At 69.4% G+C, this 57,671-nt stretch carries 40 protein-coding genes and 1 pseudogene (2 of these 41 cut by a window edge); 10 read left to right on the top strand and 31 right to left on the bottom strand.

Annotation, left to right across the window (positions count from 1 at the left end):
* The 8 genes from ppk1 to tssA all read left to right on the top strand — a co-directional run.
* On the top strand, nucleotides 1-162 hold the final stretch of the coding sequence (gene ppk1, locus OSC30_RS11340) for a polyphosphate kinase 1 (RefSeq protein WP_267171961.1). Its footprint begins 1,935 nt before the window's first position; only the last 162 of its 2,097 coding nucleotides appear in the window; the start codon falls outside the window, past its left edge; the stop codon is at nucleotides 160-162.
* Between the two features lie 157 nt (nucleotides 163-319).
* Nucleotides 320-1,834: a Ppx/GppA phosphatase family protein gene (locus tag OSC30_RS11335; RefSeq protein WP_267171960.1), complete on the top strand. Its 1,515-nt coding sequence runs from the start codon at nucleotides 320-322 to the stop codon at nucleotides 1,832-1,834.
* Nucleotides 1,835-1,938: 104 nt separating this feature from the next.
* Nucleotides 1,939-2,634, top strand: a complete 696-nt coding sequence (locus OSC30_RS11330; RefSeq protein WP_267171959.1) for a peptidylprolyl isomerase — start codon at nucleotides 1,939-1,941, stop codon at nucleotides 2,632-2,634.
* Nucleotides 2,634-3,353 carry a UDP-2,3-diacylglucosamine diphosphatase gene (gene lpxH, locus OSC30_RS11325; protein WP_267171958.1) on the top strand — a complete coding sequence of 240 codons (720 nt, stop codon included), beginning with the start codon at nucleotides 2,634-2,636 and terminating at the stop codon, nucleotides 3,351-3,353. Before OSC30_RS11330 ends, lpxH begins: the two co-directional genes overlap by 1 nt.
* A 124-nt stretch (nucleotides 3,354-3,477) precedes the next feature.
* The gene (locus tag OSC30_RS11320; RefSeq protein ID WP_267171957.1) at nucleotides 3,478-4,245 is read left to right on the top strand and encodes an SDR family NAD(P)-dependent oxidoreductase; all 768 of its coding nucleotides are present in this window, start codon (nucleotides 3,478-3,480) and stop codon (nucleotides 4,243-4,245) included.
* Between the two features lie 105 nt (nucleotides 4,246-4,350).
* Complete coding sequence (gene efpL, locus OSC30_RS11315; RefSeq protein WP_267171956.1) at nucleotides 4,351-4,914, top strand: elongation factor P-like protein EfpL; 564 nt, start codon at nucleotides 4,351-4,353, stop codon at nucleotides 4,912-4,914.
* A gap of 177 nt (nucleotides 4,915-5,091) precedes the next feature.
* Nucleotides 5,092-7,188, top strand: a complete 2,097-nt coding sequence (locus tag OSC30_RS11310) for an FUSC family protein (protein ID WP_267171955.1) — start codon at nucleotides 5,092-5,094, stop codon at nucleotides 7,186-7,188.
* A 157-nt stretch (nucleotides 7,189-7,345) separates the two neighbouring features.
* Entirely contained in the window at nucleotides 7,346-8,377 is a 1,032-nt protein-coding gene (gene tssA, locus OSC30_RS11305) for a type VI secretion system protein TssA (protein WP_267171954.1), read from the top strand.
* A 189-nt stretch (nucleotides 8,378-8,566) separates the two neighbouring features.
* Here tssA and OSC30_RS11300 read toward each other — a convergent pair whose 3' ends face one another.
* The 15 genes and pseudogenes from OSC30_RS11300 to tssI form a co-directional block, all read right to left on the bottom strand.
* Nucleotides 8,567-9,682 (bottom strand): hypothetical protein, encoded by a 1,116-nt coding sequence (locus OSC30_RS11300; protein WP_267171953.1) that lies wholly within the window; start codon nucleotides 9,680-9,682, stop codon nucleotides 8,567-8,569.
* On the bottom strand, nucleotides 9,675-19,265 hold the full coding sequence (locus OSC30_RS11295; protein ID WP_267171952.1) for a two-partner secretion domain-containing protein: 9,591 nt from the start codon (nucleotides 19,263-19,265) through the stop codon (nucleotides 9,675-9,677). The genes OSC30_RS11300 and OSC30_RS11295 overlap by 8 nt, the downstream gene beginning before the upstream one ends.
* 12 nt (nucleotides 19,266-19,277) lie before the next feature.
* Nucleotides 19,278-21,257 carry a ShlB/FhaC/HecB family hemolysin secretion/activation protein gene (locus OSC30_RS11290; RefSeq protein WP_267171951.1) on the bottom strand — a complete coding sequence of 660 codons (1,980 nt, stop codon included), beginning with the start codon at nucleotides 21,255-21,257 and terminating at the stop codon, nucleotides 19,278-19,280.
* Nucleotides 21,258-21,483: 226 nt separating this feature from the next.
* On the bottom strand, nucleotides 21,484-21,804 hold the full coding sequence (locus tag OSC30_RS11285) for a hypothetical protein (protein WP_267171950.1): 321 nt from the start codon (nucleotides 21,802-21,804) through the stop codon (nucleotides 21,484-21,486).
* On the bottom strand, nucleotides 21,801-25,532 hold the full coding sequence (locus OSC30_RS11280; RefSeq protein WP_267171949.1) for a bifunctional serine/threonine-protein kinase/formylglycine-generating enzyme family protein: 3,732 nt from the start codon (nucleotides 25,530-25,532) through the stop codon (nucleotides 21,801-21,803). The genes OSC30_RS11285 and OSC30_RS11280 overlap by 4 nt, the downstream gene beginning before the upstream one ends.
* 82 nt (nucleotides 25,533-25,614) lie before the next feature.
* Nucleotides 25,615-26,301, bottom strand: a complete 687-nt coding sequence (locus OSC30_RS11275; RefSeq protein WP_267171948.1) for a glycine zipper domain-containing protein — start codon at nucleotides 26,299-26,301, stop codon at nucleotides 25,615-25,617.
* 363 nt (nucleotides 26,302-26,664) lie between these two features.
* A pseudogene (locus tag OSC30_RS11270) lies at nucleotides 26,665-28,401 on the bottom strand (protein kinase domain-containing protein); the annotation flags it as partial.
* A gap of 8 nt (nucleotides 28,402-28,409) precedes the next feature.
* Nucleotides 28,410-29,135 carry a PP2C family protein-serine/threonine phosphatase gene (locus OSC30_RS11265; RefSeq protein WP_267171946.1) on the bottom strand — a complete coding sequence of 242 codons (726 nt, stop codon included), beginning with the start codon at nucleotides 29,133-29,135 and terminating at the stop codon, nucleotides 28,410-28,412.
* Nucleotides 29,132-30,682, bottom strand: a complete 1,551-nt coding sequence (gene tagF, locus OSC30_RS11260; protein WP_267171945.1) for a type VI secretion system-associated protein TagF — start codon at nucleotides 30,680-30,682, stop codon at nucleotides 29,132-29,134. The genes OSC30_RS11265 and tagF overlap by 4 nt, the downstream gene beginning before the upstream one ends.
* 2 nt (nucleotides 30,683-30,684) lie before the next feature.
* Complete coding sequence (tssM, locus tag OSC30_RS11255) at nucleotides 30,685-34,194, bottom strand: type VI secretion system membrane subunit TssM (protein WP_267171944.1); 3,510 nt, start codon at nucleotides 34,192-34,194, stop codon at nucleotides 30,685-30,687.
* Between the two features lie 4 nt (nucleotides 34,195-34,198).
* Nucleotides 34,199-35,530: a type IVB secretion system protein IcmH/DotU gene (gene icmH / locus OSC30_RS11250; RefSeq protein WP_267171943.1), complete on the bottom strand. Its 1,332-nt coding sequence runs from the start codon at nucleotides 35,528-35,530 to the stop codon at nucleotides 34,199-34,201.
* 4 nt (nucleotides 35,531-35,534) lie between these two features.
* Complete coding sequence (gene tssK / locus OSC30_RS11245) at nucleotides 35,535-36,872, bottom strand: type VI secretion system baseplate subunit TssK (RefSeq protein ID WP_267171942.1); 1,338 nt, start codon at nucleotides 36,870-36,872, stop codon at nucleotides 35,535-35,537.
* A 169-nt stretch (nucleotides 36,873-37,041) separates the two neighbouring features.
* Entirely contained in the window at nucleotides 37,042-38,358 is a 1,317-nt protein-coding gene (tagH, locus tag OSC30_RS11240) for a type VI secretion system-associated FHA domain protein TagH (protein ID WP_267171941.1), read from the bottom strand.
* 14 nt (nucleotides 38,359-38,372) lie between these two features.
* Nucleotides 38,373-38,912 carry a DUF6931 family protein gene (locus OSC30_RS11235; protein ID WP_267171940.1) on the bottom strand — a complete coding sequence of 180 codons (540 nt, stop codon included), beginning with the start codon at nucleotides 38,910-38,912 and terminating at the stop codon, nucleotides 38,373-38,375.
* 10 nt (nucleotides 38,913-38,922) lie between these two features.
* Nucleotides 38,923-40,947 (bottom strand): type VI secretion system tip protein TssI/VgrG, encoded by a 2,025-nt coding sequence (gene tssI, locus OSC30_RS11230; protein WP_267171939.1) that lies wholly within the window; start codon nucleotides 40,945-40,947, stop codon nucleotides 38,923-38,925.
* A 120-nt stretch (nucleotides 40,948-41,067) separates the two neighbouring features.
* On the opposite strand from tssI, the gene OSC30_RS11225 reads away from it, so the two are divergent.
* A complete protein-coding gene (locus OSC30_RS11225) occupies nucleotides 41,068-41,832 on the top strand; it encodes an N-acetylmuramidase family protein (RefSeq protein ID WP_267171938.1) in 765 nt (254 codons plus the stop codon).
* Nucleotides 41,833-41,861: 29 nt separating this feature from the next.
* The gene (locus OSC30_RS11220; RefSeq protein ID WP_267171937.1) at nucleotides 41,862-42,356 is read left to right on the top strand and encodes a hypothetical protein; all 495 of its coding nucleotides are present in this window, start codon (nucleotides 41,862-41,864) and stop codon (nucleotides 42,354-42,356) included.
* A 41-nt stretch (nucleotides 42,357-42,397) separates the two neighbouring features.
* Here the strand turns inward: OSC30_RS11220 and OSC30_RS11215 are convergent, their stop codons facing one another.
* The 16 genes from OSC30_RS11215 to tssC all read right to left on the bottom strand — a co-directional run.
* Entirely contained in the window at nucleotides 42,398-43,738 is a 1,341-nt protein-coding gene (locus tag OSC30_RS11215; RefSeq protein ID WP_267172023.1) for a tetratricopeptide repeat protein, read from the bottom strand.
* A gap of 245 nt (nucleotides 43,739-43,983) precedes the next feature.
* Entirely contained in the window at nucleotides 43,984-44,382 is a 399-nt protein-coding gene (locus OSC30_RS11210; RefSeq protein WP_267171936.1) for a DUF6795 domain-containing protein, read from the bottom strand.
* A 104-nt stretch (nucleotides 44,383-44,486) separates the two neighbouring features.
* On the bottom strand, nucleotides 44,487-44,774 hold the full coding sequence (locus OSC30_RS11205; protein ID WP_267171935.1) for a PAAR domain-containing protein: 288 nt from the start codon (nucleotides 44,772-44,774) through the stop codon (nucleotides 44,487-44,489).
* A 360-nt stretch (nucleotides 44,775-45,134) separates the two neighbouring features.
* Complete coding sequence (locus OSC30_RS11200) at nucleotides 45,135-46,148, bottom strand: hypothetical protein (protein WP_267171934.1); 1,014 nt, start codon at nucleotides 46,146-46,148, stop codon at nucleotides 45,135-45,137.
* 221 nt (nucleotides 46,149-46,369) lie between these two features.
* Nucleotides 46,370-46,726: a hypothetical protein gene (locus OSC30_RS11195; protein ID WP_267171933.1), complete on the bottom strand. Its 357-nt coding sequence runs from the start codon at nucleotides 46,724-46,726 to the stop codon at nucleotides 46,370-46,372.
* 169 nt (nucleotides 46,727-46,895) lie between these two features.
* Nucleotides 46,896-47,087, bottom strand: a complete 192-nt coding sequence (locus OSC30_RS11190; protein ID WP_267171932.1) for a hypothetical protein — start codon at nucleotides 47,085-47,087, stop codon at nucleotides 46,896-46,898.
* Between the two features lie 27 nt (nucleotides 47,088-47,114).
* Nucleotides 47,115-47,609, bottom strand: a complete 495-nt coding sequence (locus tag OSC30_RS11185; RefSeq protein WP_267171931.1) for a PQQ-binding-like beta-propeller repeat protein — start codon at nucleotides 47,607-47,609, stop codon at nucleotides 47,115-47,117.
* Nucleotides 47,606-48,730 carry a M35 family metallo-endopeptidase gene (locus tag OSC30_RS11180; RefSeq protein WP_267171930.1) on the bottom strand — a complete coding sequence of 375 codons (1,125 nt, stop codon included), beginning with the start codon at nucleotides 48,728-48,730 and terminating at the stop codon, nucleotides 47,606-47,608. The genes OSC30_RS11185 and OSC30_RS11180 overlap by 4 nt, the downstream gene beginning before the upstream one ends.
* A gap of 123 nt (nucleotides 48,731-48,853) precedes the next feature.
* On the bottom strand, nucleotides 48,854-49,570 hold the full coding sequence (locus OSC30_RS11175; RefSeq protein WP_267171929.1) for a hypothetical protein: 717 nt from the start codon (nucleotides 49,568-49,570) through the stop codon (nucleotides 48,854-48,856).
* Nucleotides 49,571-49,662: 92 nt separating this feature from the next.
* Nucleotides 49,663-52,398, bottom strand: coding sequence for a type VI secretion system ATPase TssH (gene tssH, locus OSC30_RS11170; protein ID WP_267171928.1), 2,736 nt, complete (start codon nucleotides 52,396-52,398; stop codon nucleotides 49,663-49,665).
* 80 nt (nucleotides 52,399-52,478) lie between these two features.
* Nucleotides 52,479-53,501: a type VI secretion system baseplate subunit TssG gene (gene tssG, locus OSC30_RS11165; protein WP_267171927.1), complete on the bottom strand. Its 1,023-nt coding sequence runs from the start codon at nucleotides 53,499-53,501 to the stop codon at nucleotides 52,479-52,481.
* A complete protein-coding gene (gene tssF / locus OSC30_RS11160; RefSeq protein WP_267171926.1) occupies nucleotides 53,465-55,348 on the bottom strand; it encodes a type VI secretion system baseplate subunit TssF in 1,884 nt (627 codons plus the stop codon). Before tssF ends, tssG begins: the two co-directional genes overlap by 37 nt.
* A gap of 4 nt (nucleotides 55,349-55,352) precedes the next feature.
* Entirely contained in the window at nucleotides 55,353-55,856 is a 504-nt protein-coding gene (gene tssE, locus OSC30_RS11155) for a type VI secretion system baseplate subunit TssE (protein WP_267171925.1), read from the bottom strand.
* Between the two features lie 3 nt (nucleotides 55,857-55,859).
* On the bottom strand, nucleotides 55,860-56,663 hold the full coding sequence (locus OSC30_RS11150; RefSeq protein ID WP_267171924.1) for a type VI secretion system accessory protein TagJ: 804 nt from the start codon (nucleotides 56,661-56,663) through the stop codon (nucleotides 55,860-55,862).
* A 64-nt stretch (nucleotides 56,664-56,727) separates the two neighbouring features.
* On the bottom strand, nucleotides 56,728-57,231 hold the full coding sequence (locus tag OSC30_RS11145; RefSeq protein ID WP_267171923.1) for an Hcp family type VI secretion system effector: 504 nt from the start codon (nucleotides 57,229-57,231) through the stop codon (nucleotides 56,728-56,730).
* A gap of 139 nt (nucleotides 57,232-57,370) precedes the next feature.
* Nucleotides 57,371-57,671 carry the final stretch of a type VI secretion system contractile sheath large subunit gene (gene tssC / locus OSC30_RS11140; protein WP_267171922.1) on the bottom strand. Its footprint extends 1,193 nt past the window's final position, so 301 of the gene's 1,494 nt are visible here — the last part of the coding sequence; its start codon lies off the right edge, out of view — the gene reads right to left on this strand; it ends in the stop codon at nucleotides 57,371-57,373.

Here is a 57,671-nt window from a genome sequence, read left to right as displayed (position 1 = left end):
GCCCTGGCCAAGCGCGTGTTCGACGAGACGCTGGCCAACGGCCTGGCCGACAACACCCAGGCCTGGCTGCTGGGCAGCGACGGCCGCTACACGCGCGCCACCCCCGGCGACCAGCCGCCTCACTGCGCGCAGCAGACCCTGCTCGCGAAGATCTGCGCATGACCCTCGCGCCAGGATTCCCTGCAGAAGCCCACTTGCGGGCGATACTCCCGGTTTCGGGCCGCGACCAGCGCAGTGGCGCCGGCCACAAGCGGGCTCCCGCGAAGAGCGCAGGGTTACGCATGGCAAAATCCCTGTTTCGCCCGACCGGAATTCCCGCGTGACCACCGAGCCCGTACCCATCCAGGATGGCGAACTGATCGCGGCCGTCGACCTGGGCTCGAACAGCTTCCACATCGTGGTCGCACGCATGGAACACGGCGAGCCACGCGTGATCGACCGCCTGCGCGACAGCGTGCGGCTGGCCGCGGGCCTGCGCTCGGACGGCACGCTGGACGCGGCCCACCGCGCGCGCGCGCTCGCCAGCCTGGCCCGTTTCGGCCAGCGCATCGAAAGCCTGCCCTCGGCCAACGTGCGCGCGGTGGCGACCAATACCGTGCGGCGGCTGGCCTCGCCGCACAGCTTCCTGGGCGCCGCCGAGGCGGCGCTGGGACATCCCGTGGAAATCGTCTCCGGCCGCGAGGAAGGTCGGCTCATCTTCCTTGGCGTAGCGCACGACCTGCCCGCCTCGCGCGAGCCGCGACTGGTGATCGACGTGGGTGGCGGCAGTACCGAGTTCATCATTGGCCGCGGCCTGGCGCCGCTGCATACCGAGAGCGTGCAGGCCGGCTGCATCGCCTCGACGCTGCGCTTCTTCCCCGGCGGCCGGCTGACGGCCAAGCGCTGGCAACGCGCACGCAGCGAGGTCGGCGTGTTGCTGCAGCAGTTCGCCGAGGATTTCCGTGAATCGGGCTGGCAGGAGGCCTACGGCTCTTCCGGCAGCGCCAAGGCGGTCGACGCGGTGGTCCAGGCGATGGGCCTGACCGACGACGGGATCACGCAGGAAGCCCTGGCCGAGTTGCGCGAGGCCGTACTCGAGCAGGGCCAGATGGACCTTTTGCGCCTGCCCGGGCTCACCGAGGAGCGCGCGCCGGTGTTCGCCGGCGCGGTGGTGATCCTGGAGGCGGCGTTCGAGGCGCTGGGCATCGACCACCTGCGCGTCTGCGAAAGCTCCATGCGCGAGGGCCTGCTCTGGGATCTGCTCGGGCGCGCCGGCGGCAGCGATCCGCGCACCGACAGCATCGATGCGCTGGCCACGCGCTACGGCGTCGACCGCGCGCAGGCACGCCGCGTGGAGCAGACCGCCCTGATGCTGTTCGACCAGGTCGCGCGGCCCTGGAAGCTGGATGCCGAGGCGCGCGAGTGGCTCTCCTGGGCCGCCCGCGTGCACGAGATCGGCTTGGCCATCGCGCACAGCCAGCATCACCACCACGGCGCCTACATCCTGCGCCACGCCGACCTGGCCGGTTTCTCGCGACAGGAACAGCAACTGCTTTCGGCGGTGATCGAGGCACACCGGCGCAAGCCGGCCAAGGCGCTGATCACGGTGCTGCCACAGCGCTACCGCGCGCTGGCCCGCCACATCACCGCGCTGCTGCGCCTGGCCGTGCTGTTCCGTCGCGGCCGCCGCCCCGAATCGCTGCCACTGCTCAAGCTTGGCGCCACCAGCCACCGCCTGCGTCTGGCCATTCCGGCCAGTTGGCTGGACCAGCACCCGCTGACCGAGGCGGACCTGGAGCAGGAACAGGCGCCGATGGCGGAGCTGGGGCTGACGCTGGAGATCCAGCGCACCTGATCCGGGCCCTGCCTGGCTGCGCTTCGCGTCCGCTGGATCGCCGTGCTTCAGCGCATGCAACGCCTCCGCGTATCATGCCGTCATCCCATACAGGTTCCGCACGCATGTCCCGACTCCTGCTGGCCCTCCTGCTGTTCCTGCCGCTCGGCCTGGCCGCCCAGACGGCCGCACCGGCGTCGACCGCCGGCGCCACGCCGCCCGCCCCGGGACCGAAGGTGCTGCTGCACACCAGCGTGGGCGACGTCACTGTGGAGCTGTATCCGGACAAGGCACCCAAGAGCGTGGCCAACTTCCTGCAGTACGTGAAAGACGGCTTCTACGACGGCACGGTGTTCCACCGCGCGATCGCCGGCTACCTCGTGCAGGGCGGCCTGTATACGCGCAACCTGCAACCGAAGCGCACGCACCCGGGCATCGCCAGCGAGGCCGACAACGGCCTGTCCAACCTGCGCGGCACCGTGGCGGTGGCACGCGGGGCCGACCCCGGTTCCGGCACGGCGCAGTTCTTCATCAACCTGGTGGACAACCGCCGCCTCGACTACGCCGGCAACCAGAGCGGCCTGACCTGGGGCTACGCGGTATTCGGCCGGGTGGTCGAGGGCATGGACGTGGTCGACAAGATCGCCGCGCTGCCGACCCGCGGCCAGGGTCCGTTCGCCGCCGACGTACCCCAGCCGCTGCCGGTGATCGAAAGCGCACGCGTGGTCGGTGCGCAAGCGCCTGCATCGGCCGCCAGTGCCCAGGCGCCGGCCAAGGCCGCCAGCGCCGCCAAACCGGCCGGCAAGCCCAGGGGCCGCTGATGGCCAGCCTGTTCATCGCCGACCTGCACCTGGACGACAGCCGTCCGCACATCACCGCGCTGTTCGAGCGCTACCTCGCCGGCGACGAAGTGCGGCAGGCGGACGCGCTCTACATCCTAGGCGACCTGGTCGAGGCGTGGATCGGCGACGACGATGACGCCGAACTGCCCGCGCGCATCGCGCGCGCCACGCGTGCCGTACGCGCATCGGGCCGGCCCGTGTATTTCATGCCCGGCAACCGCGATTTCCTGCTCGGCCAGGACTACGCCGAGCGCGCCGGCCTGACTCTGCTGGAGGATGGCGTGGTGCACGACCTGCACGGCCGCCCCACCCTGCTGATGCACGGCGACACGTTGTGCACCGACGATATTGCCTACCAGACCGTGCGCCGCCAGGTACGCACGCCCGAGTGGAAGGCCAACATCCTGGCGATGCCGCTGCAGGCGCGCCGAGCGTTCGCCGCCAAGGCCCGCGCCGACAGCCGCGCACACACCGGCGCCACCATGGAATCGATCATGGACGTCAACGCCGACGCGGTGGCTCAGGCGATGCGCGGCGCCGGCGTCACCCGCCTGATCCACGGCCACACGCACCGGCCGGCCGTCCACGATTTCTCGCTCGACGGCCAGGACGCGCAGCGCATCGTGCTGGGCGACTGGTACGAGCAGGGCTCGGTGCTGCGCGTGGACGCGGACAACCTCGATCTGCGGAGCCTGTAGGGTGGGCTTCAGCCCACCGCCCCCTGCCGCACCGTGCATGGCGGGCTGAAGCCCACCCTGCGGTCTCGGGCGGGGTTGCCGGCTTCGGCTACCATTGCCGTTTTCCGCATCCAAGGACCCTCCCATGCAGCTCGATCAGGTCAAGGCCGTCATCACCGGCGGCGCCTCCGGACTCGGCCACGCGGTGGCGCAGCATCTCGTCGCGCACGGCGCCAAAGTGGCGCTGTTCGACGTCAACGAGGAGAAGGGCCAGCAGGCCGCGAAGGCACTGGGCGAGGCGGCGCGCTTCCATCGCACCGACGTCACCTCCGAAGAGGGGGTAACCGCCAACGTGGCCGCCGCACGCGAGGCGATGGGCGGGCTGAACGTGGTGATGAACTGCGCCGGCATCCTGGGCGCCGGGCGCGTGCTGGGCAAGGAAGGCCCGATGGCGCTGTCCAATTTCGCCGGCACCGTGACGGTCAACCTGGTCGGCAGCTTCAACGTGGCCAAGGCCGGCGCGGCGCTGATGCAATCCAACGAGCCGGGCGAGGACGGCGAGCGCGGCGTGATCATCAACACCGCCTCGGTCGCCGCCTACGAAGGCCAGATCGGCCAGGCGGCCTACTCGGCCTCCAAGGGCGGCGTGGTCGGCATGACCCTGCCGATGGCGCGCGAACTGGCCCGCTTCGGCATCCGCGTGGCGACCATCGCGCCGGGCATCTTCTGGACCCCCATGGTCGATGGCATGCCCGAAGCCGTGCAGCAGTCGCTGTCCGCGTCCATCCCGTTCCCCTCGCGCCTGGGCAAGCCGGAGGAGTTCGCCGCCACCGTCGCGTTCATCCTCGGCAACCGCTACATCAACGGCGAGACGATCCGCCTGGATGGCGCGGTGCGGTTGCAGCCGAAGTAGCCGGGATTGGGAATTCGGGATTCGCAAAAGCCGCGTCCTGAGCTCTTCGCCATTCCGAATCCCGTTTCCCGAATCCCGAATCCCAATCACGAATCCCGGCACCCCATGAAAGCTTCCGACGTCAAGAAAGGCAACGTGATCGAACACGACGGCACCGTCTACCAGGTGCGCGACATCGAGCGCAGCTCGCCCACCGCGCGCGGCGGCAACGTCACCTTCCGCTTCACGATGTATTCGATCCCCGGTGGGCGCAAGTTCGACCTGAGCCTGCGCGCCGATGACGATCTCAGGGAAATGGACCTGGTCCGCCGCGCGGCGAACTTCTCCTACATGGACGGCGAGGCGTTCGTGTTCATGGATGCCGAGGACTACACCCAGTACCTGCTCGGTCCCGAACTGGTCGGCGACAACGCCGGCTACATCGTCGAGGACACCGAGGGCTATTACGTGCAGCTCATCGACGACGCGCCGGTCGGCCTGCAGGTGCCCACCAGCGTGGTGCTGACCGTGGTCGACACCGCACCCGAGCTCAAGGGCGCCAGCGCCACCAAGCGCACCAAGCCGGCACGGCTCGCCACCGGCGTGGAGATCCAGGTGCCGGAATACATCACCAACGACGAGAAGGTGTGGGTGAACACGCTGACGGGCGAGTTCGCCGGCCGCGCGTAAGGCGATCGATCGGCCGCCGTTCGATCGGCCGCCACCGGAGTGCGGTCACCAATCACGCACGGATGCGCGATCAACGCGGCGTAAATTTTCCCGCCGCCAGGCAACCGGGCGTGACGCCCGTCGTGCTCCGTTCAACTGGGCTCGTGCAGAATCGCCTTCCCCACCCGTGATTCGGCCATGTCCGCCAGCGTCTACTCGCTTCGCGTCAACGTGCTGGAAAGCCTGACCCGGACCAAGCGTCCGGACGTCCCGCTGCGGGTGGTCGTGCGCAATGCGCTGGCGGTGGTGCTGCCGCTGGCGGTCGGCATGGCCTGCGGGCATACCGCGATCGGCCTGGGCGTGGCCGTCGGCGCGCTGGACACGATGTTTTCCGACCAGCCCGGTCCGTATCGCCAGCGGGTACGGCAGTTGCTGCTGGCCTCGCTTGCCGCGGGTCTGGCCGCGTTCGCCGGTTTCCTGCTCGGCGGGCACCTGCCGTGGATGCTGCTGGCCAGCGCGGCGATCGGTTTCGGCGGCGGCATGTTGGTGGTGTTCGGCACCGACCTGGCGCGGGTCGGCATGACCAGCATGATCCTGCTGGTGGTCACCGCCGCCTCGCCCACCTCGCTGGGGCCCGCGGCCGCCGGTGCGGCGCTGATCTTCGCCGGCGGCCTGCTGATGATGTCGCTCTCGATCGCCGCCTGGCCGCTGCAGCGCTACCGGCCCGAGCGGCAGGCGCTCGCGGTGGTGTATCGGGGGCTGGCCGCGGTCGCCCGCCAACGTGCGCAGGACGACGAGGACGAACCGGCGCTCAGCAGCGCGATGACCACGCTCCAGCAGACCCTGCTGGGGCGCTACCACGCCCGCGGACGCGCCATGGAAGCCTTCGGCGTGATGCTGGAACTGGCCGAGCGCATCCGCCTGGAACTGACCGCGCTGGCGGACGGCTCGCCAGCCCATGCGGTACCGCTGCGTTTCCGCGTACGCGTCGCCCGCGTGCTCGAGCACATCGCCGAGGCGCTGGAGGAAGGCGTCGCGCCGCTGGCGGCCGAGCGCGCGCTGCGCGCCCTCCAGTCGATCGAGCGGCATGCCGCCGAGGCGAACGCCCCGCGCGCGCTGCACGTCCACGCGCTGGCCGGCCAGCTCGCGGCGGCCGTGCGCAACGCGAACTGGGCCGGCAGCCGCGGCGAGCAGCGCGCCGAAACGGCCGATCTGCGGTTGCCGGTCTCGTTGCGGCAGGGCGCGGCGCCCGCGATGCTGCTGGCCAATCTCACGCCACATTCGGTGGCGTTCCGCCACGCCGTGCGCTCGGCGGTCGCGCTGAGCCTGGCGCTGGCACTGTCGCGCTGGCTCGAACTGCCACATGGCTATTGGTTGCCGATGACAGTCGCGATCGTACTGCGGCCGGACTTCGGTGCCACGTTCAACTTCGGCCTGCTGCGCGTGGTCGGCACCGTGCTCGGTCTGCTGCTGACCACTGCGCTGCTGCACGTGATCCCCGACCAGCCGTGGGCCCACCTGGCGCTGATGGGCGTGCTGTGCATGGCTTTCCGCTATCTGGCCAGCGCGCACTACGGCATCGCCGTGGCGGCGCTTACCGGCACGGTCGTGGTGCTGCTTTCGTTCGAAGGCGTCGACCCGGGCGTGGCCGTGATGGACCGCGTGATCAACACCGCCCTGGGCAGCGGCATGGCGCTGCTGGCCTATGTGCTGTGGCCGACCTGGGAGCGCGGCCGGGCGCGCGCCGCGCTGGCCGACATGATCGACGGCTACGCTGACTACCTGCGCGCACTGGGCCAGCCGCAGCAACGCGGCAGCCATCACGAGACGCGCACCGCCGCACGCACCGCCCGCACCAATGCGCTGGCCTCGCTCGAGCGCATGCGCGCCGAACCGGGCACGCCCGCCGCGCTGCTCGACCTGGCGCGGGCCCTGTTCGCCAACGGCAACCGCCTGGCGCGCACGGCGATGACACTCGAGGCGCTGCTGCACACCCGCTCGAGCCTGCCCGAACAAACCGAAGTGAGCGCGTTCATCGACCACGGCGCGGCCACCTTGCACGGCATCGCCGGCGCACTGCGCGAACAGCGCCCTATCGCCGACCTGCCCGACCTGCGCCTGCTCCAGCGCAGCCTGGGCACGCTGCTGGCCATGGCCGAAGACCAGGCCGGCGCCGAGCAGGTCGCCCGCCTCACCGACCGCCTGGTCGATAACGTCAACACGCTGGCCCACGTGATCGGACGCTGCCCGCAGGAGCCGGCCGCGCAGTCGACCGGACGGCACGTGCATCCCTAGAAAACGGACGTCCGCATGCCCGGGCGGGCATGCGCAAACAGCGTATTGCGTAAATGCAAAGCGATTTTATCCACGCATTTTTTTGCAGAAAACGCCACCTGTAGTGCGCGAGTCGTGTTGTATTATCGCGGCAGTATCACAGGGGGATTTACCACCAATGACCCGCTACGACCCGGCAGCTTTCCTCGAACCGCTCGATGGCGACTCGCCCACCGGCAGCGACCTCGAATACGACCCCGATTTTCTCGCCCTCGAACGCGCCGCCGCGCCGCGCGCCGAACGCGCCATGGGCGACAGCGTAAAGGCGGCCGAAGAACCGGACTGGGACGAGGTGCATTCGCTCGCCACCGGGCTGCTCGAGCGTTCGCGCGACCTGCGCGTGGCCACGCACCTGGCCACCGCCTGGATGCGCAGCGGCGGCATGTCCGGCTGGGCCGCCGGCCTGGCACTGGTGCGCGGCCTGCTCGAGAACCATTGGGATACCGTCCACCCGCAACTGGATGCCGAGGACGACGACGATCCGACCGCGCGCGTCAATGCCGTGGCGGCGATCGCCAATCCGCTTGGCCTGCTCGGTTATTTCCGCCATACGCCCTTCGTGCATTCGCCGCGGGTCGGGCGATTTTCGCTGCGCGACCTGCGCATTGCCAATGGCACGCTGAAAATCGAGACCGATGACGAGACTCCGCCGGGCATGACGGAAATCGAGGCCTGCTGCCTGGATTGCCCGGAAGAGCAACTCGCCGAAACGCTGGAGGCGGTCAGCCGGATCCTCGACGAAGCCAAGGCGATCGACCAGATTTTCAACGATCGCATCGGCACCGCCGGGCCCGATCTCAAGCCGCTGCTCAGCGACAGCTACGAATTGAAGAAATTCGTCGAGTCGCGTGCGGCCCTGCGCAACCCGGCGCTGGCGGACGGCGGCGACGCCGAAGCCGATGGCGCTGAGCCGGGCGCGCCGGGCGTGCGCGCGAGCGTGCCCGGCCGCATCGAGACACCGCAGGACGTGATGCGCCGGATCGACGAGATCTGCGAGTACTACGCCCGCAGCGAACCCTCCAGCCCGGTACCGCTGCTGCTGCGTCGCGCGCAGCGCCTGGTCGGCAAGAACTTCCTCGACCTGCTGAAGGACCTGGCGCCCGGCGGCGTCAGCGAGATGGAAGTGATCTCGGGCCCCGGCGAGGAATAGCCCGCATCGCACATCCCGTAGGGTGGGCTTCAGCCCACCGCTTTGCGGATCCACGGTGGGCTGAAGCCCACCCTACGTCGCTGCCCGCTCTTGCAGGAGCCCACTTGTGGGCGATGCTCTTGCGCCGCGCCCGATGCCCACGAGTGCGCTGTCCACTGGCTCGCCTTCGGCGATATCACCCGAGAACGCTCAGCGCACGCCCTTGCACATCGGCGCGCCCGAACGCACGAACAAGCGGCGCACGGCCGGGTCCCAGCTCAGTGACAGGCCGCCGGGAAGGCCGACGGTGAGATTGGCATCCGCGCTCTGTTCAAACGGGCCGGCGGTCGCGCTGGCTCCATCGGCATAGCCGACGGTAGCGGAAATCCGATAGGCGACCGGATCGGTACAGGCCGTGGTGTCGACCACCTGCGCCACGGTGGCGCCGTAGCCCTCCAGCGGCGGCAGCGTACCCTTGCCCAGCGCCAGCGTGCGCGGATCGCTGCGGCCGCAAACCCCTTCCAGCACATACCCGACGGTGAACTTCGGCGAGGGCACCCGTTGCAGCGCCACCGCTGCCTCCGGTTGCGCGGTGCAGCCCACCAGGAAGGCCTTGTGCTGCGGCCTTACGTGCAGCAGATAACCGCCCTGCTTCAATGCGGCGGTCGCGGGCCATTCGAATTCGATGCGGCCGGGCAGCACGCCGGTGATGCGCGGCTGCTTCGCCAGCGGTGCGCCGCTGGCGTCGGTGGCGGTCAGTTGCGGATCGGGACATTGCGGATCCGTCAGCTCGCTGCCGACCAGCGCCAGAGCAACCGGAGCGGCGCTGGGTCGCAGCGCGAACAGCGGCGCGTGGTCGACGGCTTCCACGCGGTCGATGGTCGCCTGCAGCGGTTTGTCCACGGCCGGGGCCTGCGCCAGGTGGCGAACCGACAGCGCGAGCGCCTGCGCCATCACCGCCGCCTCGCCCTCGCGGCAACCGGCCGCGGCATCGGCGAAATCGGTGCCGAGGCTTGCCGCTGCGTGGGCACGCAGGACGCGGCCGCGATCACGGTCGTCCAGCGCGGTCAGCGGCTGGGCGAGCCGGTCGGCCAGGTTGCCACGCAGGTCCTGCGCGAGCGCGTGCAGTTGCGCGGCGATAGCCGCGGTACCGGTCTGAGCGGCCAGCCGCCGCCCGGCCGCATCGAGCTGATCGGCGACGCTGCCGGCGGTCAGCCGGGGCGGCAACTGCGCGACAGCGGGGGCGGCCAATGCAAGCGACAGCCCGAGCGCGGCCACGGCGCGAAGCGAACGGACGCCCATGCGGCGCAGCCGCGCGTCACTCATCGCACTCTTCCATCTCCGGATCGCAGGCCTGCTGGTCCGCCGGCAGCAGGATGCCGGAGGGCACGATGCCGAACGAGCGGTAGTTGGCCGAGATCACGCTGGGGTCGATGTAGACGTCGGTGTGGTTGTTGGCGTTCTGCGCCCGGCTGGTAAACAGCGAGGTCGGCACGTTGACGCTGGAGCCGCCGGTGAGCGGCAGGATGCCGCCCTTGCTGTTGACCGCGTAGAAGTATGCCGGCGGCAGGCCGACCATCGCCACCGCCTGCGGACCGGTACCGGTCACGTAGATCGGCGCATCGGAGGTGCCGATGCGGCCGGTGGAGGAGAACGTGCCCTCGCCGTCGAACAGCGGCGTATCGCCGATCTGCAGCAGGTCGCCGCCGGTGACGCCGAGGTAGAACGCGGACCTGCCCGCGTCGACCGTGTAGCTGCTGCCGCCCACCGAAGCCAGGGTCAGCGTCTGTGCATTGGTGAGGCTGAAGCCGGCCGGCGAGGAGAAGCCCCCCAGGGTGCCGATGTAGTTGGCCAGCGGACTACTCGCGGTGCCCAACTGCGTGCGGCCGCCAGCACGGCCGGACAGCGTGCCTGCCGTGATGCTGCCCCCCTGCCCTTCGGTGATCGCGCCGGAGGAAACCAGCACGGTGGCGGTGCCGCTGACCGCGCCGTTGATCGCCAGGTCGCCGCGGGTGGTGGTCAGGCTCACGCTGCGACCGCCGTCGAGCGGGCCGGCCACGGTCAACGACGGGCCGTTGCCGAGCGCAAAGCCCGCCGCGCTGAAGGCACCCAGCGTGTCGATGCGGTTGGAACCGTCGAGCGTGGCCGCGCCGCCGGCACGCCCGGTCAAGGTGTGGGCGACGATGCTGCCGGCGGTGCCCTGGTCGATCGCCCCATTGACGGCGAGCGTGGTGGTGTCGCCGGTCAGTGTGCCGTTGATGTGCAGGTCGCCGCCGGTGGCGAGGCGAGTGCTGCCGCCGCCGTCGACCGGGCCGTCCACCGTCAACGAACCGCCGGTGGCGAGGCTCAGCCCATCGGCGCTGAACTCGCCCAGCGTGCCGATGGTGTTGGCCTGCTCCAGCGTGGTGCTGCCGGCCGAATGCCCACTCAGGCGGTCGGCGGTGATGACACCGCCGCCGGACTGGCTGATCCGCCCGCCCGAGCGCAGGCTCACCGTGCCGCCATGGATCGCATGGCCCAGCGCCAGGTCAGCGGCCGAGTCGAGCACGATGGTGTCGCCGGAAAGCGCGCTGTTCACGGACAGCTTGCCGGCGGTGGTGGCGAGCGCGATGTCGCCACCGCTGGCTTTCAGTGGGCCGTTCACGATCAGCGCCTGGGCGTTGCTCAAGGCGAAGTCGCGCGCGCTGAAGCTGCCCAGCGTGCCGATGCGGTTGGCGCCTTCCAGCGCCACGTCGCCCCCGGCCTGGCCGCTGAGCGTGGCGGCTGTGATCCGGCCGTGGCTGCCCTGGTCGATCGATCCGGCGATGGCGAGCGTGGTACTGGTGCCGGCCAGCGAGCCGTTCACCGTGAGCCCGCCGGCGGTGGTCTTGAGCGTGGTGGTGGCGCCGCCGTCGACCGTGCCGCCGATCGTCAGCGCCTTGCCGTTGGTGAGTGCGAGGCTGGCCGCATTGAAGTTGCCCAGGCCGCCGACGGCGTTGTCGCCGGTCAATACCGCCGCGCCGGCGACGTGGCCGGCGAGCGTGTCGGCGACGATGCGGCCATGGCTGGTTTCGCTGAGCGCGCCGCCGACATCCACGCGGGTGCTGCCACCCTTCACCGTGCCATCGAGCACCAGGTTGCCGGTGGTGGCCAGCGCCGTGCTGCCGCCGCCGTCGAGCGTGCCGGTCACGGTCAGGTTCTGCGCGTCATGCAGGCTGAAGCCGGCCGACTGGAAATTGCCCAGCGTGCCGATGTGGTTGGCGCCATCGAGGGCCACGGCACCGGTCGCCTGCCCGCGCAGGGTGTTGGCGACGATCGCGCCGCCGCTGCCCTCGCTTATCGCACCGGCGGCCGACAGCGTGGTCGTGCCGCCCTTCAGCGTGCCGTTGATGCGCAGGTTGCCGCCGGCAGTGAGCGTCGTGCCGGTACCGCCGTCGACCGTGCCGGCGACGGTCAGCGCCTTGTTGCTGGTCAGCTTCAGCCCGTGGGCGGTGAAGCTGCCGAGCGCGCCGATGGCGTTGGCCTGGTCCAGCGTGGTGGCGCCTGCCGAATGCCCGGTCAGCGTGCCGGCGGTGATCAGGCCGGTGGCGGTCTGGCTGATCGAACCGGCCGAGGTCAGGCTCACCGTGGTGCCTTTGACCGTCTTGCCCAGTATCAGGTCGGCGGCCGAGTCCAGCGCGACGCCACCACCGCTGAGCGCGGCATTCACGGTCAGCGCGCCGGCCGTGGTGGTCAGTGCGATGTTGCCCGTCCCGACGGCCAGGTTGCCATTGACCGTGAGCGCCTGGCCGTTGGTCAGCGCCAGGCCGGCCGCGCTGAAGTTGCCCAGCGTGCCGACGTGGTTATTCCCCGTGAGGGCCACGGTGCCGGTTGCCTGGCCGCCCAGGCTGCCGGTGACGAGGTTGCCGGACGCGCCTTCAGTAATCTTGCCGTCGACGTCCAGCACCACACTGGCCGCGTCGAGCGCGCCCTGGATGGCGAGGTCGCCGCCGGTGGCGAGCGCCACATCGCCGCTGGTAGTGACCGGACCGGCCAGCGTCAGGCCCAGGGTGTTGTTGAGCGAAAGACTGGCGGCGCTGAAACTGCCCAGCTTGGCCAAGCGGTTGTCGCCGGCAAGCGTGACGCCACCGACGGCGCTGCCGACGAGCGTGCCCGCGGTGATCGACCCGCCGTTCTGCGCGATGCCCGCAGCGGATTGCAGGCTGACCTGACCGGTGCCGGCGTCGATGCTGCCGCCGCTCTGGCTGATGCCGCCATCTCCCTGCAGCGCGATGCTGGCACCGCTGACGTCGCCGGCGAGGCCCAGCATGCCGCCGCTATGGATGCTTACGCCGGTCGTGCCGCCGTCCACGGGGCCGGTGACGATCAGGCCGCCCGCATTGACCAGGCTGAATCCGTTGGCACTGAAGTTGCCCAATTGGCCGATCGCATTGGCCTGTTCGAGCGCCACGTAGCCGCCAGCGCTGCCGGTCAGCGTCGCGGCCGTGAGCACGCCCGCGGTCTGGTTGATGTCACCGGCCGCGCTGGCCAGCGCCAGCGTGCCGGTGGCCGTCACGTCATGGCCGAGGGTCAGGCCGTCGTGGGCGCTCAACGACACGTTGGCGCCAGCGAGCGCCCCCTGCACGTCCAGCGTGCCGCCGTTGGCCGCCAACAGCAGATCACCGGTACCGGTGTCGATGGCCGCGGCCGGCAAGGCGAGCGAGCCACCGGCCACCAGGCTGACCGGGCTGTTGGCCGCATTGGCCAGGGCAACGATCGCCAGGTCGCCGGCATCGCGGACGGAAATGCCGTTTCCGGCGAGGCTCATGCTGTCCTGGAAATCGTTGCCGGTATCGGCCAGCGTGATCGAGCCGGGGCCGGCATCGATCGTGCTGGCGCCGACCACCGTCAGCGCACCGCCCTGGCTGATGTTGCCGCTGCTGGTCGCCAGCAGGTTGCCGTCCACCGTGCCGCCGGCGAAGCTCAGCGTGCCGCCGCTGCTGGCAGTCATGTCGCTGGTGTCCAGCGTGCCCAGTGCCAACGGACCGACATCGACGATCGTGACGGTGTCGCCGGCCAGGCTCACCGCACCGCCGAAGTCGTTGCCGGCGTCGGCCAAGGTGATGTTGCCGGTGCCGGCGTCGATGTCGCTCAGGCCGGTGACCGTGAGCGTCCCCGCCTGGCCGATCGCATGGTTGTTGCTGGTGGCCGTCAGGGTGCCATCGACGGTGCCGCCGCCAAGGTTGAGCGCACCGTGGCTGGTGGCGGTGAGATTGCCGGTGGCGAGCGTGCCCAGGGCCAGGTCGTCGGTGTCGGTGATCTGCGTCACACCGCCGGTCAGATTCACCGCGCCGCCAAAGTCGTTGTTCGTGTCCTTGAGCGTGATCGTTCCGGTACCGGCATCGAGCGTGCTGGTGCCGGTCACGGTCAGCCCGCCGGCGGCCTGGCTGATCGCGTTGCCCTGGCTTGTGGCGGCCAGGTTGCCGGTGACCGTGCCGGTGCCGAGCACGAGGTTGCCGGTGCTGCTCGCGGTGAGGTCGCCGGTGGCGAGCGTGCCGAGGCCCAAGCCATTGGCGTCCGTGATCCGCACCGTGCCGCCGATGAGGTTCACCGTGCCCTGGAAGTTGTTGGAGGCCGCGTCGAGCGTGACGTTGCCGGTGCCGGCGGCGACCGTGCTGGCGCCGGTCACGGCCAAGGCACCGCCGGTCTGCACGATGGCGGCGTTGGTGCTGCCCAGGTGCAGCGTGCCGGTGGCGGTGACGTCGTCGTTGAGGGTCAGGCCGGCGCCGCCGCTGAGCGAGACGTTGTGGCCGGACAGCGTGGTGTCGATGGTCAGGCTGTCGCCGGCGCCCAGCGTCAGGTCGCCGGTACCGGTGGCGATCGCGCCCAGTGCGCTCACGTCCAGCGTGCCACCGGCGACCAGGCTGACCGCGCCGTTGGTGCCGCTGTCCAGCGCGGCCACGGTCAGGTCGCCGCTGCTGCGCAGCGCCACGCCCTGGCCGTTGGCGCTGACGGCGCCGGCAAAGTCGTTGCCGGCGTCGTTCAGGACGATCGCGCCAGTGCCGGCGTCGAGGGTGCTGGTGCCGGTCACGGCCAGGCCACCGGCCACCTGGCCGATCGCGCCGTTGTTGCTGGTGGCCGCCAGCGTGCCGCTGACCGTGCCCTTGCCGAGCGTCAGCGCGCCGGTGCTGGTGACGGTGAAATCGCCGGTGGCGAGCGTGCCCAGGGCCAGGTCGTCGATGTCGGTGATCGTGGTGGTGCCGCCGGTGAGGCTGACTGCGCCACCGAAATCATTGTTCGCCTGGGTCAGCATGATCGTGCCCGTGCCGGCGTCGAAGTTCGCGCTGCCGGTGACCGTCAGCGCGCCGCCCTGGCTGATGTCGCCGCTACTGGTCGCCAGCAGGCCGCCGTCCACCGTGCCGCCGGCGAAGCTCAGCGTGCCGCCGCTGCCGACGGTCAGGTCGCCGGTGTCCAGCGTGCCGAGGCTCAAGCCACTGGTATCGGCGATCTTCACGACATCGCCGGCCAGGGTCACCGCGCCGGTGAAGTCGTTGCCGGTGTTGGCCAGCGTGATGTTGCCGGTGCCGGCGTCGAGGTCGCTCAGGCCGGTGACCGTGAGGGTGCCCGACTGGCTGATCGCGTGGTTGTTGCTGGTGGCCGTCAGCGCGCCGCCGACGGTGCCGCCGCCGAGATCCAGCGCACCGTGGCTGATGGCGGTCAAAGTGCCGGTGGCGAGCGTGCCCAGGCTCAGGTCATCCGTGTCCGTGATCTTGGTCGTGCCGCCGGTAAGGCTGACCGCACCGCCGAAGTCGTTGTTCGCCTGGGTCAGCGTGATGGTGCCGCTGCCGGCGTCGAAGCCCGCGCTGCCGGTGACCGTCAGCGCACCGCCCTGGCTGATGTTGCCGCTGCTGGTCGCCAGCAGGTTGCCGTTCACCGTGCCGCCGGCCAAGCTCAGCGTGCCGCCGCTGCTGGCAGTCAGGTCGCCGGTGTCCAGCGTGCCCAGTGCCAACGCACCGACATCGACGATCATGACGGTGTCGCCGGCCAGGCTCACCGCACCGCCGAAGTCGTTGCCGGCGTCGGCCAAGGTGATGTTGCCGGTGCCGGCGTCGATGTCGCTCAGGCCGGTGACCGTGAGCGTCCCGGCCTGGCCGATCGCGTGGTTGTTGCTGGTGGCCGTCAGCGCGCCGGTGACGGTGCCGCTGCCAAGGCCTAGGGCGCCGTGACTGGTGACGGTCAGCGCGCCGGTGGCGAGCGTGCCCAGGCTCAGGTCATCCGTGTCGACGATCTTGGTGGTGCCGCCGGTCAGGCTGACCGCGCCGCCGAAGTCGTTGTTCGCGTCGACGAGCGTGATCGTGTTGCTGCCGGCATCGAGGATGCTGGTGCCGCTCACGGCCAGTCCGCCGCTGGCCTGGCCGATCGCGCCGCCGTGGCTTGTGGCGAGCAGATTGCCGGTGACCGTGCCGGTGCCGAGCACGAGGCTTCCGGTGCTGCTTGCAGTGAGGTCGCCGGTGGCGAGCGTGCCCAGGGCCAGGCCGTTGGCGTCGGTGATCTCCACCGTGCCGCCGGCCAGGCTGACCGCGCCGCCGTAGTCGTTGTTCACCTGGGTCAGCATGACGTTGCCGGTGCCGGCGGCGACCGTGCTGGCGCCGGTCACGGCCAAGGCACCGCCGGTCTGCACGATGGCGGCGTTGGTGCTGCCCAGGTGCAGCGTGCCGGTGGCGGTGACGTCGTCGTTGAGGGTCAGGCCGGCGCCGCCGCTGAGCGAGACGTTGTGGCCGGACAGCGTGGTGTCGATGGTCAGGCTGTCGCCGGCGCCCAGCGTCAGGTCGCCGGTACCGGTGGCGATCGCGCCCAGTGCGCTCACGTCCAGCGTGCCACCGGCGACCAGGCTGACCGCGCCGTTGGTGCCGCTGTCCAGCGCGGCCACGGTCAGGTCGCCGCTGCTGCGCAGCGCCACGCCCTGGCCGTTGGCGCTGACGGCGCCGGCAAAGTCGTTGCCGGCGTCGTTCAGGACGATCGCGCCAGTGCCGGCGTCGAGGGTGCTGGTGCCGGTCACGGCCAGGCCACCGGCCACCTGGCCGATCGCGCCGTTGTTGCTGGTGGCCGCCAGCGTGCCGCTGACCGTGCCCTTGCCGAGCGTCAGCGCGCCGGTGCTGGTGACGGTGAAATCGCCGGTGGCGAGCGTGCCCAGGGCCAGGTCGTCGATGTCGGTGATCGTGGTGGTGCCGCCGGTGAGGCTGACTGCGCCACCGAAATCATTGTTCGCCTGGGTCAGCATGATCGTGCCCGTGCCGGCGTCGAAGTTCGCGCTGCCGGTGACCGTCAGCGCGCCGCCCTGGCTGATGTCGCCGCTACTGGTCGCCAGCAGGCCGCCGTCCACCGTGCCGCCGGCGAAGCTCAGCGTGCCGCCGCTGCCGACGGTCAGGTCGCCGGTGTCCAGCGTGCCGAGGCTCAAGCCACTGGTATCGGCGATCTTCACGACATCGCCGGCCAGGGTCACCGCGCCGGTGAAGTCGTTGCCGGTGTTGGCCAGCGTGATGTTGCCGGTGCCGGCGTCGAGGTCGCTCAGGCCGGTGACCGTGAGGGTGCCCGACTGGCTGATCGCGTGGTTGTTGCTGGTGGCCGTCAGCGCGCCGCCGACGGTGCCGCCGCCGAGATCCAGCGCACCGTGGCTGATGGCGGTCAAAGCGCCGGTGGCGAGCGTGCCCAGGCTCAGGTCATCCGTGTCCGTGATCTTGGTCGTGCCGCCGGTAAGGCTGACCGCACCGCCGAAGTCGTTGTTCGCCTGGATCAGCGTGATGGTGCCGCTACCCGCATCGAAGCCCGCGCTGCCGGTGACCGTCAGCGCACCGCCCTGGCTGATGTTGCCGCTGCTGGTCGCCAGCAGGTTACCGTCCACCGTGCCGCCGGCCAAGCTCAGCGTGCCGCCGCTGCTGGCGGTGAGATTGCCCGTGGCGAGGGTGCCCAGGGCCAGGTTGGTGGTCGTGGTGATCGCAGTGGTACTGCCACTCAGGTTCGCGTTGGCGATAGCGTTGGCGGCGTTGTCCAGCGTGACCGCGCCGGCAGCGGAGACATTGACCGTGTTGGCAGTGATCGTGCCATTGCTGCCTTCCACGACCGAGGCGACCTTGTGAGTGGCGCTGCCGATGGTCAATGTTCCGGTCTTGATCGTGCCGTCGTTCGTGCCCTTGCCGATCTTCACCGCCCCGGGGGCACGGATGTCCAGCAGACCGCCCTGGGTATCGATCACCGCATCGGCACCGTCACCGATGCTCACGAGGCAGGCCGTGCAGCTGCCCTTGGTGTAGCTGTTCGCGCCGCCGCTACCGTTGTAGTTCGCCCACAGATAGACGTTCAACGCGTTGCCGGTGGCGCCTTTGATGTCGTCATTGACGTAGATGCTGCCGGCCGCCTGCAGGTAAAGCTGCCCCGCGCCGGTGGCGGTGACGGGCGCATCGACGGTGATGTTGCCGTCCTGCGTGCCGCTGCTGCCGGTGAACACGTAGACGCTGGTGCCGCCGGTCAGCGCGGTGCCGATGTTGGTGGCGCTGACGGTCGAAGGATTGCCGGTGGCGCTGTAGACGTTGCCGGTGTGGTCGACCTTCTTGTCGGCGTCGCTGATGGTGACGTTGTAGGGATCGAGCAGCCAGGTGCCCATGCGGCCGTGCGGCGCCGAGGCGTCCACCCGGCCCTGCGCGTTGAGGCCGTCGTGCGAGGAGGTTTCGACCCGGCCGCCGTCGCCACCGGAGGCGCCGCCGCGCGCGCTGATGTCGCCGTAGAAATTGTTGACCCGATTGCCCCAGACCACCACCGAGCCGCCGTCGCCCCGCTGCGTGGCATCGGCGGCGAGCGAGGCGTCCCCGGCCACGTAGACGGCGTCGGCCGTCTGCAGCCCTTCCCCGCCCTGCCAGCCGCCGCCGACGCGGATGTCGCCACCGCCGTAGGCACCGGACGCATCGATGCTGCCGCCGGTGACGCCGACGTTGCGGTCGGACAGCAACTGCACGCTGCCGCCATGGCTGCCGGTGGCATCGATGTGGCCACCGTTGACGGTATCGCCGCCGCGCGCGACCAGCCGCACCACGCCGCCGTCATGGCTGATGCCGCCGGCGTCGATCACGCCGGCGTTGTTGACCAGGTTGGTGAAAAGGTCGCGCGCCGCGGCGGCCTGCAGCACGACGGTGCCGCCTTCGGCCTGGAGCGTGCCGGCATTGCTCACCGCCGCCTTGGCGTCGAGCCGGTGCTTGAGCTCGCCGGTGATCTGCACGTTGATCAGGCCGTTGCCGTCGAAGTCCAGCACCGCGTGCTCGGCGCCATCGAGATTGATCCGGCCGTAGTTGGCCAGGATCACGCCGTCGTTGGCCACGCTGCCGCCAATCAGGCTGACCGAGCCGCCGCTGGCGGCGGCGATGGTGCCGTGGTTGACGATGCCGGCGTTACCGCCGACCGCATTGAGGTTGAAGTGGTCGGAAAGGAAATCCGTGGGGGTCAGGTCCAGCGTGCTGGCCACCAGGCCGCCCACGTTCACCTTGGCGGTGGTGCCGAAGATGATGCCGTGGGTGTTGATCAGGAACACCTGCCCGTTGGAGCTGATCCGTCCGAAGATCTGGCTGGGGTTCTGGTCGAGGATGCGGTTGAGCGCCACGGCCGAGCTGCCCGGCTGGTTGAACAGCACCGAGGCGTCCTGGCCGAGGTTGAAGCTTTGCCAGTTCAGGACCAGTTTGTTGCTGGCCTGGTTGACCACCACGCTGGCGCCGTTCTGCAGGATGCTGCCGGTGCCGCCGACGATGGTGCCGCCGGTGGGCATGGTGGTACGCGCCACGCTGGCGGCCTGTGCCGGCGTGCCGGCGAGCGCGCCGCACAGCAGCAGCGACAGGCTCAGCGGCAGCGCCTTGCGGCGCAGGCTGGCGAGGGAATCGATGCGGGAGATGGCGCGGCTGGTATCCATGAGTGTGGCCCGTCAGAAAGTGAAGCCGAAGCGCGAATAGATGTGGTAGCCGCGATCGTCCGAGGCGTCGCGGCGGCCGGTCGGCACCGCGGCGTCCAGCCGGAATTCGAAGTGGTGGAAGCGCGGGATGCGGAAGATCAGCCCCGCGCCGATGCCCTCGAGCGTCTCGACCGGGTTGTCGCCTTCGCGGTGGCTGGACGCGTAGCCGCGACCGAAGTCGTAGAACAGCTCCACTTCCAGCAGCTCGCGCCACGGCCGGTCGTAGAACGGCGAGACGCGGTCGCCCAGGCCCGGCGCGTCGATGTGGTACTCCAGCGAGGTGTACCAGCCGCGGTCGGTCAGCGCGTCGGCGATCGGGTAGGCGCGCACGCTGTCCGGGCCGCCGATCACGAACTGCTCCAGCGGCGGCAGCGCGTCGCGGGTGTATTGGCCGCCGAGCTTGAAATAGAGCCGCTGCGATCGGGTCAGGAACTGCAGGCGCGTGTAGGAGAGCCGCGCCAGGGCGAAGTTGCTGTCGTGGTCGGGGCTGACCAGGTCCGGGTCGGCCGACTCGTCGCGGATCGACTTGCGCAGGCTGCCCTGCACCACGTCCAGGCCGCGCAGGCGCTGGTCGGTACGGGTCAGGCCGAAGCCCAGTTCGGCCACGTCGAAGCGCTCGTCGGAAAGCGTCACGCCCAGCGCGCCCAGCCGGGACTTCTCGCGGATGTAGCGCAGCGAGGTCTGCACGGACAGGTCGTCGGTGTTGACGAACTTCCAGTCCGCCCCGGCGAAGGTCGAGGACGTCGGCCCCTTCACCTGCAGGTCGGCAAACGCACCGCTGTTGATCTGCAGCTCGCTGCGGGTGGCGCCGATCACGCCGCTCAGGCCCGGCACCACCACGGTTGGTGCGCGGTAGCCCAGCGCGTAATAGACGTTGCTGCGCGGGTCGAAGGCGTAATCGACGTTGGCGTTGAGCTGGTCGCCGATGCCGAGCGGGGCGTTCCAGGCCACGCCCGCCTGCGCGCGGTAGCGGCCGGTCAGTTCGGTGCCGTAGTTGTTGCCGCCCAGTGTGAACACGACCGGGCGTTTGGCTTCGTGCGCCACCATCACCAGGTCGGTCTGGCCGGTCTTGCCGCCGGGCTGGAAGGTGGAGGACACGGTCACGCCCGGCAGGTCGCGCGCGTAGAGCAGCGCCGAGTCGATGTCCTGCTTGCGCAGTGGCTTGCCTTTGAGCTTCTCGGCCGCAGCGGCGATGACGCCGGGCCGGTAGCGCGAGGTGCCCTTGACCACGACCTTGCCGATCGTGCCTTCCAGCACGTCCACCCGCACGATGCCGTCCGCGCCCACCGTCTGCGCCGGCACGTAGGCGGTGGCGACGATGAAGCCGGCCTTGCGGTAGTGGTCGGTGAGGCGGTCGGCGACCTGTTGCAGCTGGCTGAAGTTGGCCTGGACCGCCTGACCGGTGCCGCCGGAGAGCGTGGCGAACTGCGCGTCGGCCAGCGCCTGCATGGTGGCCGGCGTGATGCCGTCGTCGGGATGGTCGCCCACGCCCTGTACACGGAAGCCCTGCACCGCGAGGGTCTGCTCCTGCGCCGACGGGGCCTCGCGCTCGCGCAGCGGCGGCACCGCGGGGGCGGCGGCCTCGGCTCCACTGGCCGCCGCGGGCGTGGACAGCGCCTGGGCGACGGTGGCAGCGGGCGCACCGGCGGCTCCCAGATGGACCGCCAGTACCTGGCCCGGCAGGTAGGCATGCGCATCCGCCCAGCCGGCCTCGTGCAGCCGGGCGGTGATCAGCACCGCGACCGCCTCCAGCTGTCCGGCATCCAGCGAGGCCACGCCGGCGGCGCCAAGCGCCCGCTGGTATTCGGCCTGGATCAGCGTCTGCACCTGGGCTGCCTGCGCGCCCGTGGTCGGTACCCCGCTGACCAGGATGTCCTGAGCCGGCGCGCCGGCGGCGGGGTCCGGTGGCGAAGCCTGGGCCCAGGCATTCCCGCCCGCCAGGGCAAGAGCCACTGCTGCTGCAAGGCAAGCAATCCGCACGACATTCCCCCTTGATCGACCAGCTCCGTGCGCGGCGCCGGTTGCCGGCGGCCGCATCAGCGCGAACGGCCGGGTCTGCCCGGCCGCTCACGGGGTCCGCGTTCAACCACGCGCCCTCACCCAGTAGTGCGCACTGCGTCAACAAAAACGCCCATCAGCAGGGCTTCTTGTTCACGCCTTGCTCATGCGTCGTTCACACTCAGGCAAACAGAAACAGCAGCACCAGCATCAGCGCACACGCCAGCGCGCCGGTCGCGAACACGATCAGCCACAGCCGGCTGGACCGCGCGCCACTGCCGAACAGGGTCGGCAAGACGTCGTCGCCGGGCACCGACCCACCGGCCGTACCGTGGACCGGCGGTACCAGCACGTTGCGCGCGGTGACACCGTGACTGTCGCGCAATGCCGACAGCACGTTGCGCCGGCGCGCCCGGTACTCCGCGCGGGCAATGCGGCCGCCGTAGTGCGCCTCGTCCAGCAGGTCGAGGTCGCGGTTGACGATGCGCTCGCGATCGTTCATGGCACCTCCCTCACCAGGCGCAGGCCGACATCCTTCTGTGCACCGCCGCTGTCGCTGCGGCGGCTGTCGACGGTGCAATCGGACCAGTAGCTGGTGTAGCTGCCGCCGCGTACCGCGGTGCCGCCACCGTCGGTGACCCATTCCCATACGTTGCCGGTCAGGTTGATCAGCCCCCACGGGTTGGGGCTGCGCCCGCGCGCGGCGATCGGAGCGCCGCTGCCGTCGTCCGCGCCAGCGGTGGGCGGCACGCAATTGCTGTCCGGGGCCTGCTTCCAGGCGCCGCCGGCGCGTGCTGCGGCCAGCCATTCGGCATCCGTCGGCAGGCGGTAGACATGACCGCTGGCGCTGCCCAGCCAGGCCGCGTAGGCGCGCGCCTGGGCCAGGCTGATGTTGCTCACCGGCAGGCTGCCCGTGTAGCGGTCCTCCAGGGCGATGGCGCTGCATTTGCCGGTGGCGGCGCAGTAGCGGTTGTATTCGTTGATGGTGATCTCCGAGCGGGTCATGGCGATCGCCTTGCCGCCGGCGCGCACCACCACCAGCGCCGGACCGCGCTTGCCGGCGATGCTGTCGAAGCAGGCGCGGCCCGCACCGACCAGGCTCGGGGCGGCGCACGGATCGACCGAAGGCGCGGCGGTGGCCGTGGCCGGTGCCGGCCGGATCACCGCCGGGCTGCCCTTGTCGGCGACGCTCTTGGCAGGGCCGGTGGGCGCCGCGTGGGTCGCCGACGGGGCTGCAGCGTTGCCGCCGGTCGGCGCCGGCGTGGTCGCCTCGGGAGCGGTAGCCGCCGCGCTGGCGGGCTTGAGCGAATCGAGCAGGGCCGACAGCGAACCTTCGCCCAGCTGCCCGCGCAGTTTCATTTCCGCCTCGAGCGCGGCCAGTGCATCGGCATCGGCGAGGCGAACCTGCGCCAACTGCCGGTGCAGCCGGTCCAGGTCGGCGCCGTCCACGGCATGGCCGCGCGCCTTGACCAGGTCGGCCGCCAGCCCGTAACGGGCGCGCGCCTTGGCCAGGTCGGCGCGCTGCCCCAGCAGGCCGCTGGCGCGGGCGAGCACGTCGCTGGCGGACTGGTAGCGGCCTTTGCGGAAGGCCTCGCGCGCCTGGCCCAGGTAGGCGTCGGCGAGCAGTTGCGGGCCTTCGCTGCCCAAGAACGGATGCTGTGGTGCCAGCTTGCGGATGCGCGCCAGCGATTCCTGGGCCTTGTTGGTATCGCCCGCGGCGGCCGCGCGCTTGACCGATTCGATGCGAGCGGTGACCTCGGCCGCGGCGCTTTCCTGCGCCAGGCGTTCCTGTTGCTGCTGGTCCAGCGCGGCCAATTGGTCGTGACGGGCCTTCAGCGCCGCCGACTGCGGCGCCACGGTCATGCCGAAGTCGACCAGTGCCAGGTCCTGCGGCAGGTGCAGCGGGTCGGTCTGCTGCCCGGCCACGTCGGCGATGGCGGTGGCGAGCTGCTCGAGCAGCGCGGCGGTCGGTGGCGTGCCGTCGCCCTTGAGCGGCGCCACCGCGGCGGCGACCTGGCGCTGCCAATCGGCGCTGGCCTGCGGGTGGGCGATCAACGCGGCCAGCGCGGCACGCGCTTCCGGCAGGCTGGTTGCGGCACTGGCGACCGGCGCGGCGGTCACCGCCGTGCCGCCACCCATCGCCTCGAGTTGGGCCTGGCGGCGTTGCAGGCGCATCGAATCGGGGAACAGCGCGAGCGCCTGCTTCAGGTGTGCGGCTGCCAGCTCGGGCTGGTGCTGCGCCAGCTCGCCGCCGATGGCGATGTCGTACTTGAGCTCCAGCTCGGCGTTCTTCAGCAGGCTGCTGGTCGGGTCGATGTCGCGGATCTTCTCCAGCGTCTCGATCGCACTGCCGGGCTGGTCGGCGAAAATCGCGCCCTTCTCGACACGCTGGGAAAGCTGGGTGTCGAGGCTGTTGAGCAGTTCGTTCTTCTGCTGCTCCATCGCGCTGCGGCGGATGTCCAGTTCGGGCGAGTAGAGCTTGAGCTGGTCGCGCAACGCGAACAGCTGCTGCGCGCGCGCATAGTCGTAGCGGCCCTGCGCCGGATTCCAGTAGGCGTCCAGGCGGGTGAGCAGGAAGCGCTGGATCAGCTCGCCCTGGTCGAGCACGATGCGTTTGCGTTCCTCTTCGCCCAGGGTGTCCAGCGCGGCCATCGCCTGCGCCTCGTCGGCATAGCGGTGCACGTCGTCCGGTGCGAAACCGGCGATTACTTGCGCCACCTTGCGCTGGTGCAGGTAGTGCGTGGCGCCCCAGCCGCCGGCGACCAGCACCACCAGAGCGCCGGCGCCCCACACCAGATAGGAGCCGATCCGTTCGCGCAGGCCGACCTCGCGCATGCCCTCGACGAACTCGCTGGCGGTGCGCAGGCGGTTTTCGCTGCGGAAGGCGACCGCGTCGCACAGGGTCTTGTACTGGCGCCGGGTGAGTCCGGGCACCGGCGGCGGCGTGCGCCCCTCGCGCATCGCCACCTCGGCGCTCACCTTGTCGAACGGGTGCTTGCCGGTGAGCAGCTCGAAGGCGACGCAGCCGAGCGCGTAGAGGTCGTCGCTGGGGGAAGGCTCGCCACCCTGGATCATCTCCAGGCTGGCGTAGGCCGGCGTCAGTGCGCCCAGCGTGCCGGCGTCGAACACGGTTTCCTCGCCGACCGCCTCGCCCAGGTGCTTGCCGGCGCGCGCAATGCCGAAGTCGAACACCTTCGGGCTGCCCTCGCGGGTGACCATCACGTTGCCGGGCTTGAAATCCGAGTGCACCACGCCGGCGGCATGCGCGCGCTTGAGCGCCCAGGCCATGCCTTCCAGCAGCGGGCGCGCCTTGGCCAGCGGCATGCCGTTGTAGGCGCGCTCGCGGATCAGTGTCTTCAGGTCCGATCCGTCGACGTATTCCATCGTCATGTAGACGATGGTGCGGTCCTTGTCGAAGTCGTAGACGCGCACGATGTTGTCGTGCGCCAGCGACTGCGAGCGGCGCGACTCGCGCTGCAGCGCGATCAGCGAATCGGGATGGCGGCGGAACTCGTCGTTGAGCACTTTCACTGCGACGTACGGGTCGCGGTCGCGTGCCTCGACCTTGCGTTCGTCGCGCGCCAGGAACACCACGCCCATGCCGCCGCGGCCGATCTCGCGCTCCAGCTGGAAGCGCCCCTTGAGCAACATGCCGACGTGGGCGTGGTCGCCCACTTCGGCGCCGGCGAGACGTTCCCAACTGGCGCTGTTGAAACTGCTGCTGGAACTGCCGCCGGTGGTGCCCTGCGTGCCGGTGATCTGGCCTTCATCCGTTCCGCGCCCGTGCGAGGCAGGTTTGACTACCGTGGCCTCATCGATTGGCGCAGCGGACGGACGCGAAGCCGGCATGACCACAGTGGCATCGGCATGCTCCTTGGCGGGCACCGCGACCCTGTCCGCCGCCGGGGCCACCACGGTAGCGTCGTCCTCGATGGCCGCCGCAGCAGTGGCCACGCGGACGGCCGGCGCCACGACCGTAGCGTCGTCGAACTCCGCGACGGGCTCGTCGTCGGTCGACTCCTCCGCCTGCGAGGCCATCAGCCGATCGAGCAGGACGCGCCCGATCTCCGCATCCAGTTCGCCTTCGTCGTGCAGGCGACGAACCAGCGCGAGTTCGTCGTGGTGGCGATCCTCCGGCACCGAACCGCGCCGGGCCAAGGCATCGAGCAGCATGGGGAACGGCAGGTGGCCATTGCGGAAGGCGGCGATCAGTTCGGCAAGGGTGTTCATGTGGAGCTCTTCGTCAGTGCTTCAGCCGCGTGGGTCACGGGCCAGAACGTCGCGGCGGCGGGCGTGCCGGGCCATGCCCGGATCAGCTGACCACCAGCATGGGTACTTCGTTGGTGCGCACCTGCCGGCCGTCCATGTAGAGCGCAGAGCGCATGGTGTAGCGGCCTTCCTGGATACCCTTGGGCAGGTTGAAGTCGAAATTGGTCTCGTACTCGCCGGTGCCGTCGATGGCGGAGGCGTCCTTGGTGACGGTGGTCAGCTGCTTGCCTTCGGGCGAGAACAGGGTCAGCTGTTCCTTCAGCTGCGGCTTGCCCTCGTTCGTGCCTCGGATCAGCGTGACCCGCGATTGCATCGCCGCCTTGCTGCCGGATTTGACCGTCTGCCCCGGGATCAGCTCGCTCTGGTAGGCGCCGATCGTGTTGCTGGCCGGCAACGTCCCGCGCTCGCGTTCGTATTGCGCTTCCACCGCGCGCGCGTCCCTGACCTTGCGCGCGTGGTAGTTGTAGGCCATGCAGGCGAACGCGCCGATGCCGGCGCCGATCGCAGCGCCGGCCAGATGCCCCTTGCCCTTGCCGAACATCGACCCGGCCAGCGCGCCGATCGCGCCGCCCAGGGCCGGGTTGCACTCGTGTGACGGCTGGTCGATGACGGCCGCGCGGGCGTCGTTGCCCGGGGAAACGCCAAGCCCGCCCATCTGCGCGCAGCCGGTCAGTGCCAGCACGCAGGCTGCGCCCAGGAGACTGGCGCCACGGATTCCGTAGGTGTGCATGATCGTCCCCCCTCAGTTGATCGAGATGCTGTTCATGGCTTGCTGCTGTGCCTGCTGCGCACGCCGCAGGAGCCGTTTGGCCGCCGGATCGCCCGGATTCACCTGCAACGCCGCACGGGCGTTGGCGATGGCCGCCGAATATTTTTGCTGGCCGAAGTTGCGCTCGCCTTCGCGCAGAAGCCCGACCGCGACCGCCTGCATGCGCGATGCGGCGTTGTCTGCCGGAGGCTGTTCGGTCGGCCCGCGCGCCTGTGTGGGCGGCGCCGCCGGCGCCGAAGCAACCGCCACGGCGTCGGGCGCGCTGCGCGCCGCCGCCGGTTGCGGTGGTGGGGCTGCGGCCTTGGCGATCGTGGGGTGGTCCAGCTCGCGTTTTTCCTTCTCCACGGCGATGCGCCTGAGGTCCAGCCGCGGCAGGAACAGGTGCAGCTGCGCAGGCAGCGCAAACACCCGCTGTGCCGCGGCGTAATCGCGCCGGCCTGCGGCGGGATGCCAGTAGTCATCGACCCGGTCGAGCAGGAATTGCTGGACCGCCTCGCCCTGGTCGAGCATCAACTGCTTGCGCTCGTTGTCGCCCAGGCGGCCCAGCGCCGCGGCGGCTTCGGCTTCGTCAGCGAAGCGCAGCGGGCTGTCCGGCTGGAAGCGGACAGCGACCTCGGCGACGTGCCGCGCGCGCCATTGGCCCATGCCGAACCAGCCGGCCGCCAGCAGTACCAGCAGGCCGGCCAGCGCGTAGCCCAGCGGACGCCCGAAGCGCTCGCCCGCGCCGATCTCGCGCAGGCCTTCGACGAGCTGTTCCGCGCTATTCAGGCGCTTGTCCGCGGTGAACGCCACGGCATCGCAGAGCGTCCGGTACTGTCGCGCGGTGAGGCCCCGCACGACCGGCGGCCGGCGCCGTTCACGCAACGCGACTTCGGCGCTGACGCGATCGAAGGGATGCTTGCCGGTGAGCAGCTCGAAGGCGACGCAGCCCAGCGCGTAGATGTCGTCGGCCGGCTGCGGCGGCTTGCCTTCGATCATCTCCAGGCTGGCATAGGCCGGCGTCAGCGCGCCGAGCTTGCCGGCGTCGAACACGGTCTGGTCCTCGGCGGTGTCGCCCGGTTGCTTGCCTGCACGGGCGATGCCGAAGTCGAACACCTTCGGCACGTCCGCGGCCGTGACCATCACGTTGCCCGGCTTGAAATCCGAGTGCACCACGCCGGCGTCGTGCGCGCGCTTGAGCGCCCGCGCCATGCCCTCGATCAGCGGTCGCGCCTGTGCCAGCGGCATGCCCCCGGGGGCACGCTCGCGGATCAGTGTCTTGAGGTCGGAGCCGTCGACGTACTCCATCGTCATGAAGACGATGGTGCGATCCTTGTCGAAATCGTAGACGCGCACGATGTTGTCGTGCGCCAGCGACTGCGAGCGGCGCGACTCGCGCTGCAGCGCGATCAGCGAATCGGGATGGCGGCGGAACTCGTCGTTGAGCACTTTCACTGCGACATACGGGTCGCGGTCGCGTGCCTCGACCTTGCGTTCGTCGCGCGCCAGGAACACCACGCCCATGCCGCCGCGGCCGATCTCGCGCTCCAGTTGGAAGCGCCCCTTGAGCAACATGCCGACCGTCGCCTGGCCGCCGACCTCGGCATCGGCGATGCGTTGCCAGTCGGACGCATCGACGCCAGCGGTGCCACCGGTCGTCTGCGCGGCTGCCAGCGATGGAGGGCTCGTGCCGGTATGGGTTGCGCCTTGCGCCGTGGAAGCCAGCTTGACCACGGTCGCCTGGTCGGCCGGCGGCGGAACCGGTTCGGCTTGCGTGGCCGGCATCACGCAAGTGGCCCGGTCGTCGCCGCCGATCGCCGGCGCGGGACGCGCCGGATTGACCACGGTGGCCATATCGTCGGCGTTGGCCTGCAGTGCCTCGAGGCGTTCGCCGACCAGCTGCGCCACGCTCGCTTCGAGCTTGCCCTCCTGTTGCATCCGCGCCAGCCACGCGAGCTCGGCCGCATGCTGATCCGCCGGTACCGCACCGCGCGTGGCCAGCGCATCGACCAGCAATGCGGGCAGCGTGAGCGTGCCCGTCTTGTAAGCATCGATGAGTGCGCTGAGGGAGGCCGTGTCCATCGCTGCCTTCAGTCCTGCAACCGCACGATCACGGCCGATACGTTGTCGCGCGCGGCACGGCCCAGGGCCATGGCGAACAGCCCTTGCAGCAGTTCGCCCGGCGCCTGCAGGCGCGCGCACTGGGCGTCGATTTCCTCGTCGGTCATTTCCTTATTGATGCCGTCCGAGCACAGCACGAATTGCATGCCCGGGCGGTTGCCGGCGACGACCCAGTCGACGAACAGCCGTTCCTCCGCGCCGATCGCGCGGGTCAGTACGCCCGCGCCCGGCTGCGGCCGCGCGGGCGCGGCGCCACCGGCGAACTGGGTGACCTCGTCCTTGACTCCGTGCACGTGGTCGCGGGTGAGCTGGCGCAGCCGGCCGTCCTCGAAGCAATAGGCGCGGCTGTCGCCGACCCAGCCGCACAGCATGAAATCCGGATCGTGCACCAGCAGCACCACGGTCGAGCCGATCAGGTCGACGCCCCGTACCACGGCCACCTGGCGCAGCTCGGCGTTGACCTGGGCCAGCGTGTCCTCGATCGACTCGATGAAATCGAACACGTCGCCCGTGCGCGGCAGCGACCCCAGCCGCTCGACGATCAACCCGCTGGCGTAATCGCCGGCCGAATGGCCGCCGAGGCCATCGGCGACAACCCACAGGCCGACATCCTCGCGCACCAGGATCGCGTCCTCGTTGTGGCGGCGGACCTTGCCGGTGTCGGTATGCCCTGCAGACAGGTAACGCACGGTCATGGCTGCACCTCGATCACGGCGAGCGGCCAGGGCCGCGAGTGAGTGGGACCCAGCGCCTGGGCCAGGCGGGCCTGCGCGTCTGCGGCCGAAGTTGCAGCGAGCGCCTGGCTCAAGGTCGCAAGCGAAAGCTGGATGTGCGCCGCGCCGGCCAGCAGCGCCAGGCGATCGCCGGGGCGCAGCTCGCAGGTAACCTGCTCGCACGCCGGCGCGCCGTCTGCACCCAGGCCGGGGGCGGGCGAGGCATCGCCGCCGCCGAACAGCAGGTCGTCCAGTTCACCGCCGCCGGGCAACGGCGGCTGCGCCGGTGCGTTGGCGAACAACGGGCGCAGGCGGCCGCCCCGCCAGTGCCAGGCACCGGCCGTGCCGATGCGCAGCAACCCTGCCTGGCTGCCGGCCACGCGCGCGGCCACCACCGCGCCATCCTCCCGCATGCCGGTATGGCGCAGGTGTGGATGCAGGGCTATCAGCCGGGCACGCAGGGCCTGCGTGCCCGGGGCCGGTTCGTCCGCGGCGGCCAGTTCGGTGGCGACGCTGGCGATGGCCGCCGCTGCGCGGCGGCGTGGATCGGGCGCGCCGTTGTCGGTCGCCACCAGGGTCAGCGCGCAGGCCGGATGGCGGACCACCGCCGTACCTGGCGCGGTCTGCACCGACAGCTCGGCCGGCGGCGTCCCGACCGGGAGCGGCGGGATCGCCGCGACCTCGTTGGTGTGACGGAACGACCCCGGCACGGTGATGTCGTCGTCGGGTGCGTCGCGCGGCGATGCGGCTGGCGCGCTGACCAGGGGCGATGGCTCGCCGGCGGCGAACGGCACGCCCGCTGGCGTCTGCCATGCGCTGGCGCACGCGGCATCGAGGAAGCCCGCATAGGCCTCCGGCGCGGGCAGGCCACGGGTAGCCAGGATGCCGGGCGGCACGCGCCCGGCGCCTTCGCTCCACCACAGGCACCAGGGTCCGCCCTGGCCGGTTAGGCGTTGCCACAGAGCGGCCAGTGCCACCGTGTCGATCGCGCGCGCCGGCAGGGGCAGGCGCCAGTGACTGGCGCGGCTGAAATCCAGGCCGGCCGACGGGTCGGCGGGCATCAGCGCCAGCATGCCCGGATCCGGCAGCGCCGCGACGAGCGCGTCGTAGCCTTCCGCGTCGACCGGCGCGCCACGCTGGCCCTCGGTGTGCACGCGCGCCAGCGCGTCGAACCAGCCGGCGCCGTCGCGCAGCAGCGGCACCACCTGCGTGGCCGCCAGCGGCGCGGCCAGCACCATCGGGAAGCTGCGGCCCACGCGATCCTCGGCCGGCCCGAACACGCCGGCCCAGGCGCCCTCGCCACACACCTGCGGCGCCAGCACGAAGCGCCAGGAAGGGCTGGTCCGGTAGGCCTGTGCCCAGTCCCCGTCCAATGCCTCGCGGCTGGCGTGGACCGCCTGTTCGAAGTGCGGATCCCAGCGTTCGACGAAGCTGGCGGGCAGCCGCCGCTGCACGAAATCTCCTGCCCCCGGCAGCTTGCCGAAGAACCCCACGTTGCCGGTACCGCAGCCCCCTGCTGGTCCGGACATGGCTATCCCCCGCACCTGAAGCGTTGCACCTGCGTGTTGAGGAACGGATTCTTCAGGTTGCTGGCCTGCACCACCAGTTGCACCGCCTGGCCGCCGAAGTCGAAATGCGCCTGGTAGCGCAGGTCGGACTGCCGGGCCAGGTGCGCCGCCTGCAGCGCATGGAAGAACGCCCAGTCGCCCTGGTAGTCGTAGCTGCTGAGCAGGTTGCCGGCCGTGTCCCAGGCCGCGACCTTGACCTGTCCCGGGGTCGGCCCCGGCCACTTCATCGCCATGCTGGTGTTGTTGCCGGGCTTGTAGTCGAAGGTCTGGCCGTCGACGGCGATGGAGAAACGGCCGATGCCCGGCGCCAGCACTGGCGCCACCAGGGTGAAGCCGACTTCCGGCACGGCGCTGCCGTTGCGGAAGTACATCTGCTTGATGCTGTCGGCCAGTTGCATCTGCGCCAGCATCGAGGCCGAGCCGCTCACCGCGCCCGGCCCGCTCTTCCACCGCCAGGTGCGGCCGCTGGTATCGACCAGCTTGGCCAGCGTCTGCCTGAAGAAGCCGTCGTAGCGACCGCCGTAGCCGAACAGCTCGGCGAAATTCTGCACCGGAATGTCGTTGCGGCTGGTCGGCGAGAACGGAAAGCGGCCTTGGGTGAAAGCGGCGCAATCCTGCGCGGCGGCCTGCTGGAACTGCTCGCCGAGCGCGCCCTTGGTGCCGCTGGCGACCAGCGCCTGACTCTTGCCGGTGAGTGAGGCGACCCATCCGGAGACCGGCGGCGGCAACTGCGCGGCCGCCTGCTGCGCCATCAGCAACTGCGGATTGGGCTGGCCGGCCGCATCGCTGAAGTCGGTCATGGTGAGCAGGGTCTTGCTCAATTGATCCAGCACGGTGAGCGTCTGGTCGATCGGCGCCGCGCCTGGCGCGCCTTCGCTGAGCTTGTTGAGGGTGTCGAAATGCGCGCTGATCGCACTGCCGGGCGGCGCCTCCTCCGCGCCGGCACCACCACCGGCCTTGGCCAGCGCGCGGCCGAGCGCGTTCTGGGTGGCCTTCTTGGCCGCCGCGTTTTTGGCCGCGGCGAGCGCCTTGTCTCCCGCGTCCGGCGTGGGCGCGCGCAGCATGTCGCTGGTGTTGGCGCCCACCACCTGGAGCAGCGACTTCAGCGGTGAGCTCGGACCGGAAAGCTTGGCGGCGATGGTGCTGGCGTCCTGGATGCTGCCGATCGGCTGCAGTTGCAGGTCGGCCAGCAGGTCGTCCCAGGCCTTGATGTAGTCGGTCTCGTAGAGCGCCAGCACCTGCCGCGAGAGACGCGCCTGTGCGATAGCGTCGATCGGCTCGGCGCCGAACACCCAGTCGTCCTGCGCGAACTGCCTGACCGCCTCGTCGATACCCTTGTCCGCCTCGATCGCGAACACCGGCTGGGTGAACACGGCCGGCAGGGGTTCGGACAGCGGCTTGCCGCTCTTGCGGCGGAACACGTTGCCGAGCAGGCCCAGTTCCTTGTCCAGTTGCAGCGGCTTGCCGGCGTTCTCGGCGGAGAGCTTCATGCTGCCGTAGACCAGGGTGGACAGGTCGGCGGTGCGCAGCGTGGTACGCGCCTGCTCCACCAGGGCGCCGTCCAGGGTAAGCGCACGCAGTTGGGCCGGGTCGTCCACCAGCGCCTGGAAGTGCCGGGCCAGCGCCTGCTGCAGCACCGGTTCGTCGGGGAACACCTTGCGCCATTCCAGGTTGGTCAGCGCGACCAGTTCGTCGGCGTCCAGATGCCTGGGCTGGCCCAGCATCAGGTAGCCCTTGAGGTAGTAGTAAAGCGCCTGCGGATCGCTCGCGCTGGCGGCCAGGCCGCCGCGGAACTGCGCGCCCACGCCGGGCAGCAGCAGCGCGTTGAGTTCACGCAGGTAGGCCGCGTGGAGGTCTTCGCCGACCGCCCTGCCCTGGTACAGGCCCAGCCGCATCGACAGCGGCGCGCCGCCTTCGGGTGTGGCGGTCTGCTTCACCGCCGAGAGTGCCTCGAGGCGGTCGAGCACCTTGGCGAAGTATTCCTTCGGGGTCGCGCTGGCTTCCAGGTCGATGCCGGCGGGATAGCCCTTCAGCGCGCCCTGCACCTGGCCCAGGTAGGCACGGTTGCGCGCGTAGCTGGTGGCGAAGCCGAAGCACAGCAGCACGGTCAGCAACGCCATGCCGGCATAGGCGGCCAGTTGCATGGCCACCTTGCGGCGCTCGATCGCCGGGTTGGTGCCGGCCAGGCCCGATTCGCGGAACAGCACGTCCTTGAGCAGCCGCTCGACGAAGAAGGTGCGCCGCTGCGCACCGGGCGCGTGCACGCGCGCGACGTCCAGCCCGAAGGTGCGCGCCACCGCGCCCATCATGCGGTCGATCGGCGTGCCTTCCTGCGTGCCGGAGGTCAAGTAGACGCCACGCAGCAATGGCGGCGTGCCATAGGCGTGGCTGGCGAACACGCCCTCGACGAACTGCCGCGCGGTTTCGCCCAGCGCCGCCAGTTGCTGCGGGAAGGACAGCACCGCGGCGCGGCGGCCGCGATCGCGCTCGGCGTGCAGGCGGTCGAGCGTGCGCGTGTTGAGGCGGTCCAGCAGCAGCCGGTATTCATCGGCGAAGGCCTTGGCGGCGCTGCCATCCATGGTCTTGCCCACCGGGAACGAGACGCCCCAAACCTGGCTGCGCAGCTCGGGGTTGAGATCGTCGAAGAACTCGCCGAAGCCGGCCACCAGGTCGCATTTGGTCAGCACCAGATACACCGGCACGCCGATCTTCAGGTGTTCGGACAGCTCGTCCAGGCGCCGGCGGATGGCGCGCGCATGTTCCTGCCGTCCGGCCTCGTCCAGCACCATCAAGTCGGACAGGCTCATCGCCACGATCACGCCGTTGATCGGCCGGCGCTTGCGGTAGCGGCGCAGCAGCTTGAGGAACTCGCCCCAGGCGGTCGAATCGGCGGCGCGGTCCGAATCCTGCGTGGTGTAGCGTCCGGCGGTGTCGAGGAACACCGCCTCGTCGGTGAACCACCAGTCGCAATTGCGGGTGCCGCCCACGCCGCGCAGCGCTTCCTTGCCGAAGCGTTCGGACAGCGGAAAGTTGAGCCCCGAGTTCTGCAGCAGCGTGCTCTTGCCCGAGCCCGGCGGGCCGATCACCACGTACCACGGCAGTGCATAGAGATTGCCGCGGCGGCGCTTGCGCAACGTCTCGACCGCTTCGGCGAAACGGCCCTGCAACTGCGAACGCTCGGCCGCGCTGCGGTTGTCGTCATTCCCGGCAGGCGCCGCGGCGCCCTGCCCGGCCAGCTCGCCGGACATCTTGCTGGCCTTGCCGCGCGCGCGCAGTTGCTGCACCTGCAGCCACGCGCCCCAAGCCAGTACGAACAGCATGATCAGCAACAACCGCGCGACCGGGCTGGCCAGCGGTTGAGCATCGCCGATGCCCAGGTAGGGTCCGCCCAGCCACACCAGCACCGACAGCAGCGCGATGCCGACCAGCGTGACGAACCAGGCGGATTTGAACAGGCTCAGCAACTTCGCCACGGCGTCAGGCCTCCGGAATGAACTTGATTTCGACGCGGCGGTTGCGCGTGCGGTTTTCCGGCAGGTCCGGCGGCAGCGCGATCGGCTGCGAGGCGCCGGCGCCGGTCGATTCGATGCGGCCGGCGTTGTCCAGGCCCTGCGTGAGGATCTGCCTGACCGACTCGGCGCGCGCCGCGGACAGCGCGAAGTTGTCCTTGAACTTCAGCGAGTGGATCGGCTGGTCGTCGGTGTGGCCGATCACGATCACGCGGCCCGGCACCTGATTGAGCGCGGCAGTGATCTTGTGCAGCAGCGGCAACTGGCGCTCGTTCACCTCGACGCCGCCGGAGGCGAACATGGCGTTGCCGGAAAGACGCAACAGCGCCTGGCCGTCGGGTTGCTCGTCGATGGCCAGCAGGCCGGCCTGCTCTTCCGGGGCCAGCAATTGCTTGAGCCGCTTGCGCGCCGGTGGCGGGCGGTTGCTGGTGTCCGGCGGCACCGCGCTTTCCAGGCCGACGCGCGCGACTTGCGCGCTGATCGGCGCGGAGGCGTCGTTGAGCCGGGTGTAGAAGAACAGGAATGCGCCCAGCAGCACGCAGGCGGCGGCCGTGGCGATCACCCACAGCGGCACGTAGCGCACCAGCGGATTGCGACGGTCTTCCACGCCGCGCCAGTGTGGCGCCAGTTCCTGCGCCGCCGGCGCGCGCTGCTCCTTGATGCGCCGGTACAGGTCTTCCTGGATGTCCGCCAGCCTGGCGCGGCCACCGGCCTCGATCTGGTAGCGCCCGCCGAAGCCCAGCGCCAGGCACAGGTACATCAGCTCGATCAGGTCGATGTGTTTGGAGAAATCCGCGCACAACCGCTCGAGGATCTGGAAGAACTTGGCGCCGCCGTAAGACTCGCTGTGGAAGGCCACCAGCAGAGTCTGCTGTGCCCAGCCGCTGTGCTCGCCCCACGGCGCGTTGAGCACCGATTCGTCAAGCATCGCGCACAGCACGTAGCGCGCCGCCAGCACGGTCTGCTGTGGCAGGTTGGCCGCCTGCGCGCGGGTTTCGAAGCGGCGCACCTGGGTCACCGCCTGCTCGCGCAGGCGGGTGGCATCCGGTGCGGTGGCGCTGTGGCGTACCTGCACGGCGAGCAGAAGCAAGGGGCTGGCCGCCTGCACCAGCGGATTCATGCCGCCGCCGAGGAAGCCGCTGATGTCCTCATCGGTGACGGGCCTCGCGCCCGCCTGCGGCGGCGCGTAGGCCGCCGCAGGCGGTGCCGCGACCGGCGCCGGTGCGGCTGGTGCCGGCGTGCCGCGCGGGCGCACCACGGTGGCGTCGCGCATGTCGTCGTCAAAGGGGCCGTTGGTCATGACGTCAACTCCGGATGGCCCACAGTTGCAGGTCGAGCCCGGCGAATTCACTGCCGAAGTGGAAGGCGATGCCGCCGGAGGTCTTCAGCTCACGCCACATCGGCGCGTGCTTGTCGAACTCGAAATACAGGTAGCCCGCGTTGTAGGGGATCTGCCGCGGCGCCACCGGCATTGGCTGCACCGGTATGCCCGGCAGTTGCAGGTTGACCAGGTCGCGGATCTTCTCGGTCGGGCCGATCTTGGCGTGCGCGGGCAACTGCCGGCGCAGCTCCTCGGACTTCATGTCCGCCTTGGCCGACAGCACGAAGGCGGCGGTGTCGAGCAGGGTCATGTCTGGCACCATCGCCACCCACACGCCGTACTTGCGCTGCTGCAGCGGGATCGGCGTGGCGGTCTGCTCCATCACGGCGCTGAGCGCGTTGCGCAGGGCCACGATCACCGGCTCGAAGCTCTCGCGCAGCAGCTCGTGACGGTACGGCGGAAACATCGGCGGGCGCTTGCCCGGCGCGGTGAAGGTGGTCAGCTCGCCGGCCATCGCCACCAGCGTGCGGTAGAAGGCCTCGGGGTGTTCCAGCGGTGCCTCGGCCAGGTGCGCGACCAGCGGCTGGCAACGGTTGACCACCTGCAGCATCAGGAAATCGGCGATCTCCGCGGCGCCGCCACGGTCGGTCAGCGCCACCCGGCTGGCCAGCGCCTCGCCGCGCTGGTGCAACAGGCCGAGCAATTCGGTGAGGAAGGTCGTCAGCCGCGGCACCGCCTGGCAGCTCAGCGCAGTGGGCATGAACGCCTCGTCCAGCATCACGCGGCGATCGGCGCGGCATTCGACGATGCGCGCCACCGGGATCTGTGCCAGGCCTTCCATCGGCTGCGACTGCGGCAGCAGGCGGCAGCTCATGCCGCCGACCTCCAGCGGCGTGAGGCCCTCCACGCTGCCGGAGCTGTCGCGCACCTCGGTCTCGCGCACGCGATAGCGGAACAGCCGTTCGGCCGGCGCTTCGGGGCGGCCGCTGTCGGGCTGGGTGGGCGAGCGCAGCGGCAGCGTCAGGTAGACGGTCTGGTCGCGCCAGTTGGCATCGACTTCCAGCGCCGGCGGCAGCGGGTCGTCACCGGGCATGGAAAACGGCGTGCCGTCCGGGAAGATGCCGCGTGCGCGGCGGATGCCGAGCTTGCCGATCGCCAGCAGGTCCGGCTCCAGCTCCAGTTCCTGGAAGCCCCAGGCGTAGGGGCGCAGGGCACCGGCGCGCAGTTCGACGAAGCGCTCGAAGTAGCGCTCCTGCTGCTGCAGGTGTTGCGGCCGCAGGAACAGACCTTCGCTCCAAACCACTTTGTTGTTCTGCGTCATGACCTGTCTGCTCGTTGGTTGCTCTTGGGCTTCTTGCTGCAGGAGCGCCCTTGGGCGCGACCGCGGACCACCGGTCGCGGCCAAGGGCGCTCCTGCAATGGACGGCTGCCGGAAGCCCGGTGGCCCTTCTTCTAGTGCGTGTTTTTCAAGTGAAAAACGCCATGCACCTTCACCGCTGCCTCGCCCGCGCCGACTTCAGCCGCGCCAACTGCTCCTCGTAGGCGCGCGCGAACTCGTCGCCGAACAGGCGGCGGAAGCATTCGTCCGGATCCTTCGCCAGCCCCTCGAAGTTCTCGCGGTAGCGCTCCCAGTAGCGGCCCTTGCCGCCGAAGGCCGAGCGCTTGCCGCCATCGACTTCCTGCTCGTAGCGGTCGGGATTGAAATGCGCCAGCACCGCCTCGAAGCCCGCGCGCACGCCGGCGAGCATCGCCATCTGGTGGCAGCGGATGTCGTCGAAGGCGTCCTGGAAGGCGTCGGTGCCCGAAAGGAAGGCGCCGTTGGCCGGTGCGAGCAGCTTCTGCAGCGCCTCGTCGGCGGTCGGGGCGAACTTGAGCGGGTTGTTTTCCGAGCGCTGGATCAGCGTCACTGGCAGGCGGAAGGTGTTCTTGATCTCGGCGCGCGCGCGCAGCACGTCCATCACGCCGTCGACGACGATGCGGAAGATCGTATCCAGCTCCGGCGGCAGGCCGGCGGCGGGCGCCGCGGGTGCCACCGCCACCGGCGCGACAGGGGTGACCGGTGCGGCGGCGGGCGGCATCACGGGCGCGGGCGGCGGCGGGGGCGGCGCCTTGGGCGCGAAGTCGCCCATGGTCAGGTCCCAGTTCTCCGGCAACGCCTCGCGCTGGCCGGCGACCGCCGGCGGATGGAAATGGTCGGCCATGCCGCTGGAGTGGTTCCAGCTCTCGGCCGGCGCCGGTGCATGCGCGGGCGCGGCGGCAAAGGGCTCGTCCAGGAACGCCAGCGGATCGAGCGCGCCGGCCGCGGCGCCGGCGCCGGGAATCAGCGGCTCGTCCGGACCACCGCGCACGGGCAGCGGCTCGCCGAAGGGATCATCGCCGAGCATGTCGCCCAGGAAGTCCCCGCCCGGCAAGGGCGCCGCGGCGGACATCGGCGCCACGGCCGCCAGCGGAGGCGAAGCCGCCGGCTGCACCACGGTCGCGTTGTCCGCCTGCAGCCGCACGCCGACCTCGAAGGTGTCGATCTGCAGGCGGTCGCCGTCCTTCAGCGACGCCGGGTCGCCCTTCACCAGTGGCCGGCCGTTGAGCAACATGCCGTTGGTGCTGCGGTCTTCGATGAAATACATGCCGTTGAGGCAGCGCACCATCGCATGCACGCGGGAGATGCCGGCGGCCGAAAGCACCCAGTCGCAATCGTCGGCACGGCCGATGCTGCCGTCGCGAGCTTCGAAGGACTTCTGGGCGCGCGCGCCGAACTGCGCGGCCTGGGAACCGAGCACGGCGAGAACGAGTGTCTGGGGGTTGGCCACGCGCATCGTCTCCGTCAGTGGGCCGGGCTGCCGGCGCCGAGCAGGCTCATGGCGCTGGCCATGAACTCGGCGCGGCGCTCTTCGAAACGCCCGGTCTCCAGCCCGGCCATCAGGTTGACCGCGGCCACCACGGCACAGGCGGTGAGGTGTTCGGCCGGCGGCACCGCCGTTTCCTGGCTGGCCGGCGCCAGGCTGCCGCCGGACCAACCGGCCGAGGCGGCCAGCCACGCGCCGATCGTGCGGTAGCCGCCGGCGTTGGCGAATTCGAAGGCGGCACGCCGGTGCGCTTCGTCGGGCTCGCGCACCCACTGTTCGGCGAGCGCGGCGCCGGCCTTGTCTTCCATCGGCAGCGCCAGGTCACGCGCGCACTGGCAGGCCCAGGCCACGGCGTAGCGCTTGGGCAGCAAGCGCGCGAGCAGCTTGAGCGCATCCTGGGTTTCGCCTTCGGCGAGCAGCGCCTGCACCGCCTGCTGCGGGTTCATGTGCGATTCCAGCCGCGCGCGCGCGGGCGCGGCCAGTTCCATCTGCTCGGCTGCCTGTACGACTGGCGACATGGCTTTCCCCTTATCCGATCATCACGATGCCGCCGGACACCTGATTCATGCCGTCGCCCTTGAGCGTGAGCATGGGTGCCTTGACGGTGGCCATGGCACCGCCGGCCACCTCGAGCATGGCGTCGGAGTGCATCTTGAGGCTGGCGCCGGCGCCAAGGTCCATCTTCGCGCCCGCCTTGACGCCGACCTCGGCCTGGCCTTCGACCTTCACCGACACGCTGCCGGTGATCTTGATGTTGACGCCCTTGATCTCGATGTCGCCGGAGCTCTTGAGCACGATGCTGGAGGCGCCGGTGACGAGCTCGATCTCGGTGCCGGCCGAAAGCTTGAACTTCTTGCCGATGCCGGTGGTGCCGTTGTTGGTGACGTCCAGCTTGTCGTCGTTCTGCACGGTGACCTTGCGGTCATGCTTGATCGTCCCGGTCTGGTCGTTCTCCACGGTGAGCGTCTGGTCGTGCTTCACCGTCACCGTCTCGTCGTGGTCGATGGTGACCACGTGGTCGTTCTCGACCTCTTCGTGCATGTCCTTCTGCGCGTGGATGAAGAAGTCCTCCTGGCCCTTCTTGTCCTCGAAGCGCAGTTCGTTGAAGTCGGCAGCGCCGCCGAGCAGGCTGCGGCTCTTGACGCCGCTCTGCGTCTTGGTCGCCTGCAGGCCGTAGGGCGGCGTGTTGTCGCCGTTGTAGACGCTGCCGATGATCAGCGGGCGGTCCGGGTCGCCTTCGAGGAAGCTGACCACCACCTCCTGCCCCACGCGCGGCAGGCTGACCGCGCCCCAGCCCTTGCCGGCCCAGGTCGAGGCCACGCGCACCGGGCAGGAACTCCTGGCCCCGGGCTTGTCCGGCCTGTTCCAGTGGAACGTGACCTGCACGCGGCCGTGATCGTCGATCGCGATGTCCTCGTCGGTCTCGCTGCCGGTGACCACCGCGGTCTGCAGCCCCATCACCACCGGCTTGGCGGCGCTGGGCAGGCTGCGGAACGGTCGGTTGCTCTCGATCGCCTGGAAGTTGCAGCTGAAGGAAGGCGCGGCACCGGCGCCGCCGGAGGCATAGTCGCCGCCATGCAATTGCATGGCGGTGGCGATCACCAGGTATTCCCTGTTCTGGTCGCTGCGCGGATGGTCGCGCAGCGTGAACAGCCCGCCGATGGCGATGCCGCACGCGCTGGTGGCGCCATTGCAGTGCGAGCGCGACGCGCTGAGCGCTTCGGCGCGGATCTGCGCGTAGTGCTTCCCCACCGCGGGCTCCTGGTGTTCGCCGGGAAAGTCGAACAGCTCCGGGCCCTGCCCGCCATGCCCTTCGAAGCTGCCGTTGGCCAGCAGCGAGGTCTTGGGCTTGAGCGGGTCGTAGTCGATCAGCTGGTACTTGGTCGCGTCGCGTCCCCGCGCGGCGACCCATTCGGTGATGGTGGACTCCGGCCGCAGCACGCTGTCGCGGGTGGTCGAATACGGCACTTTGTCGAAATGCGGCGCCTTGGCGTGCGCGCCCACGCCGTCGGCCAGCACCATGGTGTGGGTGCCGCCCTTGTGGGTGAAGAAGTAATAGATGCCCTCCTGCTCCAGCAGCCGGCTGATGAAGTTCAGGCAGCTTTCGCGGTACTGCACGCAGTAGTCGCGCTTGGCATAGCTGGCGCTCAGGCTCAGCTGCAGGTCGGTGTAGCCGGCATCGGACAGCACCTGCTTGACGATCTCCGGCACCGACATCTGGGTGTAGATGCGGCAGTCGACCTTGTCCACCAGCAGCCACGGCCTGGGTACCAGGCGCACGTTGTAGTGCGCGTAGTGCAAGCCGTCGACGGTTTCGGCGCCGGTCTGCGCGGCCTCGCAGACGATGCCGTTGAACTCCCGTTCGAAGCCGTCCGCGGTGGCCAGCGTCACCGTCATCGGGCTGCCGAGCAGGCCGCTGAGGTCGATGGCGGCGTCGCGGGAGGCGAATTCCAGGTGATAGGAAAACATCCGGCCCAACTGCTCGTCGGTCGTCATGCCGGAGAACAGCAGCCCGTCGCACTTGGGCGAGCTCACGGTGATCAACTGGCTCATCGGGTGTATCTCCGCCCGTGGGTTACATCCGGAGGAAAGCTGCTATAAGAGCGGCGCACGACTGGCTGCCCGCCCACCGATGCACGGGCGGCGTGTTCCGATCCCGAAGGCGACACCGCGATGGCCCATTCCCGCATTTCCGACCCGCTGCTGGCCGAATCGGCATCCACCGGGCGCTTCAGCCTGCAGAGCCTGGTTCCATGGCTGACGCCGCCGGCGCAGGTGTGCCAGGCGGTCCATCCGCCGTTCCGGCTGCCCGGCACGCCGGACGCGCTCCGGCCGGATGTGTCATTCCTGTTTCGCATGTGCCTCAACCCCAGCATGGGACTCGACGGGAAAAGCTACGAGGCGGCCGCCACGCTGCTCGGCACCGACGCGGCGACGATCAGGGCGGTGGCCGAGGTGGAAACCTCCGGCAAGGCGTTCGACGATTCCGGGCGTCCGCGGATCCTGTTCGAACGCCACTACTTCCATCGCCTGACCCAGGGCCGGCACGACAAGCTGCATCCGGACATTTCCAGTGCGACGGCGGGCGGCTACGGCAAGTTTTCCGCGCAGTACCGGAAACTGGAGAAGGCCTACGGCCTGGACCCGGACGCGGCGCTGAAGTCGGCCTCGTGGGGCCGTTTCCAGATCATGGGCACGAACCACCAAAGCGCCGGCTTCGCCTCGGTGCAGTTGTTCGTGCTGGCGATGGCGCGCGCTGAGACCGAACACCTGAACGCGTTCGCCCGCTTCGTGATGGCCGACGAGGCCATGAACAAGGCGCTCAAAAAGCACCAATGGGCCGACTTCGCCAAGGCCTACAACGGCCCCGGCTACAAGAAGAACGACTACGACGGCAAGCTCGATCGGGCTTATCAAGCGCAGGCCTCCCGTCGATGACCCAGCCAGCAGGAACGGAGGCCTTCCGCATGCAACGCATCCTTGCCGTGGCCATGGCCGCGCTGTTCACCGGCTCCTGTGCCGGTCCGTCCGCCTCGTTTGCCAGCGGCCTGTGCCGCGCCGGCGAAACCACCTACTTCAGTTGCCCGACCGCGCGGCACAAGACCATCGCGCTGTGCGGCGGCCTGCCGGGCGCCCTGCAGTACCGCTACGGCACCGCGTCGAAGGTGGAGCTGGCCTATCCACAGGACGCGGCCGAGGGTCCGCAAAAACTCGGCTACGCACACTACGCGCGCTACCAGGCCGAACGCACCGAAGTGGGCTTCAGCCGCGCGGACGTGGATTACGCCGTGTTCGACTACACCGAACAGGGCCGGCGCAGCGCCGGGGTGCGGGTCGCTGGCGCCGACGGAGCCGAGCATGAAGTGATCTGCGCGGGCGCCATCGACGGCCGGCTGGAGCCGCTGGGCAAGGATCTGCGCTGCGATGCCGACAGTGCGCTCAACGGTGGCCAGTGTCCCTGAGCCGCGGATGGTATTGGCCCCCCGTGCGGGGCATCGGCAGATCACGCGGTTTCCCCCGCAACGGATGAGGGCACCCGCGCCAGCACGACCCAGCCAGGCACCGGCTGCCCGGCTTCGCGACGCAAGGCATCCGGGGTGATGCGCGGCAACTCGAAACCGGCGGCCGCGAGCACGCGTTCGACGTAGCGGCGGGTGTGCCGGTAACGGCCGCTGGGCGTCAGCTCGGCGCGGTCGGCGTCCTCGTCCATCGCCTCCAGCGTGAAGGCGATCCAGCCGCCGGGCCGCAAGGCGGCGCGGGCCGCGGCGAGTGCTTCCTGCAAGTCGCCGAAATAGACCAGCGTGTCGGCCGAGAGCACCACGTCCCAGGCAGCGGGATGGCCCTGCAGGTAGGCGGTGAGTTCGGCCACGTCCAGCGTGTCGTAACCGCCGCGGACGCGTGCCTTGTCCACCATGCCGCCAGACAGGTCCACGCCTGCCAGGTGGCGCGCATACGGGCGCACCAGTGGCGCGCACAGGCCGGTGCCGCAACCGGCGTCGAGCATGTCGAGCGCGCTCGCGGGGGCGCCCAGCACCGCGCCGAGGGCGTCGGCCAGTACCTGCGGGGCGCGGTAGTCGAGGTTTTTCAGCAGTTGCTCGTCGAAGCTGTCGGCGAAGCCGTCGAACAGCTCGCGCACGTAGGCATCGTCCGCGCGCGGCGGTGCCTCGGCGCCGCCGCAGGCGGCCAGCATGTGGCGCGGCACCGGGTTGTCCGGCTCGCGCGCCAGCCAGTCGCGGTACACCTGGCGCGCCTCGTCGCGGCGCTGCAGCGCGTACAGCGTCACGCCCAGCGCTTCGAGTGCCCGCAGGCCGCGCTCGTCCAGTTCGAAGGAGCGGCGGAAGCATGCGGCGGCCTGTTCCAGATGCTCCATGTGCTGCGCGTGGTTGCGCAGGAACAGGCCCATCAGGTAGTGGCCGCGCGCATCGTCGCCCGCCTGCTGCAGCAGGGCGCCATAGGCCTCGAAGGCCTCGTCCAGCCGCTCCTGCACCTCCAGCACCACCGCCAGGTTGCCCAGCGCGTTGTGGTGCCCGGGGCTGCATTCGAGTGCGCGCCGGTAGCAGGCTTCGGCCTCGACGGGCCGTCCGCATTCCTTGTGGATGTTGCCGAGGTTGTTGTGGGCATCCGGGTGGCGGGGCGTGATCTCCAGCGCCGCGCGGACCAGCTCCACGCCCTCGTCGCTGCGCCCGCGCTGGTGGCACAGCACGCCGAGGTAGTGCAAGGCATCGGGCTGGGCCGAATGCCATTGCAATACCTGGCGGTACAGGCGCTCGGCTACATCGAGCCGGTCGGACTGGTGCGCCCGCAGGGCCCGCTGCAGGGTGGCACGATGGTCCCGCGCCGCCATGCCGGCGCCCGGCCGGACGTAGACGTGGTTCGCGTTCGGCTGCACGCGTGGCCTCCCGCGGCTCATCGGGAAAGCCGCCCGGCGATGGCGCCTTGCCGGGCGCGCGGCGGCGCGAGCTGGACCTCGCCCGGCCGGCTCGCCAGGCGATCCCGGTGGCTGCTGTCGGCGGCTTCAGCCGTCTGGATGGGTGAGAGTCGAGTTGCCATGCCTTGCTCGTCCTGGGCGCGTTTGACCGTCCGCATGCGTCACGCGGTCCTGCCGATGCCGTAATGCCTTCCTTCGAAGCCGTGCGTGCGATCGAGCTCGCAGACCAGTTCGATCGGGCGGCCGTCGAGCTCCGCGCGGTCTTCGCAGGACGATTTGCCGTGGCGCCAGGCGAGGTATTCGACGCCCTGGTAGTGGATGGCGATGGTCTGCAGCATCGTCGGCTGGGCCGGGATCATCCGGCGAAGTCCGGCGCTGCGTTCGATGGCCGGCAAGCGGAAAGCGCCCTGGCCGTCGGTGGTCGTGCGCTGCGAGATCGCGCTCTCGTCGTCCGACCACACCACCTTCTGCACGAGCTCGGCCCCCTGCACCGGCTTGCCGCGCTGCACCACCTTGCCGCGGACGTCGGAAAAAAGGACCAGGCGATCGAACAAACCCATGGCATGACTCTCCGGCAATCGGGAACACCACAGTGCCGCCCCCGGGGGCAGCGCCGCCACCGCGCGCGGCGTCGATCGCAGTCCTGGCACGGAGGCGAGGGCCATCAGCCGATCAACACGGTGAAGCAGCCCAGCACGATGGCGCCGCCGTGCGCGCAGCTGTCGCCCAGGCGCGCCGCCGGCTGGCCGCCGATCAACACCTTGGGCGACCCGGCCAGGATGGAGTCCGGCGGGCCCACGCAGGTCGCCATGTCGCCCATGCGGGCCGCCGGCAGGCCGCCGATCAGCACCTTGGGCGCGCCGGGTGCGGTGATCGGGCCGCCCACGTGCGGCACCACGCCGGTGACCATGGGGCAGACGTGCATGTCGGTGAGGCGGGCGGCGGGCTGCATGCGGATTCCTCGCTGGACGTCGTTCGACCCGGGGTGCGACCACGCGTGCCGCGCCGCTCCGCCAACGGCGGCCGTCGGCAGAGCCTGGCCACCCGGGAACGGCGTCCAGCCTGGATTTCGCACCGCCCCTGGAACCCGGCGATTGCCCCTGGTGGTGGCAACGCCGGCCGGGCCGGCCAGCGTTGCCTATAGGTGAATCCGTAAAAGCCGGGCAAATCTGGTCACGCGCCTTTCACGTTTGTCCTTGCTCCGACCGGATGCCTCTGGCGCCGTATCCGGCCGCGGCGTTTCGCGGTATCGACGGCCACAGGATGCGTGCCGGACGCACTCCCTTCCCGCAAACCGGTGCGCCCGGCCCGATCAGGCGATCCCGACCTTTTTGAGCGCCTTGTGCTTGACCCCGGCGAAGAAGCTTTTCTTCGTGTGGGTGCCCTTGTTGCTGCTGAGCCCGTCCAGTTGCAGGCGGGAGCCCTGGATGTTCTTGCTGGCGATCTTGAGCATCGGATCCATCTGCTTTTTCTTCATCTGTTCCACGCGGTCCATCCAGCCCGGCATGCCGATGTCCGCCACGAACATGTTCGCCACCGACGAGGTGTCCGCGCAGGTCAGCAGGTAACAGCCCAGCACCGGGCATTCGTTGAACACGGTCAGGTCCAGCGTGTTGGGCGTGGCCAGCCGGCGATTGCCGGCGCGCAGGTCCTTGATATCCAAGCCCAGCGAGAACAGTTGCAGCCCAAGGCTCGCCAACGCATTGGCGGCGCCGATGCCGGCCGTGGTGGCGGTGCCCAGGTCGGCGAACAGGCCGGCGATCTTGGCGCCGGTGGCCACGCTGTGCTGGCCGAGCTGGACCGAATGCCTGGCCAGGTCGCGCTTGATGATCGCCTGGATAGCCTCGGCCGCGGCATAGGGGTCACCGGGCCGGAAACCCTGCTTGTAATCGGAGCTCTTGTAGAGGTTGTAGCCGTCCTGGGCCACGGTCTTGCCCGCCTTGGCCAGCTTCACGCCGCTGGTGACCACGCCCAGCACCGGGGTGATTTCCGCCACCAGGTTGGCCAACACCTCGCCGGATACCGCTTCGATGATGTCCTCGATGCCGTTCACGTCGGCGCACTGCACCATGAAGTCGCTCACCGCCTCCTTCATGCCCGGCAGGCTGACCACCTTGCTCGTGTTCTTGCCGCCCTTGACCAGCTTTTCGGTGGAACTCTTGATCTTCTTGCCGCTGGTGAGCAACTGCTTGGCCGAAGTCAGGCGGCTGGCCATGCCGAACTTCAACTGGGTGCCGGCAAACATGTTGACCAGCAATGTGCGGCGCGCCTTGGCCAGTTCGCCCAGCGCCATGAACTCCTCACGACTCAACGCTGCATTTGGCATGGATGGTTTCCCCTTTCGTAGTGAATTTTCCGGTCGCGCGGAACGATGATGCGGTCTGCGCTGGCATCGCCCGAGGGCGGTTACGCCGGCCTGCGGTTGATCACTGGCCGGCCTGGATCCTGCGGTAGCGGCGGCGCCCCGGTTTCGGGCGATCGGGCAACCTGCACCGACGAGCGGACGGCCCGATCCAGCACGAACCGGCGACCGTGCCCGTCGTGAAGCTATCTTTTTTCCCAGGTCGCGCCGGCAGGCAACTTGAAATCCTTCAGCGCGGCCGCTTGCGCCGCACTCTTGCGCGCCGCCTCGCTCGCGTCGCGCGCTGCCGCCTCCTTGCGCAGCGATGCCAGGAACGACTCCTCGACGCTGATGCGGGTCTGGTGCCCCGTGTCCGAACCCATGGTTTTCAATGTCTTCCGCTTGCGGATCGACCTGTCCACCGCATCGACGAGCTCCTGCAGGCGCTTGCCGGTCAAGCTGCCAAGGCTGTTCGCCTTGATGTGACCCTCGGCCTCGTTGACGGCGGGCTTCAGCGACTGGACGGTCAGGTTCGCCGAAAATTCATCCTCACTCATGGCCATGGCGCGCCCTCGATGTGGTGGTACGGCTGTCGGGTTCCCCGATTGCATCGAACGCAACCGGGCGTGGAAAAGAACTTGAAGCGGTCGAGCGGCTTCTGCGCAATTGCAGGCATCGCAATGGCGTCCCGGGACGTCGCAGCTCGAGCGTTGACGACTGGTTACGCCGCCGTCAGTGCGCGCGGCCGTCGGCGAGGTCGACCTGATAGCGGCGTCCGTTCTCGTCCTCGACGATCAGCGCGTTCCGCCCGGCGTCCAGGTGCATGCCTTTGAAGAACGACCACTGCACATCGGCTTCGATGTTCGGATCGACCTTCGATTCGTACAGCCGGCTGATCCACAGCCGCTTCAATTGGCCGTCCATGACGGGCGGTGCGCGCCAGGCCGACGACTACTCCGCGGTCGGTTTGGGCCTGGCGGGTTGCGACGGCGGTGCCGTTTCGGGCGGACCGGAGATCTGCACGGACGAGCGAGTGGCCAGATCCACCCGATAGACGCCGCCGGCCTCGTTCTCGATGGCGAGCGTGGAGCCATCGGGCGACAGGCGCATGGAACGGAAGTACAGCGCCTGCACCGGCGCGTCCGGCGGTTGCGGTGCAATGGCATAAACCTTCAGGCGCCAGAGCCGGGCACCGGTGCGCACGTCGATGGCCGCCAGGTAGCCTCCGGGCTGATCCCCTGCACGATCGTCATGCCGGTCCTGTTCGTAGCGCACCCCGTCATGCACGACGGGCGCGACCTCCGGGGGCGAGGGCCGGCTGGCGGCGGGTCGGGTGGGCATGTCCCTGATCTCCTGGTGGGGTTGAGGGCGCGCCGGAGCATCGACGCTGCACGATACCGTGGCGCCGATCGCCAGCACGAAGGCGAAGCCGTGGATCGCCTTCATATGATCTTCAACGCATGGTTGCGCTCGCCGTCGGTAAGCGCACCCGCGCAATCGGCGAGGAAAAACGCCCAGCTGTCGGCATTCCGTATCGCGGCGGATCCCGGAAAACCCGCATGCGGTCCGATGCCGTAATGCGCATAGCGCGCCCTGCCGATGTTGACGTCCTCCGTGCCGCACACCAGGTGCGTCAGTTCGTGTACCAGCACGCGCGTCCAGTTCTTTTGCCCATGCACCACGCCGCCGGCATCGTGGGTAAAGAACGAGCGCTCGATGTAGACCGTATCCATGCCCTCGCCCCGGGAGGGAAAGGTGAAGGCTTCGGACATCAGAAAATTGATCTCGTCCTGGGTCGAGGCCGTGCGCAGGGGTATCCAGTCGGTCAGGACGAAATGGCCCCGGTTGAGCATCGCGATGATCGCCTTGAGGCCGATCGACAAACGGTCGATGTAGGCCTGCAGGTCGACCACGCTGGTAGCCGGGTCGGCAAACCAGCGCTTGACCAGGTTGATCGCATCCACGCCTTTGCCACCGGCCTTGCCGGAAGCGGCCTTGGCGGCGCTGGCGAGCACGATGCCGGCCTTCTGGCACCACGCCATCGCCTGTTGCGTCGATACCGCCAGGTATTTCTTCTGCTCCTGTGAAAAGACCTCTTCGCTGCTGCGCAGGAGTATTCGCAGCGCGATCTGGGTCGGCGATCGAGCGTTGATGTCGTCCGAGGGCCAGGCAACGAAGTCGTTGGGCATCGACACGATCCATACCTTTCGGCTGCCCGACCGATTGAGCAGATAGGTATGGCTCAGGAGCTTCAGCGCGGCGGCCCGCATCTTCTGCGTGTCGTCGGGCAGCCCTGCGCCGTCGTCGGACCAGGCCCCTACCGCCTCGAGCAGGCCGCGGTCGGGAGTTACCTTCTTGTGGCCAAGCAGGCTCCCCTCCCCCTGCGTGGATTTCTTGCGCAGGTCGGACAGGACGCTGGCGCGCCCCGCATCGAAACCATCGTCGGACATCAGGCGCTGCAGATCGCGAACCAGCGGCTGCCAGTGCCTGGCGAAGCGCTGGTCGCTCTTCAACCACGACCTGGCGTAGTCGTACTCCGCCTTGAATGTCTTGTTCCAGTCCACCATGCGCTGCTCCTTAGGCGCTACCGGCCGGGCGCATCCACCGATGCGCCCGGGCTCGTCTCGATGAGGCCCGCTGCACCGGTCGCCTCGCTCCCACGCTGGCGAAGCTTCGCTGGGCGACGAGGCTCATGCACGGATGTCGACCAGGTGCCAGCGCAACGAGCCGATCGCGCCGGCCAGCATGTAGGCGTTGTTGGCGATGCACAGCATGTCGTTCATGCGGCATGCCTCGATTTTGGTGCTGCCGGTGGCGTCCTTGCCGATCTTGTTGGTGTGCAGGTAGCCGCTGCCCAGGACGCTGTTGTAGGCGCGGAAGAAGCCATCGTGGTTACCCCGCGGCGGCATGTGGTCCTGCAGTACCAGGCAGACGCCGAACATGTACTTGTCGTCCCGGCCCGGGGCGGCGCAATAGGCCCAGGTCCGGCTGCGCGGATGCCATTGCAGGATCGAGAATTCGCAGGTCACGCCAAGCTTGGTCCTGGCCACCGGCAGCGCCTTGAAGGTGATCTTCGCGTGCTTCTTCTTCAGTCGCGAGACCAGCTTGGTGGTGAACGAATCCGGGTGCGAACCCTGCCGGTGCCGCAGGTTGCAGGAGATCATCTCGACCGTCTGCACGCCCTTGTTCGACTTGACCCAGCCCGAGACGACGTCGACGAACTCCTCCACCTTCAAGCCGCAGAACGAGTCGGCGAAGCCGTGCCCCCAGAACGTCAGGGTATCGAGCCCCTGCAGCGTCACCGGCGCGGTGGCCTTGAAATCGATGGCCTGGGTGTTGCACGTCTGCGCGAGCAGCTCGGCGCGGGTCTTATGGTCGGTCTCGGTCCAGAGGACGACGTTGGACATGACTTTTCCTTTCGCGAACGACGCAATCCGGCGAGCCGGACGTGGGGCAAAAAGACAACGGGGCGGTCGGCGACGAGCTGCCCCGTGACGGGTCAGGCAAAGGCGTAGCCGAAGTCTCCTTCCTTCACGCCCACCTGGACGCCGGCCACCGGCCGCCCTTCGATCATCCGGTTGAGGAACTCGCGGCTGATGTCCGGCAACATGGTGTTGGTCAGGATCGCATCGATCATGCGGCCGCCCGATTCGCTCTCGGTGCAGCGGCTGACCACCAGCTTGACCACGTCCTCGTCATATTCGAACGGGATCTTGTAGCGCGCTTCGATACGCTTCTTGATGCGGCCCAATTGCAGCTCGACGATCTTGCCCAGCATCTCCGGGCTCAGCGGGTAGTACGGGATGGTCACCAGCCGGCCGAGCAGTGCCGGCGGGAACACCTTCAGCAGCGGCTCGCGCAGAGCCTTGGCGATGCCTTCGGGTTCGGGCATCAGGTCCGGGTCCTGGCACAGGCCGGCGATCAGATCGGTGCCGGCGTTGGTGGTGAGCAGGATCAGGGTGTTCTTGAAATCGATCTGGCGGCCTTCGCCGTCTTCCATGACGCCCTTGTCGAACACCTGGAAGAAGATCTCGTGGACGTCCGGATGGGCCTTCTCGACCTCATCCAGCAACACCACCGAGTAAGGCTTGCGACGCACCGCCTCGGTCAGCACGCCACCTTCGCCGTACCCCACGTAGCCCGGGGGCGCGCCCTTGAGCGTGGAGACGGTGTGCGCCTCCTGGAACTCGCTCATGTTGATGGTGATGATGTTCTGCTCGCCGCCGTAGAGCGCCTCGGCCAGCGCCAGCGCCGTTTCGGTCTTGCCCACGCCGGAGGTGCCGGCCAGCATGAACACGCCGATCGGCTTGTTCGGGTTGTCCAGGCCGGCGCGGCTGGTCTGGATGCGCTTGGCGATCATGTCCATCGCGTGGTCCTGCCCGATCACGCGCTTGCCCATCAGGCTGGCCAGGTTCATCACGGTTTCGAGCTCGCTCTTGACCATGCGGCCTACCGGAATGCCGGTCCAGTCCGAGACCACCGAGCCGACCGCCACGTAGTCGACGGTCGGCAGGATCAGCGGGTTCTCGCCCTGCAGCTCGGACAGTTGCGCCTGCAGGCCCTTGAGTTCTTCCAGCGCGGCGGCGCGTTCGGCGTCGGTCAGCGCGGCGGTGGCCACCGCGACGGCACCGGCCTCCGTGTTGGCGGCCTCTTCCAGCGCACTGCCGGTGCCTTCGACCGGCGCGGCGTCGCCACGCAGGCGGGCGCGGATGGCCAGGATCTTCTCGACCAGGCCCTTTTCGACCTGCCAGTTGATCTCCAGCGTTTCCAGCGAGGCCCTGGCGACGGCGAGCTTCTCGCCCGCATTGGCCTCGCGCTCGGCCACTTCGACGCCGACGGTCTTCTCGCGGGCGATGATGGCCAGTTCGGTTTCCAGCGCCTGGATCCGCTTGCGGGTGTCGTCCACTTCCGGCGGCACGGCGTGCTGGCTGATCGCCACGCGGGCGCAGGCGGTATCGAGCAGGCTGACCGCCTTGTCCGGCAACTGGCGCGCGGGGATGTAGCGGTGCGACAGCTTGACGGCCGCTTCCAGTGCCTCGTCCAGGATCTGCACGCGGTGGTGCTTCTCCATGACACTGGCGACGCCGCGCATCATCAGGATGCCCTTCTCTTCGCTCGGCTCGTCGATCTGCACGGTCTGGAAACGGCGGGTCAGCGCCGGGTCCTTCTCGATGTGTTTCTTGTATTCGGCCCAGGTGGTGGCGCCGACCGTGCGCAGGTTGCCGCGGGCCAGCGCGGGCTTGAGCAGGTTGGCCGCGTCGCCGGTGCCGGCCGCGCCGCCGGCGCCGACCAGGGTGTGGGCTTCGTCGATGAACAGGATGATCGGCTTCGGGGATGACTGCACCTCCTCGATCACCTGGCGCAGGCGGTTCTCGAACTCGCCCTTCATGCTGGCGCCGGCCTGCAGCAGGCCCACGTCCAGCGTGCGCAGTTCCACGTCTTTCAGCTGCGGCGGCACGTCGCCCTGGGCGATGCGCAGGGCGAAGCCTTCCACCACCGCGGTCTTGCCCACGCCCGCCTCGCCGACCAGCATCGGGTTGTTCTGGCGGCGGCGCATCAGGATGTCCACCACCTGGCGGATCTCCTCGTCGCGACCGACGATGGGGTCGATCCTGCCCTCGCGCGCCTGCGCGGTGAGGTCGACGGTGAACTGCCTGAGCGCCTCCTGCTTGCCCATCTGCGCCGGGCCCATCGCACCGCTGGCCTCGCCGGGCACGGCGCCGCCCATCTGGAAGCCGTCGCTTGCCGCCTGGCCGTCCTCGGGTGAACCGGCGACCACCTCGGCGAATTTCTCCACGAGCGTCTCGGGCTTGATCTTGTCGAATTCCGCGGAAATGCCGACCAGCGCGTTGCGCAGGTGGCGCGTGCGCAGAATGCCGATCATCAGATAGCCGCTGCGCACCTGCGCCTCGCCGAACATCAGCGTGGCAAACACCCAGCCGCGCTCCACCGCCTCCTCGACGTTGGAGGACAGATCAGTGATCGAAGTCGAACCGCGCGGCAGCTTGTCCAGCGCGTCGGTCACGTCGCGCGCCAGGTTGGACGGGTTGATGTTGAACTGTTTGACGATGCGGTGCAGATCCGAGTCCTGCAGCTGCAGGATCTGGTGGATCCAGTGCACCAGCTCGACATACGGGTTGCCGCGCAACTTGCAGAACACGGTGGCGCTTTCGATGCCCCGGTAGGCGAGCTTGTTGAGTTTCCCGAACAGGGCGCTGCGACTGATCTCGGCCATGACGTTGTCTTCCCTTGGCTTGCTGCGGCGACCGCTTGGGCGGCCGGCGGATGGTGGAATGCGTTCGATGGACTGCCGTTTCAGCCCGCCGGTTGGAGTACGACCTGGTCGGCATCGCTATGACCGGCCCGCTGGCCCAGCCAGGTGCTCAGGCCCAGGCGGCCGCTGCGTCCGAGCCGGGTGGCGGGCACCTGGTCGTGCGCCAGCACCAGTTGCACGTCCCAGGCCTTTTCGTCTCCGATGTAGCTGCGCACGGTGGCGACCAACTGCGCCAGCGCGGTGCCGCCGGGCAGGAAATGCTCGAACTGGTTGTGGTCCAGCGGGCCCACGCGCAAGCGGAAACGCTGCTGCGCGCCCCACACGTTTTCGCCGATGACCGCTGTGCGGCCGAGGCACGCCACCTCCGTCGATCGGCCCAGCCGAAGGTGTGCCTCGCCCGGCAGGCGCATCCACTCGGCGACGAACTCGACCACCCGCACCGGAATGGCGAAGAAGTGCTGCAGCAGGCTGCGCAATCCCTCGGCGTTGCGCGTCTGGGTGAGCATGCGGCCGGCGAAGTAGCGCTTGTAGTCGTCTGGCAGCGCATCGCGGCCCTCGAGGCCCGGTGTGGCCATGCCGACCAGCGCACCGGTGTACAGGCGGAAGCGGTCCTGCGCGCGACGGTCGGCCTGCACCGTCGGCTGGGCGTCGGCCCAGGCGCGGTAGAACAGGCTGGCCATGCGATGGTGGAAGACGTTGGCGAAGGCGATCAGGGTCGGGTCGCGCGCGTTGCGCTCGCGGTCGAGCGCGTACTCGGTCAGGTGCAGCGGCAGTGGCGCGTTGGGACCGAACAGTCCGAAGAACAATGCATGCATACGCGCCGGGCGATCGCCGGCGGCCGGCTCGAAGCGGTCGATGGCACGCGGCGCGAACGCCAGCGAAGGCGTCTGACACAGCCGCACGAAGTCTTCCGAGGGCTTGGTCGACTCGCCCAGCCGCGGCCGCGTCGGGTGCGCGCATTCGAGCTGCCGGATCGCTTCGAAGAAATCGAAGTCCCCCGGCCGCTCTTGCAGCGCGCGTTCCAGCGCTACAAGGTCTGGCGCGTGCCCAGCCGTGCCGTCCATCGGGCCACCTCGTTGCGTTCCAGGGTGCGCAGGACGGTTTCGGTAAAGGAGTTCACCGACACGTAGCGCGCGAAGAAGTGCTGCATGACCGAGCCGAGCAGGAAGGCACCGGTGCCCTCGAAGGCGCTCTCGTCACAGGTCAGGGTGATCTCCAGCCCGCGGCCGAAGCTGATCGGGCCGGGCACCGGGATGCGTCGCACGATCGGCTGCGAGGACACCGTCTTGATGCCCTCGATCTGCCGTCGCGCGGCCGAGTCGAACTCGTCGCAGTAGAGCGTGAGCATTTCGCGCAGCGCCGCGGCGCCGTCGGCGTTGCCCTCGCCCAGCAGCGAGACGTAGTTGAGCTGCAGGTGGCTGACCAGCCGCCATGCGGTCTCGCCGCCGGCCACCGGCGCGCGCGGCTTGGTCGGGCCGGCCACGCAGCGCACCGATTCCACCGGCGCACCCACGTCCAGAGTGAAGTCGGTATTGGCCTTGCCCACCGGCATCTGCAACGGCAGGTCGCGGTTGGTGCACAGCAGCTGCATGCCGACCTGGCGCAGGCGACTGGCATAGGGCGCCTCGTTGGCATCCACCAGCGCGACGAACAGCTCGCTGCCGACGTAGCTCGAACGTGCGCCCTGCAGCTTCTGCCGCGCGGACAGCTGACGCGGTTCGCGGCGCACCGTGTAGAAGGCACCGTGGCCGCCCTGCCAGGTGCGCTCGTCGCAGCCGTAGAACGGTTGGAACTGCTGCTCCGGTTCCTGGCTGTCGCCGAAGCCCTCGACCTGGCCGATCGAGTGGATCTCGAAATCCATCGGCCGCGTGCGGTCGGCCAGCACGTGGTATTCGGTCTTGCCCTGCTGCAGGTGGATGCGGTCGGCGCGTCGCGGGAACAGGTTGATCGCCGGCGTGCAGAACAAGCGGAAGTTGCCCGCGTCCACCGCGTTGTGCAGCCGGCTGACGCTGCGATCGAACAACACGACGATCTCGAACTCGTTGCCCTGCGCACGCGCCAGCGCCTGGCGCAGGCCGGTGAACACGGCGAACAGGTAGCGCTCGGGACAGGCGAAGTACTCCTGCAGCAACCGGTAGCCGCTGAAGGAGCGGCCGCTGTAGGGAATCATCGACTCCTCGTCGGCGAAGCCCTTGGGCCGGATGCTCGCGGCTTCCAGCCAGGTGCAGGCCATGCCTTCGCTGTTCTTGGCGCGGATCGCCACCCCGGCGGTGTTGCCCAGCAATTGTTCGTACAAGCGCTTGGGCAGTTCGTCGGCGCCCGCGAGGAATACCGGCAGTTCGTCCATGGCCAACTGGTTGGCCATGGCGCCGGCGGTCACCGTGAACTTCAGGCGCAGGCCGGCGCGCACGGTGCGGTTGGCCGGAATGGCAACGCCCGCCGCGGCGATCGCGGCGGGCGTGTCGAAGTACTTCGCTTCGGTGAGCTTGATCGGCCACAGGGTGACGTCGTGCGCCGTGCGGTACTCGCAGGCGGTGCGATCGTCGCGACCGGTGACGCTGCGCAGGGCGGTGTGGCGAGCCACCGTATGGCCGTCGACCAGCGCGCTGTCTTTCAGGTCCGCCGCCATTTCGACCACGGCCATCGAGGGCACCGGGGCCAGGTAGTGCGGATAGACCATTTCCATCAGGTGCTGGGTGAACACCGGCTGTTGCGCATCCAGCTTCAACTGCACGCGCGCGGCGAGAAAGGCAAAACCCTCCAGCAGGCGCTCGACGTACGGGTCGGCACACTCGAAGCCCTCCAGGCCAAGCCGGCCGGCGATCTTCGGGTACTCGCGCGCGAACTCGCCGCCCATCTCGCGGACGTGCTGCAACTCGCGGTTGTAGTAGCGAAGCAGGCGCGGGTCCATGGCGTCAGCCCAGGCTTTCGGAGACGCTGAAGCGGCCGGTTTCCAGGTCCACCTCGGTCTTGAGATAGAGGTTCAGCGGGATCGGCTGCGCCCACATCTCCGATTCGATGTTGAACACCAGCGATTGCTGATCCATCCGCTGGCCGTCGCCATTGACCGCCACGCGCAGGGTGCTGCCGGTCAGGCGCGGCTCGAAGGCGATCAGGGCTTCGCGCAACTGGCGTTGCAGCACGGCTGCATCCACGCCCGCCAGCGCCATGCCGGTGAGATCGGGAATGCCGAAATTGAGCACCGAGCGAGCCACCTCGGGATAGTCCTCGAGCTCGACGCCGCTGCCCAGGTTGACGCAGTTGAGCAGCCAGGAGATGTCGCGGGCGACGCAGTCGCGCAGCCGCGTGGCAGAGATCACCCGCTTCTCGCGGCTCTCCTCCCGCTTGCCCGGCTCCTCGTCGGTCAGGCGGTCGAGCAACGAGGGCTGCAGCCGTTCCTGGGTGGTCAGTTCGGCCATGACTTACGTCAGGGCGATGTCGTGGTGGAAAACCACGGTGCGGATGTCCAGCAGCGGATACTCGCCGGCATCGGTGGCCAGCATGCGCTGGCCCGAGCCCACGCAGGGACCGCCGTCCAGGTCGTGCCAGTCGGTACGCCGGGCCAGCACCACCTCGGCGTCGGCGGCGTGTTCCGAGCCGGGGTAGCGGCACGGCACGAAGCCCACCGATTGGCCGCCGTTGACCCAGGTCACCTGCACCGGCGCCCAGATCTTGTCGCGCAAATCGCTGGGCGCCTCGAAGGAAAGTTGTTTCATGCGCGCGAACGGCACCCAGGCATAGCCGCCGTTGACGACCATCTCCAGGCAGGGACCGAAACGCGGGTCGGCGTCGGCGATCCACTCGAACGGTTCGCCATTGATCTCTCCCGCCACGGCCGGGGCCTGCTCGAAAGCCTGCTCGCGCAGCGGTACGGCCTGCGCGTGCTGGCCCTGCGCGTCGAGCCGCAGTGCCTGCAGCAGTAGCGCCAGCCATTGCGCCGGCTCGCCCACCACCGAGGGCATGCGTTCGCCGCAGAGCACGTGGATACGCGCCAGTTCACCTTTCAGGGCCTGCGCATAAGCGCCGGCCATGAGCGTGTTGTTCACGTCCAGTTCGCCGCTGACCTTCAGCTGCGTCTGGGCCCGTTCCCACTGGCCGAGCAGGGCCAGCAACTGGAACAGGAAGACCCGGCAGCGCGCGTCCGCCGGGTTGTTCCGTACCTGCGAGGTCAGTCCCTGCAGCGCCTCGTCCAACCGTCCTTCCTTGAGCATGTTCTCGGGTGTCATGGCTTGGCTCTGACGGTGTTTGAAGTGGATGGGGCGAGGGCTGCGGGACTGGCGGACGGGCCTATCAGGCCTTCGCCACGCCCTGGATGTCGTAGGTGAACTCCTTGGCGCCACCCTGCTTGGCACCCTTGTCGTCCTGCGGCTGGAACGAGTACTTGAACTTGCCGAAGTGCAGGGTGATGTTCTCGGTCAGGCGGTCTTCGCCGCCGCTGCCGCCGGTGGAAACCGAGGTCACCAGCACGCCCTCGGAGAGCTCGATGGTGAGGAAGTCGGTCTGCTCGCCGGTGGCGTTGGTGACGTACAGCCAGGCCTGGTCCATGCGGCCGCCGGTGCAGACGGCGTCCAGCAGGGCGTTGGAGCAGCCGTCGACGTACTTGGTGATCGAGATGTCCTGCACGTGGGCCTTGCCGCCGCTGGCCGAACCGCCGCCGGTATGCAGGTCGCCGGAATTGCTGACGCCCCACGACCAGGCAAGGATCGGCACTTCGCCCTTGTGCTTCTTGTGGTTGGACGCGCCTTCGATCTTGACCTTGCCGGCGCCGAACTTGATGTGCATGTCGAATGCCATGAAACCTTCTCCCTACGTTTCGTGATGGATGTTCGATACCGCCGGCGGGGCAACACCCCTTCCCTTGGTTCGTCTTTCTGCGGCTGGAAACACTTCGCGGGGCCCGATGGCGGCATGGGCCGCCACCGGATCGCGTGAATCAGGCCTTGGCGGCCGACGGCAGGCGCGAGACCAGCCGCAGCGACACGGTCAGGCCCTCGAGCTGGTAGTGCGGCTTGAGGAAGAACTTGGAGGTGTAGTAGCCGGGGGCGCCCTCGACCTCTTCCACCACCACCTCGGCGGCCGACAGCGGCTTGCGCGCCTTGGTCTCCTCGCTGGAGTTGGACGGATCGCCGTCGACGTACTGCATGACCCAGTTGGTCAGCCAGTTCTGCATCTGCTCGCGGTCGCTGAAGGAGCCGATCTTGTCGCGCACGATGCACTTCAGGTAATGCGCGAAG

This window comes from Frateuria hangzhouensis, from assembly GCF_026410505.1.
GTDB classification, from domain to species: Bacteria; Pseudomonadota; Gammaproteobacteria; order Xanthomonadales; family Rhodanobacteraceae; genus Frateuria_A; species Frateuria_A hangzhouensis.
The sequence above is the reverse complement of the archived record's forward strand: the minus strand, read 5'-3'. Positions and strand labels throughout refer to the sequence as shown.

Bases quoted from the DNA above. Each gene is read 5' to 3' on its own strand.
- tssF (WP_267171926.1), bottom strand. From the start codon at position 55,348: ATGGACCCGCGCCTGCTTCGCTACTACAACCGCGAGTTGCAGCACGTC.
- OSC30_RS11200 (WP_267171934.1), bottom strand. From the start codon at position 46,148: ATGCCAAATGCAGCGTTGAGTCGTGAGGAGTTCATGGCGCTGGGCGAA.
- OSC30_RS11285 (WP_267171950.1), bottom strand. From the start codon at position 21,804: ATGAACGATCGCGAGCGCATCGTCAACCGCGACCTCGACCTGCTGGAC.
- lpxH (WP_267171958.1), top strand. From the start codon at position 2,634: ATGGCCAGCCTGTTCATCGCCGACCTGCACCTGGACGACAGCCGTCCG.
- tssE (WP_267171925.1), bottom strand. From the start codon at position 55,856: ATGGCCGAACTGACCACCCAGGAACGGCTGCAGCCCTCGTTGCTCGAC.
- tssH (WP_267171928.1), bottom strand. From the start codon at position 52,398: ATGGCCGAGATCAGTCGCAGCGCCCTGTTCGGGAAACTCAACAAGCTC.
- icmH (WP_267171943.1), bottom strand. From the start codon at position 35,530: ATGACCAACGGCCCCTTTGACGACGACATGCGCGACGCCACCGTGGTG.
- OSC30_RS11145 (WP_267171923.1), bottom strand. From the start codon at position 57,231: ATGGCATTCGACATGCACATCAAGTTCGGCGCCGGCAAGGTCAAGATC.
- OSC30_RS11275 (WP_267171948.1), bottom strand. From the start codon at position 26,301: ATGCACACCTACGGAATCCGTGGCGCCAGTCTCCTGGGCGCAGCCTGC.
- tssK (WP_267171942.1), bottom strand. From the start codon at position 36,872: ATGACGCAGAACAACAAAGTGGTTTGGAGCGAAGGTCTGTTCCTGCGG.
- OSC30_RS11320 (WP_267171957.1), top strand. From the start codon at position 3,478: ATGCAGCTCGATCAGGTCAAGGCCGTCATCACCGGCGGCGCCTCCGGA.
- OSC30_RS11300 (WP_267171953.1), bottom strand. From the start codon at position 9,682: ATGAGTGACGCGCGGCTGCGCCGCATGGGCGTCCGTTCGCTTCGCGCC.
- OSC30_RS11150 (WP_267171924.1), bottom strand. From the start codon at position 56,663: ATGACACCCGAGAACATGCTCAAGGAAGGACGGTTGGACGAGGCGCTG.
- OSC30_RS11195 (WP_267171933.1), bottom strand. From the start codon at position 46,726: ATGGCCATGAGTGAGGATGAATTTTCGGCGAACCTGACCGTCCAGTCG.
- OSC30_RS11210 (WP_267171936.1), bottom strand. From the start codon at position 44,382: ATGGGTTTGTTCGATCGCCTGGTCCTTTTTTCCGACGTCCGCGGCAAG.
- OSC30_RS11220 (WP_267171937.1), top strand. From the start codon at position 41,862: ATGCAACGCATCCTTGCCGTGGCCATGGCCGCGCTGTTCACCGGCTCC.
- OSC30_RS11235 (WP_267171940.1), bottom strand. From the start codon at position 38,912: ATGTCGCCAGTCGTACAGGCAGCCGAGCAGATGGAACTGGCCGCGCCC.
- tssA (WP_267171954.1), top strand. From the start codon at position 7,346: ATGACCCGCTACGACCCGGCAGCTTTCCTCGAACCGCTCGATGGCGAC.
- OSC30_RS11180 (WP_267171930.1), bottom strand. From the start codon at position 48,730: ATGGTGGACTGGAACAAGACATTCAAGGCGGAGTACGACTACGCCAGG.
- OSC30_RS11175 (WP_267171929.1), bottom strand. From the start codon at position 49,570: ATGTCCAACGTCGTCCTCTGGACCGAGACCGACCATAAGACCCGCGCC.
- tssG (WP_267171927.1), bottom strand. From the start codon at position 53,501: ATGGACGGCACGGCTGGGCACGCGCCAGACCTTGTAGCGCTGGAACGC.
- tagF (WP_267171945.1), bottom strand. From the start codon at position 30,682: ATGTCCGGACCAGCAGGGGGCTGCGGTACCGGCAACGTGGGGTTCTTC.
- OSC30_RS11280 (WP_267171949.1), bottom strand. From the start codon at position 25,532: ATGAACACCCTTGCCGAACTGATCGCCGCCTTCCGCAATGGCCACCTG.
- efpL (WP_267171956.1), top strand. From the start codon at position 4,351: ATGAAAGCTTCCGACGTCAAGAAAGGCAACGTGATCGAACACGACGGC.
- OSC30_RS11310 (WP_267171955.1), top strand. From the start codon at position 5,092: ATGTCCGCCAGCGTCTACTCGCTTCGCGTCAACGTGCTGGAAAGCCTG.
- OSC30_RS11205 (WP_267171935.1), bottom strand. From the start codon at position 44,774: ATGCAGCCCGCCGCCCGCCTCACCGACATGCACGTCTGCCCCATGGTC.
- tssI (WP_267171939.1), bottom strand. From the start codon at position 40,947: ATGAGCCAGTTGATCACCGTGAGCTCGCCCAAGTGCGACGGGCTGCTG.
- OSC30_RS11190 (WP_267171932.1), bottom strand. From the start codon at position 47,087: ATGGACGGCCAATTGAAGCGGCTGTGGATCAGCCGGCTGTACGAATCG.
- OSC30_RS11265 (WP_267171946.1), bottom strand. From the start codon at position 29,135: ATGACCGTGCGTTACCTGTCTGCAGGGCATACCGACACCGGCAAGGTC.
- OSC30_RS11225 (WP_267171938.1), top strand. From the start codon at position 41,068: ATGGCCCATTCCCGCATTTCCGACCCGCTGCTGGCCGAATCGGCATCC.
- OSC30_RS11295 (WP_267171952.1), bottom strand. From the start codon at position 19,265: ATGGATACCAGCCGCGCCATCTCCCGCATCGATTCCCTCGCCAGCCTG.
- OSC30_RS11330 (WP_267171959.1), top strand. From the start codon at position 1,939: ATGTCCCGACTCCTGCTGGCCCTCCTGCTGTTCCTGCCGCTCGGCCTG.
- OSC30_RS11185 (WP_267171931.1), bottom strand. From the start codon at position 47,609: ATGAAGGCGATCCACGGCTTCGCCTTCGTGCTGGCGATCGGCGCCACG.
- OSC30_RS11215 (WP_267172023.1), bottom strand. From the start codon at position 43,738: ATGGCGGCGCGGGACCATCGTGCCACCCTGCAGCGGGCCCTGCGGGCG.